Here is a 57,671-nt window from a genome sequence, read left to right as displayed (position 1 = left end):
CGAATTGCTCGACGCCGGCATCGAGGTCTACACGGCGCTCAACGTGCAGCACCTGGAAAGCCTTAACGACCAGGTTCGCCGGATCACCGGCGTGGCCGTGCGCGAGACGGTGCCCGATGCGTTCCTCGATCGCGCGCGCGACATCGTGCTGGTGGACCTGCCGCCGCGCGAACTCATCGGCCGCCTGCAACAGGGCAAGGTCTACGTGCCCGAGACCGCGGCCGTGGCGCTCGACGCCTTCTTCTCGCCGACCAACCTCGCCGCCTTGCGTGAGTTGGCGGTGGAGACCGTGGCCGCCCATGTGGAAAGCGACCTGCGCGGGCACATGCTCGCCCGTGGTGGCGCGATGCCGGTGCGACGCCGCCTGATGGTGGCGATCGACGGTGCGACGCAGAGTGAATACCTCGTGCGCATCACCCGGCGCATCGCCGAAAGGCGCGGGGCGCCCTGGAGCGTGCTCTTCGTCGACCGCGGTGGCGTGGACGGCGAACGCCGCGAGCGCGTGGACGCGGCGATGCGGTTGGCGCGCCGATTGGGTGGCGAAGCGGTGATCCTGCGCGGTCACGCCGTCGCCGACGAATTGTTGGCATGGGCCGATCGGGAGGGCGTGGGCCAGATCATCGTGGGCCGCACGCGCGAACGGCCGATCGCCCGGCGGCTCGGCTTCTCGCTGACCCAGCAGCTGCTTCGCCGCGGCGCACACCTGGAACTCACGATCGTCGCCACGCCGGTGGAGCGGGCCAAGGCGCGCCGACGCCTGCGTTTCGCCGACGGGAACGGTTCGCGCCGCGAGTACGCCTTCGCCACGGCGGCCACCGCGGTGGCGATGGCGCTGTCCTTCGTGGCGGACCGCTTCCTGTCGGTCGCCAACCTCTCGCTGATCTTCCTTACCGCCGTGCTGTTCGTCGCGGTCCGCACGCGCATGGCGGTGGCCGTCTTCACCGCCCTGCTCTGCTTCCTTGGCTACAACTTCTTCTTCGCGCCGCCTCGCTACACGCTGGTGATCGCCAACGCGGACGACGTGCTCGCCGTGGTGTTGTTCCTCGTCGCCGCGCTGGTCTGCAGCCGGCTCGCGACCCGGCTGGCCGGCCAGGTCACCTCCCTGCGCGGGGCACAGGTGCGCGCCAGGGCCCTGGTGGCCCTGGGCCAACAGCTGGCGACATCGGCCGATGCCGATGGCGTGCGGGCGGTCGCCGCGCGCACGCTCGCGCGCACGCTCGACATCGATGTGGCGGTGCTGGCGCGGAACGCATCGGGAGACCTCGCGGTCGCCGCGTCCGTGCCCGATACCTTCGCGCTCTCGACGCAGGACCTCGCCGCCGCCGACTGGAGCGAAACCCACGCCGAGCCGGCCGGACGCTACACCGATACGCTCAACGGCGCCGCATGCTGGGTGCTGCCGCTGGGTACCGACGGCCGTCGCGCGGGCGTCGTCGCGCTACGTTTCCCCTCCGGACAGGGCGAGCCGGACGCTGATCGCCGCGGCTTGGCCCTGGCCATGGTCCAGGACGTCGGGCAGGCATTGGACCGTGCGCGGCTCGCCACGGAACTGGAGAGCGCACGCGTGCAGGGAGAGACCGAGCGCCTGCGCAACGCGCTGCTTTCGTCGGTCTCGCACGACCTGCGATCGCCACTCGCCTCGATGATCGGTTCCGCCGGCACGCTGCTTAGCTACGACACGCAGTTGCCGGACAACGAACGCCTCGAATTGCTGCAAGCGATCCTCGGCGAAGGCCAGCGCCTCGACCGCTACATCCAGAACCTGCTCGACATGACGCGCCTGGGCCACGGCACGCTGAAGCTCAATCGCGATTGGGTGGATGCGGGCGAGATCGTGGTCGCCGCCGTGGGACGCATGCGCAAGCTGTTCCCGGATGTCCGCGTGGACGTGCACCTGCCGAAGGACACGGTCCTGTTGCACGTCCATCCCGCCCTCATCGAGCAGGCCCTGTTCAACATCCTCGAGAACGCCGCGCGCTTCTCGCCCGTGGACGAGCCCGTGCGCGTGATCGTGCGGACCGAGGCCGGCCGCTTGCTCGTCGATGTGATCGACCGTGGCCCGGGCATTCCCGAGGACGAACGTGCGCGGATCTTCGACATGTTCTATTCCGTATCGCGTGGGGATCGCGGCAAACAGAGCACGGGCCTGGGTCTCGCGATCTGCCGCGGCATGATCGGCGCGCATGGGGGCGGCGTCGAGGCCTTGCCTACCACGGGCGGCGGCACGACCATCCGCATCTCGCTGCCCTTGCCACCACCGCCGGACGACCGCCCATGAATCCGACCGCTCCCCGCGTGCTGGTGATCGACGACGAGGCACAGATCCGCCGTTTCCTCGACATCGGCCTCCGCGCCGAGGGCTACCAGGTATTCCTGGCGGCCACCGGCGAGGAAGGCCTGGGCCTCGCCGCCACGCAGTCGCCCGACCTGGTCATCCTCGACATCGGCCTGCCCGACCGTGAAGGCCACGACGTGTTGCGCGAGTTGCGCCAGTGGAGCCAGGTGCCCGTGTTGATGCTCTCGGTACGCGACGCGGAAGCGGAAAAGGTGAAGTCGCTCGACAGTGGCGCCAACGACTACGTGACCAAGCCGTTCGGCATCCAGGAATTGATGGCGCGCCTGCGGGTACTCCTTCGGCAGGGCGCGAAGGCGGGACAGGCGGAGGCGCCGGTGCGTTACGACGACGGCACGTTGTCGATCGATCTCGCGCGCCGGGAGGCGATCCTCGAAGGGCAGGCCGTCGCCCTCACGCGCAAGGAGTTCGCGGTGCTGTCCTTGCTCGTCCGCCATCCCGGTCGCGTGGTCAGCCAGCAACAGATCCTGCGCGAGGTGTGGGGTCCGACACATACGCACGATACCCACTACCTGCGCATCGTGATGGGCAAGCTGCGGCAGAAGCTGGGCGACGATCCATCCGCACCGCGCTGGTTGAAAACGGAACCGGGCGTCGGTTATCGCTTTCCCGCAAGCTGATCGTTCGTCCTCACGCGGGCTTCATATCCGTCGCCAGTCGCGTGATCCCCATCACAGCCCGGGCTTTCCGAACCATTTCTCAGACTAGTCCGATGTTCTTCCCCGGCACAGGAGCGCAGCCTCACGCGTTCCTTCCCGCATGGAGCATCGCGTGCATCGTTTGCCACCTATCGCCGTATCGATCGTCGCCACCGCCGTCGCCATCGGCATCATCTACACATCCCGCGCCACCAAGGTGGACTGCACCGACGAACACTACGTCGCCGGGGAGCGGTCGCTGCCGACGCACGACGAGGCGCTGGCACAGTGCCGCGAGGAAGAGCAGGCGATGACCGACGACAGGAACGGCCACTACGAGAAAGAGCGCTCCTGCTACGACGTGACGCCGCCGGGCACGCACGGTCCGTGGCAGCACGGACGTATCGCCGTGGACGTGGTCGAGCGGCAAAGCGGCGATGCCTACACCTTCGAGGCGCTATGGATGTGCAAACCGTCGCCCGACTAATAAAACTCACACCCTGGTGGGAGCCGCCCAACCTGTGGGAGCCGCTTCAGCGGCGATGGGTGCTTGCCGAGGACTGGCCCGCTGCCGCGGGATCGCCGACAGAGTCGGCTCCCACCACGACAAGGAGAGTTCCCACCCTAGCGGTTTTCGACCGTCAGGCGCTCATGGCCTGACGCGCCAGGTAGCGTCCGGGTGAATCGCCGAACGCCTTGCGGAACATCGCCACGAAGGCGCTCGGTGTGGCATAGCCGAGCGCGTCGGCCACGATCGATACTGGTTCGCCGTGGGCCAGGCGTTCGAGGGCGCGGGTCAGCCGCGCCTGCTGTCGCCACTGCGCCACGCTGCATTGGGTTTCCTGCCGGAACAAGCGTGTGAGCGTGCGCACGGACATGCCGGCCCAGCTGGCCCATTCCTCGATGCCGCGCGTGTCGTCCGGGCGTTCGAACATCGCCATCGCGATGCGCCGCAGGCGCCGGTCGACCGGCATGGGCAGGTGCAATGGCTCGACGGGCGCACGGCGCATCTCGTCGAGCATGACGGCGAAGAGCCGGTCCCTTTCCGGTTCGCTTTCCGCGTTCCTGGGCCAACCCGCGGCACGCTTGATGATCGCGCGGAACAGGTCGTTCACCCCCACGACGCAGGGCCGGTCCGGAAGCCCCGCCACGGCGCACGGCGCGATGAAGACGCCCCAGGCGTGGCTCGGGCCGGCGATGCTGACCGTATGCATCTCCCCCGGCGGCATCCAGCCGGCGCGGTGCGGTGGCAGCAGCCATGAGCCGTGCTCCGTCCGCGTGATGACGAGGCCTTGCTCCACATAGAAAAACTGGCCTCGCACGTGGCTATGCCAGTCGGTTTCCTCGAGCGGGATTTCACCGCGCGCCTCGTAGGCGATGAGCGGCGGACCATCGGCGCTTTCCAGCAGGGTGTGCAGGTTCTCGTCCAGCATTTGGCCATTTCTCGATATAACTTGGCCAGATAACGATATCAGGCCGATAGCTTCCATGGCTAACATTTGCACTCCCAACTAAGTGTTCCGGCGTGGTGGCTTCTCGCCACGCTCAGGGACCATCGACGCCGGAGATCGTCCCCATGATCCGTCTCGTCACCCGCGACTACAGTGAACTGGGCGAAGGCCAGGAGGCAGGCGAAGCCCTGGTGACCTTCGTGGCCTGTGCCCATGCGATGCTCGATCCAAGTACCCCCGAAGACCAGGTCAGGCGGCTGGAACCGCGCCTCCTGGCCCAACTGCCCACCCTGAAAGCCCTCGGGATATTCGACCTGTTCGACGTGCGCGACCCCGCCTTGGCCGCCCTGTTGGCCGACGAGACTTAAGCCGTTGCCGCACGGGAATATCTGCCGCACGCATATTTGCCTTGACAACTATATTTTGGGCAATAGAATGTGCGGCTATGAACAACAGCGTATGTCCCACCCCCGACGGCAGGGATAGCCTCGGCTCCCTGATCGGCATGGTCCGGAGCGAGATCGTGCGAGCGATCGAGTCCGACCTCGCCGCGCAGGGCGCTGACCTGAAGTTCACCCAATTCCACGTGCTCAAGCGCCTGGCGGTGTTCGGGCCGATGTCCGCGACCGAACTCGCCCGCGCGGTGGACGTCGACGGTGGCGCGATGACACGCCAGCTCGACCAGCTGGAAGCCAAGGGCTACCTGCGCCGCCAACCGCACGAGCAAGACCGGCGCGCGTTGAGGATCGAGCTGACCGAGGCGGGCGAGGCGCTCTGGCGGCACTTGTACGAAAGCAACGTGGCCACGCTCGAACGCGCCCAGCGCGACCTTTCCGCAGATGAGCGCGAGCGGCTGCACGATTACCTGGGACGCGTGCTCAACGCGCTCCGCGAAAAAGACTGATTCACTGTCGAGGCAAAACTCATGCGTCTGCACACTCTCGTGGCGGCCGTCGGGGCCGCGTTGATCCTTTCCGGCTGCGTGACCAGCCGTGGCCTGGATCCGCAGGGCCAGCTGACCGATCCGGCCACCCTCCACGCCGACCGCAGCCTGGCCAAGGCACAGGTCTCCCCGGCGAACTGGCCGGCGGCGGACTGGTGGACCGGGCTGGGCGACAGCCAGCTCGGCGCGCTCATCGAGGAAGCCCTGAAGGACAACCCCGACCTCGCCTCGGCCGATGCGCGCGTGCGCCAGGCACAGGCGCAGAGCGGCGCGGCCGACGCCTCGCGCGATCCGACCTTCAACGTCGGTGGCGGTGTCGCCGGCGCGCATCTCCCGGGCACGCTGTTCCCGGCGCCGCTGGGTAACCATTTCAGCTGGACGAAGTACGGCTACGGCAACTTCAACTGGGACCTCGACCTGTGGGGCGGCAAGCGCGCCGCGTGGGAAGCCGCGCTCGGTTCGCAGCGCGCGGCGGAGATCGACGCCCGCGCCGCGCGCATCGAGATCTCGACCAATGTCGCGCGTGCCTACGTGCAGCTCGGCTATGCCTTCACCCAGATGGACGTGGCCAAGGCCGAACTCGACCGCAGCCGCGCATCGCGCGACCTCACTCGCCAGCGCGTCGCCGCCGGCGTCGACAACCAGATCCAGATCAAGCAGTCCGACACCGAAGTGGCGACGGCCGAGCGCGAAATGGCCGTGGCCCAACGCGCCATCGATTCGGCCCGTAGCACGCTGAGCGTGCTGCTCGGCAAGGGTCCGGACCGCGGTCTCGACATCGGACGCCCGGCGGTGCTTACGCCGTCGGCCGTCGCGGTACCCGCCAATTTGCCGGCGGACCTGCTCGGCCATCGCGCCGACCTCGTCGCCGCGCGTTGGCGCGTGGAAGCGGCTTCGAAAGACATCGCCGCGGCGAAGACCGAGTTCCTGCCCAACGTCAGCCTCGGCATCCTCGCCGCGCAGGTGGCGGGCGGTTCGGAAAACCTGTTCGCGTCGCGCGCCCGCTTCTGGCAGGTGCTGCCGGCCTTCAGCCTGCCGATCTTCGATGGGGGGCGCCTCCGCGCGAACCTTGCGGGGAAGGATGCCGAATACGACCTTGCCGTGGCCCAGTACAACAAGACGCTGGTCGGCGCATTGAACGAGGTCGCCGACGATCTCTCCGCACTGGATTCGTTCGGTACGCAGATCGCCGCGCAACAGCGCGCCGAGGATGCGGCACAGCAGGCTTACGACCTCTCGCAGCAGCGCTACAAGTCCGGTGTCGGCAGCTACCTGGAATCGCTCATCGTGCGCCAGCAGTTGCTCCAGGCCCAGCAGCGCATGGCCGAGCTCCGCGCCCAGCAGGTCGATACCTCCGTCCAACTGATCCAGGCGCTCGGCGGCGGATTCCGTCCCGAGGCGGGCGACCAGCCGGTCGCCGCCGCCACGCCGGCCCATCACTAAGAACACGTCCCGAGGCACCTAACGATGTCACAAGAAACCACCGCCCCCGCCGGCGCCGTCGTGGCGCCGCCACCGAAGAGCCGTCGCGGCTTCTTCCTCAAGCTCCTCGTCGTGGTGCTCGTCCTGGCCGCCATCGGCTGGACCGTCTGGTATTTCGTGGACGGCCGCTGGTACGAGGACACCGACGACGCCTACGTCAACGGCAACGTCGTGCAGATCACGCCGCAGATCGCCGGCACCGTCACCTCGATCGGTGCCGACGACGGCGACCTCGTCCATCAGGGCGACGTGCTGGTGAAGCTCGACCCGAGCGACGCCGAAGTAGCGCTGGAAAGCGCGCGCGCCAACCTGGCCAACACCGTGCGTCGCGTGCGCGGCCTGTACAACAACGTGGCTTCGGCGCAGGCCGATGTCGCCGTGCGCCAGACCGCCGTGGCGCGTGCCCGTGCCGACTACGACCGCCGCCGCGACCTCGCCAAGTCCGGCGCGATCTCGGCCGAGGAACTGTCGCATGCCCTGGATACGCTGACTTCCGCCGAGGACAGCCTGTCGTCCGCGAAGCAGGCGTACAGCAGCAGCAAGGTCCTGGTCGACGACACCGTCGTCGCTTCGCATCCGGACGTGCGCGCCGCCGCGGCCCAGCTGCGCTCGGCGTACCTCGACGACGTGCGTGCCACCCTGGTCGCGCCGGTGGACGGCTACGTCGCCAAGCGCACCGTGCAGGTGGGCCAGCGCGTGCAGCCGGGCGCCGCGCTGATGGCCGTGGTGCCGTTGCACCAGGTATGGATCGACGCGAACTTCAAGGAAACCCAGCTGACCCACATGCGTATCGGCCAGCCGGTCGACGTGACCGCCGACGTCTACGGCAGCGACGTCGTCTACAAGGCCAGGGTGCGCAGCCTCGGCGTCGGCAGCGGCAGCGCCTTCTCCATCCTGCCGGCGCAGAACGCCACCGGTAACTGGATCAAGATCGTGCAGCGCGTGCCGGTCCGCGTCGTCTTCACCGATCCGAAGCAGCTGGAAGAAAAGCCGCTGCGCCTCGGCCTGTCGACCAAGGTGACGGTGTCGCTGCACGACCAGAGCGGTCCGTTGCTGGCGAAGCAGGCGCCGACCGCGCCGGAATTCTTCACGCCGATCTACGACAAGCAGCTCGCCGATGCCGACAAGGACATCGCTCGCGTGATCCACGAGAACGCTTCGGCCGGCGAAGGCGAGCAACAGCAGGCCCCGAAGTAAGGGAGCGGCCATGAGCACCGAATTTCGACCGCCGAACCTGGCGCTGTCCACGGTCGGGCTATCGCTCGCGACCTTCATGCAGGTGCTCGACACCACGATCGCGAACGTCTCGCTGCCGACCATCGCCGGCAACCTGGGTGTCAGTTCCAACCAGAGCACCTGGGTGATCACCTCGTTCGCGGTGAGCAACGCGATCGCCCTGCCCCTGACCGGCTTCCTCACCCGGCGCTTCGGTGAAACGAAGCTGTTCGTCTGGGCGACGCTGTTGTTCTCGCTGGCGTCGTTCCTGTGCGGCATCGCGCAGAGCATGAGCATGCTCATCCTGTTCCGCGCCATCCAGGGCGCGGTGGCCGGCCCGATGTACCCGATCACGCAGAGCCTGCTGATCTCGATCTATCCACCGGCCAAACGAGGCATGGCACTGGCGCTGCTGGCGATGGTCACCGTGGTCGCGCCCATCGCCGGCCCGATCCTCGGCGGCTGGATCACCGACAACTACACGTGGCCGTGGATCTTCTTCATCAACGTGCCGATCGGCATCTTCGCCAGCTTCGTCGTGGCCAACCAGATGAAGGGGCGACCGGAAGTCACCGAGAAGCCCAAGGTCGACTACGTGGGCCTGATCACGCTGATCATCGGCGTGGGCGCGTTGCAGGTGGTGCTCGACAAGGGCAACGACGAGGACTGGTTCTCGTCGACCTTCATCGTCATCACGGCGATCGTCGCGGCGATCGGGCTGATCGTGTTCCTCATCTGGGAACTCACCGACAAGGACCCGATCGTCAACCTGAAGCTGTTCCGGCACCGTAACTTCGCGATGGGCACGTTGTGCCTCGTGCTGGCCTACGCGGCGTTCTTCGCCATCGGCCTGCTCGTGCCGCAGTGGTTGCAGCGCAACGTCGGCTACACGTCCACCTGGGCGGGTTTCGCCGCGGCGCCGCTAGGTATCCTGCCGGTGATACTCACGCCCTTCGTGGGCCGCTATGCGCACAAGTTCGACTTGCGCATCCTGGCCTCGGGCGCGTTCATCGTGATGGGGGCGACGTGCTTCATGCGCTCCGACTTCTTCCTGGACATCGACTTCTACAGCGTCGCGATGGTGCAGCTGATCCAGGGCCTGGGCGTGGCGCTGTTCTTCATGCCGGTGCTGAGCATCCTGCTGTCCGACCTGCAGCCGCGTGAAATCGCGGCGGGCTCGGGCCTGGCCACCTTCCTGCGTACGCTGGGCGGCAGTTTCGCGGCATCGCTCACCACCTTCCTGTGGGATCACCGCGCGATCGTCCATCACGAAAGGTTGGCCGAGCACATCACGCCGTTCGATCCGACGGCGCAGCAGGCGCTCACGCAGATCGGGCATGGCGATCCGCAATACGCGGCGGCGGCGATGAACCAGATGATCACCCAGCAGGGTTACCAGATCTCGTTCAACGAGGTGTTCCATCTGCTCGGCTACGTCTTCGTCGCGCTGATCTTCGTGGTCTGGCTGGCCAAGCCGCCCTTCGCGGCGAAGGCAGGACCCGCGGCCTCGGGTCACTGAGGCCGCTCCCAGGTTGAGGCAAGCCCCCATCGCCGCTGAAGCGGCTCCCACAAACAGCATTGGATAAACCGGGCAGGAATAGACCTGGTGGGAGCCGACTTTGTCGGCGATCCCGCGGCAGCGGGCCAGGTTACGGCTAGCACCCATCGCCGCTGAAGCGGCTTCCCACCAGGGTCGGGTTCCATCCAACAGGGTCGGGTGTCACCCAAGGCATTGGCCCTTGTAGGGACCCATGCCTTGGGTCTTCGAATCAGATATCGAAGCCGATGCCGACCAGGGCCATCGTCTCGCCGCGGTTCGGCTCCTTGAAGCTGCCGTTGGAGATGTGGCGGATCTGGAAACTCACGTTCTTGTACTGCCAGCCCAGCGTGCTGACGAATTGATAAGCGCTGGAGAGAGCCTGGGTGCGGCCACCGGCCGTGCCCGCCAGCTGGAAGCTGAAGAAGAACGGCTGGTACCAGTCACCGGCGCTGCCGTAGTGGAAGCGCGCGCCGGCGGCGCCGACCCAGACGTTGTTCGTCACGCCCGGATGCGCACCGCGGTACTCGCCGACGTGGCGGCCGCTGATGTAACCGAGCGATACATCCGGCGACCAGGTGAAGCGGCTCTGCCCCATCGCACGGGGATCGAACACGGCTTCGACGAAGAAGGCATCGGTGCCGTGGCTGTCCATGTAGCTGCGGCCCCCCTGGACTTCCAGGTGGGTTTGCGCGGCGGCGGGTACGGTCACGGCGGCGAGGGATAGGGCGGCGAGGACGCCGAGTGCGAGGCGGGACGAGCGCATGGGGGAACAGGTCCTTGTGGTGGGACGTTAATGAACCGGATCGTTCGGTAAATAGTGTCCAGCGAGCGTGAATAAAGGGGGGAGGCGTAATTATTCGATCCGGATGTTCGCAAGGCTTGGCCGATTCACCTTTGTGTAGGCGCGCGGGGTTCAAGCGGGTCACCTTTCGGCCGTTAATCTGGATACTCAGGCGGAAGGGGCGGCGGACGGTGGAGGGCGCAGCGGCAAAGGCGGCGACGACGAGGCGCGCCCGTCACGTCCGGTGGGCGACCTGGGCCGTAGCCCTGGCGCTCTCGGTTGGCGTCGTGGCCATCGTTTCGCTGCTCCAGATCGACAGCTACCAGGTCATGCTGGGCAACGCCCGCCATCAGATCACCGGCTCGAGCACCGGCACGGTGCGCATGCTGGACCAGTACATCGATGCCAGCCTGGGGCCGCTCCTCGCCCTGCGTAACGCGGTCGACAGCCCGGACTCCGGCCCGCTGCATGCGCGTCTGGCGGAAGTGCAGGCACGCCATCCGGAACTGCCGCTGTTCGTCGCCCTCGACGTGGAAGGCGGCGTCATGGCCTCCACCAACGTCCCCTTGATGAACTGGCGCGACAGCCTGGCGGCACCGCGGCGATTCGCTCTCGGTGCCAGCGTGCGGGTGGTGGTCGCCGACGGCGCGGGAGACGTCCCTCCAACGGTGCGCGTGCTCGTGGACTCACGGGTGGCACTGCCCGCCGCCTTCGGCACGTTGGTCGACGCGGCTCGCGTGCGCGATGGCATGCGCCATTCCCTATTGGGCGCCACCGCGGCGATGAGCGTGTTCTCGCCGGATGGCCGACCTTTCGCAAGTAATCGCGACGACATCGTCACGCCGTGGGTATTGCCTGTGCAGGCACCAGGCACGTCAGGCGAATACACGCATGATGGCCGCGTCTACGCGTGGATATCGTCGGCGCGCTATCCCTTCGTGGTGCTCGTGAGCCTCGACCTGGCCGGCATACATTCGGAGTGGCTCCGCCAGGCACGGCCATCGATGCTGGCCACGCTCGCCCTGGTTCTCCTGCTCAACGTGTTCGCCGCCCTGTTCGATCGTGCGTACCGCCGCCAGAACCGGCTCCTGGTGGAGTTGTCGCGCAGCACCCGCGACCTGGGCGACGCGCAGCGAAACCTTCGTAGCACCGAGACGCGCTTCGGCATGCTGTTCGAGCAAAGCCCTCTTCCCACGTGGGTCTTCGAGCCGGAAACCCTGCGTATCCTCGCGGTCAACCAGGCGGCGGCGCGCGTCTACGGCTACACACGCGAGGAAATGCTCGGGTTGACCATCGAGGCCTTGCGCCCGCCCGGCGAAATCGGACGGCTGCGCGAAGCGATAGCCGACGGTACCGCCTTCGATGACACCAGTCCGCAAACCTGGGTGCACGTGGCGCGGGACGGCCGCCTGATGCATATGCGCTGCCATGGCGCGGATATCGAATTCATGGGGCGTCGCGCCCGGCAGGTCATCGGCCTGGATTTCACCGACAAGGTGATGTCGGACCGCGAGCTCGCCGCGAGCGAGGGAGCCTACCGCCAGCTGCTGGCGCGCATGCCGTTACCGCTCGTGATCGTGCGCGGGGGTGGCATCGCCTATGCCAACCTGCTTGCCGAGGAACGGCTGGGGAGCGCCGGCTCGACCCTTGTCGGCCGTGACGCCGCGGACTTCATGGACGCGGATGCGCTCGAAGCGATCCGCGACGACATGCAGGAAGGCAGCAGCATCACGGCGTGGTTGAACCCGGAGCACGGTATCCCGTTCGAGGCCGAGCTGGCGCTATCCGGCGACCGTGACTCGCGCGAACGGGGCACGCTCGTGATCATGCGCGACCTGACCGAGCAGCGCAGCTACGAGGAACGGCTCAATTACCAGGCCAATCACGACGAGTTGACCGGGCTGCCGAACCGGCGCGCCTTGCGCGAACGCCTCGCCGGCATGGTGGCGACGTGCGTGGCGGAAGGCTCGGGCCTGATGGTGCTGTTCGTCGATCTCGATCACTTCAAGGTCATCAACGATGCGCTGGGCCATGCGCTCGGCGACCAGGTCTTGCGCGACGTGACGTTGAAGCTGGGCGACGCCTTGGGCGGCACGGGCGAGATAGGTCGTTTCGGTGGCGATGAGTTCGTCGCCATGTTGCCTTTCACCTGCTCGCCGGCGAAGGCGCTGGACATCCTGCCTCGCATCCAGCGTGCGATCGAGGAACCGCTGGAAGTCGCGGGAACGATGCAGCGCCTGAAATGCAGCATCGGCGTGGCGTTCGCCACGCGCGACGGCGCGGACGCGGATACGCTCATTCGCAATGCCGACACCGCCATGTACGACGCGAAACGCTCCGGCCGGCATACCTGGCGATGCTATTCGTCCGAGATGCACGCGAGGGCGATGGCCCGCCTCAACGTGCTTACCCGGCTCTCGGGCGTGAACCTCGATAACGAACTCGCACTGGCCTGGCAAACCCAGCACGACGGCGCGTCGGGACGGGTGACAGGCATCGAGGCCTTGCTGCGCTGGCCGTCGGCGCCCGGCGGCCTCGGCGGCAACGACCTGCTCGTCCCCTTGCTGGAGGAGACCGGCGCGATCATGCAGATCGGCCAATGGGTGTTGCGTGAAGCATGCCGGCAACAACGACGCGTGGCCTCGACCCTCGGTTCGGAGTGTCGCATCGCGGTGAATATCTCCGCGATGCAACTGGTGCATACCGACCTCGTCGCCGAGGTGAGGCAGGCCTTGGCCGAGACCGGCGCCAGCGCGTCGCTGCTGGAACTGGAACTGACCGAGAGCGCCTTCATGACGGAGCCGGAGCGCGCGATCCGCACGTTGCACGAACTTCGCGCCATGGGCGTCAGCATCGCCCTGGACGATTTCGGCACCGGCTATTCCAACCTGACCTATCTTTCGCGCCTGCCATTGGACAGGATCAAGATCGACCGGCATTTCACCGCGGCCTTGCTGCAGGATGACGTGGACGCCTCCATCTGCCGTTCCATCGTCTTCCTCGCGCGTAGCCTGAACCTCGAGGTCGTCGCCGAGGGCGTCGAGACGGATTGCCAGCGCCGCTGGCTGCTGGCCGAAGGCTGCGAAGTGATGCAGGGATACTTCTTCTCCCGCCCCGTCCCGCTGGATGCACTGGAAACAGCCTGAGCCAGCTTGAGACAACTTGGTGGGAGCCGACTTTGTCGGCGATCCCGCGGCAGCGGGCCAGATTGCCGCAAGCACCCATCGCCGACAGGGTCGGCTCCCACCTTAAAGGCAGCTCGCGCAATGCGGGCGTCGTTCACACCGGGAGCCAATGCGTTCGCCGCACGGCGATTTATCCCATGGCGCATGGCGCCTACATTGGAAGAAGGTGGCATCGCGCCACGTCCTCCGGTGATTCCCATGTTCCGCGCTCCCGCCATCTTCGTCTCCCACGGTGCTCCCACCTTCGCCCTGGAACCCGGGTTGCTGGGCTCGCGACTGACTGAACTGGGCGAGCGACTGGCCAGTGCCAGCGCGATCGTCGTGGTTTCGCCGCATTGGCAAACCTGCGGCATCCGCGTCACCGGTGCGCCGTGGCCGGAGACGATCCACGACTTCGGCGGATTCCCACCGCCGCTGTACAGCCTCACCTATACGTCGCCGGGCTTGCCCGCGCTCGCCGCAGAGACGGTGTCGTTGCTTATCGAGAATGGGTTCGCCGCGATGGTCGACGCCGAGCGCGGTTACGACCATGGAGCATGGGTGCCTTTGCGCTACCTGCGGCCGGAGGCCGACACGCCCATGATCCAGGTCTCGATGCCCCATAACCTCGACGCCGCCGGTGCTCTTCGGCTCGGCAAGGCGCTGGCGCCGCTGCGCGAGCGTGGCGTCGCCGTCGTCGGATCGGGCAGCCTCACCCATAACCTGCACGAGGTTCGCCGCGCGGGCGATTCGGCGGCTTATGCGAAGGAGTTCGCGGCATGGAGCCGCGAGGCCGTGTTGTCGGGAGACGTCGAAGCCCTGGTGGACTATCGCCGCGTCGCCCCCAGCGCCATCCGCGCCCATCCGACCGAAGAGCATTACCTGCCCTTGCTGGTGGCGGTGGGTGCCGCGCGTGGCGATACGCCGATGGCGATCGATGGCGGCATCACCTATGGCGTGCTCTCGATGGATTCCTACGCTTGGGGTATTTAACCCGGGCATTATTGACACGGAGTTTACCCCGGGTAATATATGGTGACTTCTCGCTTCGATGCTCGCCATGGCCACCTACACCGCTTTTCTCAGCCACGCTCGCATCGCCGCCGGTTCGCTGGCGGCGGTGGCCGAGCGCTGCAAGATGCTGCTCGACAGCGATCCTGGCGCCACGCCGATCATCTATGACGACAGCACGGGTCGGCCGGTGGATATCGACTACCGTGGCACCGTCCACGATGTGCTTGCGCGTTTGCCAGGCTCCGATCCCGTAACGAAGCGCGGCCCGGGCCGGCCGAAGCTGGGCGTCGTGGCCCGCGAGGTGACCCTGCTTCCGCGGCATTGGGAATGGCTCGCCAGCCAGCCCGGCGGAGCATCCGTTGCCTTGCGCCGTCTGGTCGAAGTGGCCAGTCGCGATGGTGCGCCAGCCGATCGCGTGCGTCAGGCGCGCGAGGCGGTGGACCGGGTGATGCTGGCGCTTGCGGGCGACCTGCCCGGGTATGAAGAAGCCTCGCGCGCGTTCCATCGTCTCGAGGCCGAGCGGTTCGAAGCCCTTACCCAGGAGTGGCCCGAAGACGTGCGCGATTACGTGCGTGCGCTGGCATCGCGCGCGGTCGGCGAGGGATAGGTGGGAGCCGAGCCTGTCGGCGATGGGTGCTTGCCGTAACCTGGCCCGCTGCCGCGGGATCGCCGACGAAGTCGGCTCCCACCAGGTTGCCGTAGCTTGGGCTCCCACCCATTTTTATTTAGCCTTGCGGATCTTCAGCCAGCGCTTGTACCGGCGCTTCAGCTTGCGGCGGTACTTGCGTTCCTTGCGATCGTGGTTCCACAGGTAGATCGCGGGCGTGCTGAGCAAGGTGAGCAGCTGCGAGACGAGCAGGCCGCCGACGATCGCGATACCCAGCGGCCGGCGCATCTCGGAACCCACGCCGAAGCCGATCGCCAGCGGCAAGGCCGCGCCCATCGCCACCAGGGTGGTCATCGTGATCGGACGGAAACGCACGAGCGCCGCCTGGCGGATGGCTTCCACCGGTGACATGCCGTGCTCGCGTTGCGCGACCAGCGCGAAGTCGACCATGAGGATCGCGTTCTTCTTCACGATGCCGATCAGCAGCAAGACCGAGATGATCGCCATGAGAGTGAGCTGGGTCTGCGTGACCAGCATGGCGAGGAAGGCGCCCGCGCCTGCGGCCGGCAAGGTCGAAATGATGGTCAGCGGATGGCCCAGGCTCTCGTACAGGATGCCGAGCACGATGTAGACGGCGAGGATGGCGCCGATCAGCAGCACCATGCCGTTCGATTGCGCGTCACGCAGGCGCTGGTTCGCGCCGGTGAAATCCATGCGCACGCCTTCGGGCAGGTTGATCGCGTGCACCGCCTGTTCGACCAGGGTGTTGCCTTTGTCCGCCGTGATCTTCGGCGCGAGGTTGTACGTGATGTCCGCCGATTCCAGCTGGTTCTGATGGGTGACCGCGCTGGGCACCGCGACCGGCGCGATCTTCGCCACGGCCGACAACGGGATCATCGTGCCCACCCCGTTCTTCACGTAGGTGTTGAGCAAGGCGTCTGGGCTCAACGTCTGCGCGGCCGCGGCCGTCAACACCACCCAATACTGGTTGATGTCCGAGTAGATGATGGAGACCTGGCGCTGGCCGAAGGCGTTGAACAACGCCGAGTCGATCATGCCCATGCCTACCTGGAGGCGCGAGGCCGCGTCGCGGTCGACCTTCACCATCTGCTGCTTGCCGACGATGTCGAAGTCGCTGCCGACGTCGCGGAACTCCTTCATGTTGCGCATCTGGCGCACGAGCTTCAGTGCCCACGGCTGCAGGTCTTCGCCGCTGGTGCTGATCAGCTGGAACGAATACTGGCCGCGATTGCTGTTGCCGCCACCGCCGCCCAGGAACTGCACGGGATTCATGAAGACCTGGACATCGGAGAACTTCTCGTACTCCTTGCCCAGCCTGTCCATGATCTCCTTGATCGATTCCTTGCGCTGGCCGGGACCGTTACCTTTCGGCTTGAGGTCGATGAACATCAGGCCCTGGTTGCCCACGGCGCCACCGTTGTCGCCGCCGAGGATCGTCGTGACGTCGGCCACCGTGCTGTCGTTCTGCATCAGATCGCCGACGCGCTTCAGGCGGCGCGTCATCTCGTCCGGCGAAATGTTGGCGTCGGCACTGATCTGCGCCTGCAGCATGCCGGTGTCCTCGTCGGGCATGAAGTTGCCACCGGCCGTCTTGACCACGGCGATGGCCAGCACGACCGTCGCGGCGAGCAGGATCAAGGGCTGCCAGCGCATCAGGCGGCGGTGGCGCATCGCCCAGTCGAGCGCGCGCTGGTAAACCCCGAGGAAGCCCCGGTCGAAACGCTCCAGCGCCAGCTCCCAACGGCTCGCCTTGCGGTCGGGCGCGTCATGCTTGAGGTAGTGCGCGCACAAGGCCGGGGTCAGCGTCAGCGACACCACCGCCGAGATCAGCACGGCCGCGGCGAGCGTCACCGAGAACTCGCGGAGCAGCTTGGTGATCATGTTGTTGCCGAACAGCAGCGGCGCGAACACCGCCACCAGCGACAGCGTGATGGAGATCACCGTGAAACCGATCTCGCGCACGCCTTCCAGCGCCGCGGCCATGGGTTTCGCACCGTTCTCCATGTGCCGGACGATGTTCTCGATGACCACGATGGCGTCATCGACGACGAAGCCGATACAAAGCACCAGCGCCATCAGCGACATCGTGTTCAGCGTATAGCCGAGCGTCCACATCACCACGAAGGCACCGGCCAGCGACAGCGGCACGCTGAGCGTGGCGATCATCGTCGGTCCCAGGCGGCGCAGGAACACCAGCATCACCATGATGACCATGACGATACTGATCATCAGCGCGACCTTGACCTCGTGCAGCGCGGACTGCGTGGTCTGGGTCAGGTCGAAGATCGGCGTGACCTTCGCGTCCGCCGGCAGCAGCGCCTGGAACCGTGGCAAGGCCGCCCGGATGGCTTCCGCCGTGGCGATGGAGTTCGCCTCGGGGCGCTTGCTGATCTGCATGGTGACCGAGCGCTCGCCCTGGAACCACGCGGCCTGGAACTGGTCCTGCTGGCCGCTGTGGACATTGGCGATGTCCGAGAGCCGTACCGGCACCCCGTCACGCATGGCGATCAGGATGTTGGCGAAGTCCTTCGGGTCGCGCAGGCCGTCGTTCGCGATCACCGTCATCTGCGTCTCGCCATCGGAGAGCACGCCCTGCGGCGAGTTCACGTTGGCCGCCTGCAAGGCGTTGGAGACGTCGTTCGCGGTCAGCCGCTTCGCCGCCAGGGCGTTCGTGTCCAGTTCGATGCGGACCGCATGGGGCGTGCCGCCGAACACCTGTACGCGCGAGACGCCGTCGATCTGCGCCACCGCCGGGCGGATCAGCGTGTCGACCACGTCATAGAGCTTGTCCGGTGGCATGGTCTTCGAGGTCATCGCGACCAGCAGCACCGGGATCTGGCCCGTGTCGAACTTGAAGTACTGCGGTGGCGAGGGCATGCCGGCCGGGAGGTCGGCGGCCGCCGCATTGATCGCGGCCTGCACGTCGCGGGCGGCGGCGTCGGTCGAGCGGTCCATGTTGAAGCGGACGCGGACGAAGCCGGAGTTCTCCGTGCTGTTGGAGTACATCTGGTCGACGCCCGGGATCTGGCCCAGGTGGCGCTCCAGCGGCGCGATGACCGTCGATGCCATGGTCTGCGCGTTGGCGCCGGGCATCTGCGCCTGGATAAAGACCGCCGGCACCTCGATCGAAGGCAACGCGGCGACGCCCAGCAGCATGTATGCGATCGCGCCGGCGAGGGTCAGGCCCGCCGCGAGCAACGAGGTGCCGATCGGCCGGCGAATGAATGGTGCAAAAAAGTTCACGACACTTCCTGTGATCGCGGGAAGGCTCCCCGCGCCCGCGAACTTTATGACGTTCCGCTGGTTTCGTCGCGTGTGCCTTTAGTGGGGGCCCTGCCGGAAGGCAGGGGTGCCCCGTTCATGCGGCGAGCGCGTCAGTGGCCGGGTGCGTAGCGAACGGTCAGGTAGACCGTTCGCCCCAACTGGTTGTAAAACGCCGCCGTTTCGTAGCGCTTGTCCGCGACGTTGGCGACGCGACCCTGCACGCTCCAGTCGGTGTCCAGGTGCCAGGTCGCCCGGAGGTCGGCCGTGGCGTAGCCGCCGAGCCGGCGGGTGTTGGCCGCGTCGTCGTAGCTGTACCCGGCCGCGTAGACCGAGCCGCCGACGGTGAAGCGGCCGAGGTCCTTGTCGAGGTCGACCCGTGCGGTGCGCTCGGGACGGCGCGCCAGCAGGTTGTCCTCTTGCACGCCCGAGTCGCGGTTCTTCGGCTGCTGGAGGGTGGCATAGGCCCGCAGGTGCCAACCGTCGACGTCGGCGCCGAGCTGTCCTTCCAGCCCACGAATGCGCGCCTTGCTCACGTTCACCGGCAGGAAGTTCGCATCGAAGCCGATCAGGTCGTCGACCGTGGTCTGATAGGCGTTCACCGCCCAGTTCCAGATGCCCGGCCGCGCCGAGAGGCCGATCTCGGCCGTGCGCGAGGTTTCCGGCTTCAGGTTCACCGGCGCGCCGTAAGGGTAGAACTCATCGTTGAACGTCGGCGCATGGAAAGCCGTGCCGTACGAGGCGGTGATCTTCATGCCGTTGTCGAAACGGAACCCATAGGCCGCCGAGCCGGTCGTGTGGTTGCCGAACTGGGTGTTGTGGTCGTGGCGTGCCGACAGCTGGATCTCGTGCGGGCCGAACAGGCCCTGGTAGAGCGCGAACACGCCCGTGTTGTTGCGCGAGTCCTTCAGATAATCCGTATCGCTCTTCAGCTTTTCCTGCTGGAAGTCGACGCCCGCGCTCAGCGTCTGGTCCTTCGCGAGCGTGAAGTCGTTCTGCCAGGACGCCTGGTTGCGCTTCGAATAGAGGTAGCCGACGCGGGCCTTGTCCACGCCGTAATGGACGAAGTCGAGGGTCTTGTCGGCACCATTGAGGTAATTGTCGGCGCGGTCCTGGTTCTGGCCGAGGCTGAGCGACATGCGCCAGTTCGACAGCACGTCGAACGCCAGCTTCGCGCCGGCCACCTGCTGCGAGCGGCGGGTGAGGTTCTGGAAGTCGCCGTCGTATTCGATGTCGCCCTTGCTGCGCAGCCAGCTGCCGGTCAGTTCCGTGCCGTCGTCCCAGCGATAGCCGCCGGACAGCGCGCCGTTATAGGTGCGGGAGGCATCGTGGTCCGGTTCGTCGGTGAAGCAGCCGGCGAAGGCGGTGGCGGCACCTATGCGGCAGGCGTTGATGCCGGCCGTGTACTGCCCGCCCAGGCTGGCGTTGTACCAGCCGTGCTGGCTGCCACCGGACACGCCCACCTGGCCTGCCGAATAGCCATGGCTGCCACCGGTCACCGAGAGCGTCGGCGTGGGGGCTTCGCCGGCCTGGCCATGGCGGGTGAAGATCTGGATCACGCCGCCGATGGCGTCGGAGCCGTACAGCGCGGAACGCGGGCCACGGACGATCTCGATGTGATCGATCTGTTCCACGGGAAGCTGCTCGTAGGCGGGCAAGCCCGCACCCACGGTGCCCACGCGGACGCCGTCCAGCAGCACCAGGGTGTGCGACGAGTTGGTGCCGCGCATGAACAACGATGTCTGCTGGCCGATGCCGCCGGCATTGGCGATCGTCACGCCCGGCAAACCGGTGAGCAGGTCCTGCACGCTCACCGGCTGCAGGCGCTCGATGTCCTCGCGGGTGATCAGGGTGACCGGCGCGAGCACCTCGTCCAGTGGCGTGGCGGCGCGATTGGCGGTCACCACGACCGGGTCGAGCCGGTCGGGCGCCGCTTCGTCGGCGGCGTGGGCCGCGGCGATGGACGACAGCAGGGCCGCCGCGAGCAGGGTCTTCTTCATGGAACCGTCTTCCTCAGCCGCCAGGCGGCAATGCGCGAAGGGCGCTCGAGGAGGACGTGCGACGAACGGCGAACGGGCGGGAACCCGGTGGCTGCCCGGATCCGCCCTCCGCGAATCGACCGAAACAGGGACGCCCGCCACAGGGGGCGGGACGTTCATCGGGCCGGTCTCCGGACTCGCGCCAGCCACCCATGGGGTGGCGGAACCGGTGCCTTCCCGCTTGCGCAGTGGCGTGGGCCGGTTCCATGAGAAAGGTCTGACGACCTGCCCCGATGGACGCTTACCGTTGCGGGGGCAGTGCCGGCCTTGCCACGACGTGGTGCACCGGCTTCCCGTTTCATCCTCTCCGGCCTTGGCCGGTCGGGACACCCGAACCGGCCGATGGTACCGGGCGGGCTCCGAACTGTCACGGATACTTAACGGAATTCTTAACATGCACTTGACGTGCGCAAAATAATTCGATTACAACCGCAACCGATAGCCGTCGGGCGCAATTACTTGCGCACGGGGAGCATGAGCAGCCAGGCCGCATCCCGGGGGGGATGGGTACCGGAGGCCCATGAGACGGCGTCAAACGAGCTCGGCCACCTCTTGTGGCCGGCTTACTTTGCTGTTTATCGGGGAGACAAGACATGCAACGTTCCACCAAGCGTACCGGCGTACTGCGCCGATCGACCCTTTGCACCGCGCTCGCCCTCTGCTTCGCCAGCGGCGCCGTGCTCGCCCAGTCCAATGCTTCCGGTGTCGTCTTCGGCCGCGTCGCGCAGCCTGAAGGCGCCGTCGTCCACCTGCAGAACCTGGATACCGGCCTGACCCGCGATGTCGGCGTCGATGCCGATGGCCGCTACCGCGCCAGTTCGCTGCCGGTCGGTCGCTACAAGGTCACCGTGGAACGCGGCGGCCAGACCGTCGAGACCCGCAACGACGTGCAGGTCGCGCTCGGCGGCGGCGTGGATGTGTCCTTCGCCGGCTCCGCCACGACGACCGAGGCGCAGAACCTCGAAGGGGTGCAGGTCACGGGCAACGCGTTGCCGGCCATCGACGTGTCGTCGGTGGACTCCCGTACCGTACTGACCTCACAACAGTTGCAGAAAATTCCCCTGGCGCGCGACGTTACCGCTGCGGCGCTGCTCGCGCCGGGCGTCGTCGCCGGCGATGCGCGTTACGGCAACGTCGCTTCGTTCGGTGGCGCTTCCGCCTCCGAAAACCAGTACTACATTAACGGTTACTCGGTCACCAACGCATTGACCGGCCTCGGCTTCACCAGTCTTCCGTTCGACGCGATCGACCAGCAGCAGATCTACACCGGTGGTTACGGCGCGGAATACGGCCGTTCGACGGGTGGCGTGATCAACATCGTGACCAAGCGCGGTGGTAACGAGTGGAAAGGCGGCGTCGGTCTGTACGTGACGCCGCAAGGCCTGCGTCAGACCCCGCGCAGCATCTATCGCGAAGACGGCACGCTCTGGCAGGACCGCAAGCGCAACAAGAGCACCGATGTGCAGTACACGGGCTATGTGAGCGGTCCGCTGATCAAGGACAAGTTGTTCCTGTTCGCAGCAGGCGACTTCACCCGTTCCGATAGCCGCAACACCAGCAGCATCACCGCTCCGCAGCGCACCTATCAGGAGTCGAAGGCGACCAAGTGGCTCGCCAAGGTCGACTGGAACATCACCGATAACCATCTGCTCGAAATCACTGGCCTCGGCGACAAGAGCAATGTCGAGCGCAGTGTCTACGCGTATGACTACAATGTCGGCGCGCGTGGTGGCTACATCGGTACCGACAACCTCAAGAATTTCGACGCCGCCGCGGGTTCGGCGCCGGGTGGCGACGTCTACATCGGCAAGTACACGGGCTACATCACCGACGATCTGACCATCAACGCCTTGTACGGTCATACCAAGACGGTGCACGAACGTAATCTCAATTACGCGAGCAACCCGAATTGCCCGTGGATTCTCGATAACCGCGGCCTCTCCGAGCGCATTACCGGTTGCGGTCTCGTCAACGGCACGGTCCTTGGCGAGGGCGCCAAGGACAAGACGCACGGTTGGCGCCTCGATGTCGAATACGTCATCGGCGATCACGATCTCCGCGCGGGCGTCGACAACCAGACCTTGGAATCGTTCTCCGGCAACATCTACGAAGGTGGCTACCGCTGGATCTATGGCCCGGCTGGCGATATTCCCAGCCGCGGTATCGTCGCGCCGCCGGGCGTGGACTACTTCGCACAGAAGCGCCTGTTCCAGACCGGTGCCAACGTCAAGGTGGAGCAGGAAGCGCAGTTTATCGAAGACAAGTGGCAGATCAGCGACCGCTGGCTCGCATCCATCGGCCTGCGCAACGAGCAGTTCAAGAACATCAACGGTGACGGCGCCACGTACGTGAAGCAACGCCACCAGTTGGCTCCGCGTCTGGGCGTGACCTGGGACGTCTTTGGCGATTCCACGTTCAAGCTCTATGCCAACGCAGGTCGCTACCACCTGGCCATTCCGTCCAACGTGGCGATTCGCGGTGCCTCGGCGTCGACGTACTATTCGGAGTACTACACCTACACGGGTGTCGCCGCGAACGGCGAGCCGACCGGCCTTCAGCCGATCGGGACCCGCGCCTATCTCAATGGCGAGGACGGTACGCCACTCAACCCGAAGACCATCGCGTCGCAGGGTATCGACGCTTATTACCAGGACGAGTACATCCTGGGTTTCGACAAGGCCATCAACGCCGACTGGAGCTTCGGCGCCAAGGCGACGATGCGCAAGTTGAAGAGCTCGATCGACGACTTCTGCGATTCGCGTCCGTTCGAGAAGTACGCCGCCCGCAATGGCATCGACCTGACGAACGCTTCGATTCCCGGCTGCTATCTGTTCAACCCAGGCAAGTCGAATACGTTCCTCGTCGACATCGACAGCCAGGGCACGCTGGTGCCATTCAACCTGACCAAGGATGACTTCACATCGCCTGCCGGCGTTGCCTTCCCGGAACTCAAGCGCAAATACTATTCGCTGGAGCTTTACCTCGAGCATCAACTTGCCAACGATTGGTACGCGCGCGTCGACTACACCTTCTCGCGTAGCTACGGCAACTCGGAAGGTCAGCTGAAGTCGGACATCGGCCAGCTCGATCCGTCGGTGACGCAGGACTGGGACGCTCCGGAAATCATGCAGTACTCGAACGGCCCACTGCCGAACGACCGCACCCATCAGCTGAAGGCGTACGGCTATTGGCAGGCGTCTCCCGAATGGCTGATCGGCGCGAATCTCGCGATGGCCACCGGCCGTCCGAAGAACTGCCTCGGCCAGGACCCGGTGGATGCGATCCAGTACGGCGCGTCGTACTTCGAGTGCGGTTTCCAGCCGGCGCCACGCGGTTCGAAGGGTCGCCTGCCGTGGACCTGGAGCCTGGATCTCAACGCCGAGTACCGCCCGATGTGGGCTGGCGAGAAGCAGCCGCTGGCTTTCACCGCGGCCGTATTCAACCTAGCGGGCAAGCAGCGCACCGTTGCCCAGATCGACACCGGCGAACTCGATACGGTCGACGGCAACGGCTTGCCCGAAGTAAACCCGGATTATCGTCGTCCGGTGGCTTACCAAGCGCCGCGCTACTTCCGCTTCGGTGTGCGTTACGACTTCTCGCTCTAAGTAGCGGGAACAGCAGCGCGCCCGGGCAACGTATCCGGGCGCGCGACGAGATCTCCCTGGAACTGGCCGGCGCGGAGCGCCGGCCTTTTTTGTTGTCCGTCGCGCGAGCCAAATACCTCACCTAGGTGGGAAGCGGGCTAGCGCTAGCCGGCTTCCCACCCGGGTGAGGGAGGTTTGCAGGACGCCTATGGCGAATGCGAGGCGAAGACGAGCCGTGCACGAGACTGGCCCGCTGCCGCGGGATCGCCGACAAGTCGGCTCCCACCAGGTCTCCTCATCCTGCGACCCAGTCAGCTCATCTTGATAGCGGCGGGTTTCGCTGTTGTGGGAGCCGCTTCAGCGGCGATGGGTGCTTGCCTGGGCTGGCGCCGTCAACCGAAGACCTTCGTGCCGCCGATCCATGTTTCCGCGACGTGGTAGCTCTCGTCCATGACGACGAAGTCGGCGCGGTAGCCGGCGGCGATGTGGCCGTGGCTGGCGCCGAGGCCGAGGAAGTCGGCGGGATACGTGGAGGCCATGCGGGCGGCTTCGTCGTAGGCGACACCGACCATGCCGATCGTGTTGCGCACCGCCGTCGCCATGTCGAGCGCGGAACCGGCGAGCGTGCCGTCGGCCGTCTGGCAGACGCCGTCGCGCACGGTGATGGTTTCGCCCTTCAGCACGAAGCTGGGATTGTCGGAGCCGACCGGTGGCATCGCATCGGTCACCAGCATCATCTTTTCGCGCGCTTTCGCGGCGATGGCGACGCGTAGCGAGGCCGGATGCACGTGGTGGCCGTCGACGATCAGGCCGCACCAGCTGGCCGGGTCTTCCAGCGCGGCGCCGACCACGCCGGGTTCGCGGCTGGTGAACGGTGTCATCGCATTGAACAGGTGAGTGAAGCCGCGCACGCCCTTGGCGAGGGCGCCGCGCGTGGTCTCGTAGTCGGCGGCGGTGTGGCCGGCGGCGACGATCACGCCGTGGGAAACCAGTTGTTCGAGTACCGCGTCCGATGCGCGTTCCGGCGCGAGGGTGAGCAGGGTGACGCCGCCATGGCGGCGCGCGACCATTGCGATATCGTCGGCGCCGGCGATGCGGAACTTGGCCGCGTCGTGCACGCCCTTGCGCTCGGGTGCGATGAACGGGCCTTCGAGGTGGATGCCGAGCACGCCGGGAACGCCCTGCTCCACGGCGGCGTTCACGGCGTCGATGGCCTTCGCCATCACCTCGGCGTCGTCGCTGATGAGCGTCGGCAGGAAACCGGTGGTGCCGAACTTCGCGTGCGCTTCGCCGATCGTGCGAATGGTTTCCACCGTGGGCGCGTCGTTGAACAGCGCGCCACCGCCGCCGTTGACCTGGCAATCGATGAAGCCGGGCAGCAGCGTGCGGCCGCCGAGGTCGTGACGCTCCGCGGCGCGCACGCGCGGATCGGACGGCAACGCCAATCCCGTGATGGTGCCGCCGTCGACCAGCACGGCGAAGCCGCCCTGGAATCCGTTATCGGTGAGTACGCGGCCGTTGACGAGGGCGATGGTCATGCGGGTGTTCCTTTATCCGAAACTTTTTCTATGGAAAGCGGTGGCTGGCCCGAAGGCCGGTTTCGACGTCAGACCGTTTCCGTCACCTTGTTCAGGTGCGGCGGGACATCGGGATTGAAACCGCGCTTCAGGGAAAGCGCCGCCGTGGCCCGGTAGAAGCTCTGCACGGCCAGCAGCGGTGCGCTGATCGGTGCGGACGCCACCAGTGGCAGCACGCCCTCGCCGGCCGCACCCGGCGCGGCGATCCAGACCTTGGCATCGCGTTTGCGGAATTCGGCGGCGACGTCGAGCACGCCGGGCAGCGTGTCGTCGTTCTGGGCGAAGAACAACACCGGGAAGTCCGGACCCACGAGCGCCATCGGGCCGTGCTTCACTTCGGCCGAACTGAAGGCCTCGGCATGCAGGCCACAGGTTTCCTTGAACTTCAGCGCTGCTTCGAGCGCGCCGGCGAAACCGAAGCCGCGACCGACCACGAAGAGGTTGTGCGCGTCGACCAGGCCGTCGGTGAGTGCGGACCAGTCCGCGTCCCAGCCCTCGCGCAGCTGGGCGGGAAGCGCGGTGAGCGCATCGCCGATGGCGGCGCTTCCACTCCAGCGCGCGGCGATGTGAAGGATCGCGAACAACGCGCCGAGGTAGCTCTTCGTCGCGGCGACGCTCTTTTCCGGGCCTGCATGGAGGGGCACGACCACGTCGGCGACGGCGGCGAGCGGCGAGTCCACCACGTTGACCAGGGCCACCACGTAGGCACCGGCCTTCTTCGCCGCCTCGGCGTTGCGGACCAGGTCCGGGCTCTTTCCCGACTGGGAAACGGCGACATAGAGCGCGCCGTCCAGGTGCTGCGTGGCGTGGTAGATGGACGTCACCGACGGCGAGGCCGACGCGGTGACGACGCCGAGCTGGGTCTCGAACACATACTTGGCGTACATCGCCGCGTGGTCGGAGCTGCCGCGCGCGCAGGTGATCACCATGCGTGGCGGGTTCGCGCGCAGGCGCTCGGCGAGCGCACCGATCACCGCTTCGTTGTGGGCCAGTTGCCGCTCGACGACCTCGGCGGTCTCGTGCGCTTCGCGGAACATCAGGGTGTCTTGCGGCTGGATCGTCATGGCGTGATTGGGCTCTTCAGTCGCTTTGCAGTTCCGCGACGAAATCGTAGATATCGCCGCGGTACCAGGAACAGGTGAATTCGACGATGCGGCCATCTTCGAGGAAGCTGCGCCGCTCGATGTTGAGACCGGCGCTGCCGGCACCGAGGCGGAGCAGGCGGGTCTGCGCGGGTCCGAGTACCACGGCGCGGAGGCGTTGCAGCGCGCGCAGCGGACGGTTGCCGAGCTTGTCGAGCGCCTCGTAGAGCGAATCCTCCACGAGGTGCGGATCGGGCAGGAGGTCCAGCGGCACCGCGCTGCGTTCGATCGCCAGGGGTTCGTCACCCGCGTAGCGCAGGCGATGCAGGCGTACCACGAGCGTGCCCGGCGACAGGTTCATCGCCATGGCCTCCTCGGGCGTGACCTCGCCGATGCCGCGCTCGAAAAACTCGGAGCGGGGATTGAGGCCACGGGCGCGCAGGTCTTCCGTGAAGCTGGTCATCCGCGACAGCGGCTTCACGATGCGCTCGGAAACGAAGGTGCCCGCGCCATGGCGCTGGGTGAGCAGGCCGTCCTCGACCAGGCCGCCGATCGCCTTGCGCACGGTGACCCGCGACAGGGTGAGGGCCCTGGCGAGGTCGCGTTCGCTGGGCAGGGCGTGCCCTACCTGGACCTCGCCTTTCTCGATCACGTTGCGGATCGCCCGCCGCAGGCGCATGTACGCCAGCGGCTGCCGGGTAGCCGGGTCGTGTTGCAGGCGCTGGTATTCGGCGACGAGGGCACTTTCCATTCGCCGAAGATACCAATCCACGACCACTGCGGCAAGAGCATGCAAGCCGGAGCGTACCAGTCGGCCGTTCAAACAGTCGTTTGCACGATCCAAATAGGGCTAACAAACGTTTTCAGGGCGTTATCGCGCCGTGAAGGGTGACGAAACGTCGCGGCGAGTGGTACGGGGCTGGTACGTCCTGGTATGTCACTGGTACGATCCGGAGGCATCCCAACGATCCTTCAAAGAGGCCTCTGTCGTGAGCGCTCCCCTCCTGCCGATCGAACCGTTCGATCTGGTCATTTTCGGCGGCACCGGCGATCTCGCCGTCCGCAAGTTGTTGCCTGCCATGTACCACCGCTTCGCGGACGGGCAGATCCAGGCGAAGAGCCGCATCATCGGCGTGGCCCGCGAAGGCCTGGACGACGCCGCGTACCGCGAGCAGGTGCGTGCCGCGGTCGAGAAGAGCGTGTCGCATATCGTGCCCGCCCAACTCGACGCCTTCATCCAGATGATCGGCTACCGCTCGCTCGACGCGCGCAAGGCCGACGGCTGGGACGATTTCGCCAGCCTCATGGCGGCGGAACCCAGCCACATCCGCGTGTTCTACCTGTCGACCTCGCCGGACATCTTCACCGATATCTGCCAGCGCCTGGGCTCGCTCGGGCTCAACGGCGAACGTTCGCGCGTGGTGCTGGAAAAGCCGATCGGCCGCGACCTCGACAGCGCCAACGCGATCAACGACGCCGTGGCGCGGGTCTTCGGCGAATCGCAGACCTATCGCATCGACCATTACCTCGGTAAGGAAACGGTGCAGAACCTGTTGGCGTTGCGCTTCGGCAACGCCCTGTTCGAGCCGCTGTGGAACGCCCAGCACATCGACCACGTGCAGATCACCGTGGCCGAGACGGTCGGCGTCGGCCATCGCGCCGGCTACTACGACCGGGCCGGCGCACTGCGTGACATGGTCCAGAACCACATCCTGCAGCTCCTGTGCATGCTCGCCATGGAGCCGCCGTCGTCGCTGGCGCCCGATGCCGTGCGCGACGAGAAACTGAAGGTGCTGCGTTCGCTGCGTCCGATCGACGCCCGCAATGCGGCACAGCTCACCGTGCGCGGCCAGTACCGCGCCGGTGCGGCCGAAGGCCAAGGCGTCCCGGGCTATCTCGACGAGCTCGGCAGCGACCAGTCGAAGACCGAAACCTTCGTCGCCCTCAAGGCGGAGATCGGTAACTGGCGCTGGGCCGGCGTGCCGTTCTATCTGCGCACCGGCAAGCGCCTTCCCAACCGGGTTTCGGAGATCGTGGTGACGTTCCGCGCGTTGCCGCATTCCATCTTCGATCCCACCAGTGGCCCGCTGTTGCCCAACCGCCTCACGCTGCGCCTGCAGCCGGACGAAGGCGTGAAGCTGTGGCTGACCATCAAGCATCCGGGTCCGGGTGGCTTGCGCCTGCGCCACGTGCCGCTCGACATGAGCTTCGCGGCCGCCTTCGGCGTGCAGCAGCCCGACGCGTACGAACGGCTCATCCTCGATGTCGTGCGTGGCAACCCGACCCTGTTCATGCGCCGCGACGAAGTCGAGGCGGCATGGAAGTGGGCCGGCCCCATCCTCGACGCGTGGGAGGCCAGCGGCGACACGCCGAAGCCGTATACCGCGGGCACCTGGGGTCCGAGCGCCGCCGTGGCGCTCATCGAACGCGATGGCCGCACCTGGGCCGAGGACGCCGCATGAACGCAAAAGTGAACCGACACGAATTCGCCGATCGCCTCACGCTCGCCGACAAGCTGGCCCGCGACGTGGCCTCGAAACTCGATGCAGCGATCAAGGCACGTGGCAAGGCCACGATCGCCGTCTCCGGCGGTGGCACGCCGAAGGTGATGTTCGCCGTGCTCGCCGAGCAGGAGATCGACTGGTCCAGGGTCACCGTCACGCTCGTCGACGAACGCTGGGTCGACACCGACAGCGATCGTTCGAATGCGCGCATGGTCTCCAGCACGTTGCTTACCCACGAGGCGCACGTCGCGACCTTCCTGCCGCTGTTCGACCGCGCGCACAAGGACGACGTGGACGCGGCGCTCGCCGATGTCGGCAAGCGCATCGACGCGTTGGGCTCGCCGTTCGACGTGGTGTTGCTCGGCATGGGGCCGGACGGCCATACCGCGTCGTTCTTCCCGAACGGCGATCATCTCGCCGAGGCGCTCGACCTCGACGGCAAGCAGCCGGTGTTGTCGATGCGTGCCGGGGGAGCGGGCGAACCGCGCATCACGCTCAGCCTGCCGCGCGTACTCGATACGCGCGCGCTGTACCTGCACATCGAAGGCGACGACAAGAAAGCACTGCTCGGCAAGGCCCTGGCCGGCGAGGATTTTCCGATCGCCGCCGTGCTGAAGCAGGACCGCGTGCCGGTCGACGTCTACTGGGCACCGTAAGCAACCCGCCAGGTCGCGGAACCGTACGCGATACGCACGGCTCCGCGACCAAGCCTCAGGAAACGCCATGAGCATTCACCCAACCCTCGCCGAGGTGACCCGGCGAATCGTCGAGCGTAGTCGCGGCTCGCGCGCGGCTTATCTGGCCAAGATCGACGCCGCGCGCGGCAAGGGCGCGAAACGCCATCACTTGTCGTGCGGCAACCTCGCGCACGGCTTCGCCGCCTGCGCGGAGACCGACAAGGATGCGCTGCGCAACGGCCACGCGGCGAACATCGCCATCGTCACGTCGTACAACGATATGCTCTCGGCGCACCAGCCGTACGAGCGCTATCCCGAACTCATCCGCCAGACGGCCCGTTCGCTCGGCGCCACCGCGCAGGTCGCCGGCGGTGTGCCGGCGATGTGCGACGGCGTGACCCAGGGCCGTCCCGGCATGGAGCTGTCGCTGTTCTCGCGCGACCTCATCGCCATGGCCACGGCGGTTTCGCTGTCGCACGACATGTACGAGGGCGCGCTGTACCTGGGCATCTGCGACAAGATCGTGCCCGGCATGCTGATCGGCGCGCTGAGCTTCGGCCATCTCGCCGGTGCCTTCGTGCCTTCGGGCCCGATGCCCTCGGGCATCCCGAACGAGGAGAAGTCGAAGGTGCGCCAGGCGTTCGCCGCCGGCAAGGCCACGCGCGCCGAACTGCTCGAGGCCGAGGCGCGCTCATACCACGGTTCGGGTACGTGCACCTTCTACGGCACCGCCAACTCCAACCAGATGCTGATGGAGATCATGGGCCTGCACCTGCCCGGATCGAGCTTCGAGGCACCGGACACGCCGTTGCGCGATGCGCTCACCCAGGCCACCGTGGAACGCGTGCTGGCCATCGACACGCTGGGTGACCAGTACCTGCCGTTGGGCCGCATCGTCGACGAACGTGCCATCGTCAATGGCGTGGTCGGGCTGCACGCCACGGGAGGTTCCACCAACCACCTCCTGCATCTCGTCGCCATCGCGCGCGCGGCCGGCGTGGAGTTGCGCTGGGACGATTTCGACGCGCTCTCGGCCGTGGTGCCCTTGCTGGCCCGCGTGTATCCCAACGGCTACGCGGACGTGAACCACTTCCACGAAGCCGGCGGCATGGGCTTCCTGATCGACCAGTTGCTCGACGCGGGCCTGCTGCACGACGACGTGAACACGATCATGGGTCGCGGCCTGCATCACTATCGCACCACGCCCGTGCTCGAGGATGGCACGCTCGTGTGGAAGCCGGTGTCGAAGGAGAGCGGCAATCGTGGCGTGCTTCGTTCCATCACCGAACCGTTCCGCCACGATGGTGGCCTGCGCATGCTCGACGGCAACATCGGCCGTGGCGTGATCAAGGTGTCCTCGGTGCCGGATGACCGCATGGTCGTCGAGGCGCCGGCGATCGTGTTCGACGAGCAGGACGACGTGAAGGCGGCCTTCGACCGTGGCGATCTCAATCGCGACTTCGTCGCGGTGGTGCGATTCCAGGGACCGCGTGCGCGCGGCATGCCCGAGCTGCACAAGCTCACGCCGACGCTGAGCCTGTTGCAGGACCGCGGTTACCGCGTGGCCCTGGTCACCGATGGCCGTATGTCCGGCGCGTCCGGCCGCGTGCCGGCGGCGATCCACGTCACGCCGGAAGCCGAGGCGGGCGGACCCATCGCACGCATCCGCACGGGTGACCTCGTCCGCGTCGACGCCGTCACTGGCACGCTCCAGGTGCTGGTCGATGCCGACGAGTGGAACGGCCGCGTGCCCGATCATGTCGACCTCGCCATGCATCACACCGGCATGGGCCGCGAACTCTTCGCCATGTTCCGCCAGTCGGCCGTCACGGCCGACCTGGGCGCGGGCGTCTTTTGATTTACCGGAGCAGTACCTGATGAGCAACGAAGCGAAGCAGAAACTCGTCGAAGCCACGTTGCGCCTCGCGCCGGTGGTTCCCGTGGTGATCATCGACGACGCCTCGAAGGCCGTCGGCATGGCGCGCGCCCTGGTCGCGGGTGGCGTCCCCGCCATCGAGGTGACGCTGCGCACGCCCGCCGCGCTGGACGCGGTGCGCGCGATCGCCGCCGAAGTGGAAGGCGCCTTCGTCGGTGTCGGCACGGTGCTCACCGCGCGCGACCTCGAGAATGCCTACAAGGCGGGTGCGAAGTTCGCGGTATCGCCGGGCAGCGCACCACGCTTGCTCGATGCGGCGGACGATTCGGAACTGCCCCTGCTGCCGGGTGCGGCGACATCCAGCGAGGCGATGGAACTGCTCGAACGCGGCTACCGCTTCCAGAAGTTCTTCCCGGCGGTGCCGGCTGGCGGCGCGAAGCTGATCGGTGCCTGGGCCAGCCCGCTGCCGCAGATACGCTTTTGCCCGACGGGCGGCATCAGCCTCGCCAATGCCGCGGAGTTCCTGTCCCTGCCCAACGTGGTCTGCGTCGGCGGTTCCTGGCTCACTCCCGCCGACAAGCTCGCGGCGTCGGACTGGGCGGGTATCGAAGCCCTCGCACGCGAGGCGGCGACGCTGGCGCGGAAGGGCTGAGAGCCAGTCACCGTCGGGGTAGCGCGAAGGCCTGCACCGAGTCGCCGCTGCGCGTCCTCAGGCCACCGTGCCCACCCGCGGCGATGACGACGTACTGGCGACCGTCCTCGCCGATGTAAGTGATCGGCGTCGCCTGTCCGCCCGCGTCCAGGCGGCCCTTCCAGAGTTCCTTGCCCGACGTGACGTCGAAGGCACGAAGGTAGTCGTCGGCGGTCGCGCCCATGAAGATCACGCCGCCGGCGGTGACGATGTTGCCGCCCATGGTGTAGATACCGGTCGGCAGCGGCGCGTTCGTGTGCAGGCCGAGCACGTTCATGTCGCGCGTCGTGCCCACCGGTTCCTCCCACGCGATCTTGCGGCTGACGAGATCGATCGCGACCAGCTTGCCCCACGGTGGCGCGGCGCACGGTGCGTCCAGAAACGACAGCCACGGATTGACCACGGTGACGAAGGGAAGCCCGTACTGCGGGCCCACCGCGAATTCCTTCGGTTTCGGATACGGTTGTCCGCTTCCCCATCCCGCCCATGGCTTCATCAGGCCCTGGCGCAGCGCATCGTCGTGCGCGAGCGTTTCCATGACGAAGGGGATGTAGCTGGTGTTGGCGATGAGCAGGTGCCGGGTGGGGTCCACCGACGCCCCGAACCAGTCGACGACGCCGTCGAACGCGGGATAGGCGATCGACTTGCCCAGGGCGGGCGGCGTGTACTGGCCCTGGTAACGCGAGCGCTTGAACTCCAGCCGGCACATGAGGTGGTCGACGGGTGTCGCACCCCATGCATCGCTTTCTTTCAGGTCCGGCGGCGTGAGCGAGGGGAAGCCCGTCGAATACGGTTGCGTGGGCGACAGATGCTCGCCGTCGAGATGCGGATCGGTCGGAACGCGTCGTTCCTCCACCCCGGCGATGGGCTTGCCCGTTCGCCGGTCGAGCACGAACAGCTGGCCGAGCTTGGTGGTCTGCACCAGCGCGGGCACCGGGCCCCGGTCGCCCGGCAAGTCCACCAGGGTGGGCCCGATCGGCAGGTCGTAGTCCCAGACGTCGTGATGCACGGTCTGGAAATGCCAGCGCTCCTGACCCGTCTCGATGTCCAGCGCCACGAGGCTGCTGGAATAGGCATCGTCGAAGGGGCGCCGCTTGCCGCCGTAGTAATCGGGCGTGGCGTTTCCGAGCGGCAGGTATACGAGGCCAAGGGCGGGGTCGGCGGTATAGGTTCCCCAGGCGTTCGGCGTGCCACGGGTATACGTTTCACCGGGCGCCAGCGGCGCGGTCGGTGACGGTTTGCCCAGATCCCATGCCCATGCCAGCTCGCCCGTGCGCGGATCGTAGGCGCGCACGACGCCTGAAGGCTCGCCCGTGCTCTGGTTGTCGTAGATCCAGCCGCCCAGGAGCAGCCGGTCCTTGACCACCAGCGGTTGCGAGGTGATGAAATGAAAGCCCGGTGGCACCTCGCCGAGCTTGTCCGTCAGCGAGACGTATCCGCCCCGGCCGAACGCATCGCATAGCTTGCCGGTGTCCGCATCCAGGGCGAAGAGGCGCGCATCCGCGGTGGTCGACAACACGCGTGCATGGCAGGCACCGGTGTCGCCGGTTTCGTACAAGGCCACGCCGCGGCAGGCGAGGTATTCGTTCGCGCGGGTGTCCGTCTTCGGATCGAAACGCCACACCTCCTTGCCCGTCGTGGCATCCAGCGCGATGACCTGTCGATGCGGGGTGCAGAGGTAGAGGCGGTTGCCACGCTTGACCGGCGTCGCCTCGAAGTTGAACTCACGTCCGTCCTTGTCCTCGCCTTCGCGCAGGACGTCGCTCGCGTGGTACGTCCATGCCGGTTGAAGCGTGTCGGCATTCGCGGGTGTGATCTGCTTGGCGGGCGAGAAACGTTGCCCGGCCGGCGTGCGACCGTAGTAGATCCAGTCGTTGTCGTTGTCGGTCGTGGCCGTGGCTGCCGCGACCGGCTGGTATCGCACCGTGCGCTCGTGGGTGATCCGGAAGCCGAGCCCGAAGATCGTTATCAGTAGCAGCAGGGAAATCATCGCCGTCGTCGCACTGACGCTTCGGCGGACGGCGCCGGCCGCGCCCACCCACGCCAGGGCTAGTCCCAGGAAGGCGAACACGAGCAGGCGCGGCATCCATTGCCAGCCGTCCAGGCCGACGTCGTGATACGTCCAGAGCGCGGTCGCAACCAGGAACAGGCAGTAGACGAGCAGGCCCGCCGATGGACGGCGCAGGAACACCACGGCGCTGGCCAGAAGCAGGCATCCGGCCGGCGCGTAATAAAAACTGCCACCGCTGGCCGCCAGCCACGTACCGAGGACGATATAGACGAGGCCGAGCATCCCGGTCACCGAGGACACGATCCAAGCCGCCCATCGTCTGCGCCGCATCACCTTGCCTCGCCTGAAAAGGCGTAGCACAGCGCACGACTTGTCTAGCGTCGGTGATCGTGCCGGGTAGATGTCTCCACGAGCGTGACCCGCATGTGTCCGAGCCTGTACGATCCTCCGCAGCCCCGCCGTGCGACACGTCCTTCCATGACTTACATCCTTCTCGCCGTCGCTTTCAGCGTCGCCGTCTCGGTCCTGCTCAAGCTCGCGCGCCGCGCGAACATCGACATCGTGCAGGCGGTGGCCACGAACTATATCGTGGCCGCGGCGCTTTCCGCCTGGCTGCTCCATGCGACGCCGCAGGCCGCCATCGAGGCGAAAGCCACCTATGTGCCGCTGGTGGTGCTTGGCATCCTGTTGCCCGCGATCTTCCTGATGCTGGCGCGTTCGGTCCGCAGCGCCGGCATCGTTCGCACCGACGTGGCCCAGCGCCTTTCGTTATTTCTTGCGCTCATCGCCGCCTTCGTCTTCCTCGGCGATACGCTCACCGGCATCAAGTCGCTGGGCATCGTCCTCGCGCTCGGCGCGGTATTTTGCGTGCTCTGGCGAAAGGAGCGCGGCAGTATGGAGCGGGGTGGCTGGCTGGCGCCGTTGTCGGTGTTCGTCGGGTTCGGCGCGATCGACATCTGCTTCAAGCTGATCGCGCAGGCGGGCGCCCCATTCGCGAGCGCGTTGCTCGCGTCGTTCCTCATCGCCATGGTGCTGTGCTGGATCGCGGTGCTGGTGCGTGCCGCCACGAGGCAGGCGCCGGTCACGGCGCGCAGCCTGGGTTTCGGTGTCCTGCTGGGCGCCGCCAATTTCGCGAACATCCTGTTCTACGTGCGTGGTCATCAAGCTTTGCCGAAGGACCCGTCGCTCGTGTTCGCGTCGATGAACGTAGGTGTCGTGGTGCTCGGCGCCCTCGTGGGCGCCTTCGGCTTCAAGGAACGCCTCGCGGCGGTCAACTGGTTCGGCGTGGCCCTGGCGATCGGCGCGATCGGGGTGATGACGATCGCCTGATCGCGGGGCTGTTACAACCGCCGCGGCGCCGTCGACCCGCGCACGACGAGATCCGGGCTGAAGCCCTCGTTCTCGATCATCGGGTCGTTGTCTTCGCGCTCGAGTTCCGCGATGAGGCGTTGCGCCGCGTGGCGGCCGATTTCTTCCGTGTTCTGGCGCGCGGTGGTCAGCGCGGGCCACGACTGCTTGGAGAACGGGCTGTCCTCGAAACCGGCGATGGACAATTCCCAGGGCACGTCCACGCCGCCGGAACGGGCGGCGGCGAGCACGCCGGCGGCGATCTCGTCGTTGGAGCCGAAGATCGCCGTGGGCGGCTCCTTCAAGGCGAGCAGCTTGCGCGCGCCACGGAAGCCATCGTCGAACGAATAATCGCCCTCCACCACGAGCTTCTTGTCCACCGCGATGCCGTACTCGCGCAGCGCGTCCTCGTAACCCTGGTAGCGCTCGGGGCTGGAGCGGTGTTCCTTGCCACCCCAGAGGAAACCGATGCGGTGGTGCCCGAGCTGGATGAGGTGTTCGGTGATGGCGTAGGCCGCGTCGCGGTCGTCGACGAAGACGCAAGGCCAGCCGTCTTTCGGGTCCTGTCGCGCCGAGATGATCCGCACGAACGGGACCTTCTGCTCGGTCAGCGTCGCCAGCAGGCCCGGCTGTTCGGACATCGGCGGGCAGAGCACGAGGCCGGCCAGGCGGTTACGACGTACCAGGTCGCCCAGCTGCTCGGCCAGGCGGGGCGCGGAGGAATCGCAGGGATGGATCTGCAGCCCGAAACCGCGCTCGCGGCATACCGAAAGCACGCCATTCTGCATGGCGATGACATAGTGTGCGTTGGGGTTGTCGTAGACCAGGCCCAGCGCGTAGGTCCGCGAGCTGCGCAGGCTGCGCGCCGCCTGGTCGGGCTGGTAATCGAGCGCCTCGATCGCGCGCTGCACCCTTTCACGGGTGCGCGCATGGACCGACGGCTCGTGGTTGATCACGCGAGAGACGGTCTTGAGCGATACGCCCGCGCGCTCGGCGACGTCCTTAATGGTAGGGCTACGCAATCTACGACCCCTCAATAGCAAGACGGCCATCCTAGCGGATGGCCGTTACTTAGCGAAGGCGGGACGTCAGTCCTTGACGTGCTGTCCGACCCGGTGGCCCGCCGCGCCGTAGTACAGGATGTACAGGTAGCAGGGCACCATCAGGCACAGGAACACCGCCTGGAAATCGTAGGTCTGCTTCAGGTGGGCGAAGATCACCGGGATGATCGCGCCGCCCGCGATGCCCATGATGAGGAAGGCCGAGCCGAACTCGGTGAGGGCGCCCAGGCCCTTGATCGCCAGCGGGAAGATCGCCGGCCACATCATCGCGTTGGCGAAGCCCAGGGCGGCGACGAAGCCCACCGAGACATAGCCGCTGGTGACGTAGGTGCCGATCGAGAAAACCACGCCGAGGACCGCGGAGAAGGCGAGGTAGCGCTGCTGCGAGACGAACTTCGGAATCAGGAGCAGGCCGGCGATATAGCCCACCAGCATCGCGATGAGCGTGTACGAGGTGAAGTGCTGCGTGTCGGCGGGTGTCATGCCGAAGCCCTGGCCATAGGTGCCGATGGCGTCGCCGGCCATCACTTCCACGCCCACATAGACGAACAGGCAGAGCACGCCCAGCCAGAGGTGCGGAAAGCTGAAGAGGCTGCCCTTGGCATGGCCGATGGCGCGCTCGGAATTGTCGCTCGACGGCTTGATCTCGGGCAGCGAGGAACGCACCACCCATACCGCCAGCACCACCAGGAGGCCGGCCATCACCATGTACGGCAGGTGCACCTTCGCGGCGAAGGCCGCGAGCAAGGCGTCCTTCGCCTCCGGGGAGCCGGCCGCCGCGATCTGCTTGTCGAAGCTGCCAATGTTGCTCATCACCACCGCGCTGAACACGAACGGTGCCGCGGCACCGGCGAGCTTGTTGCAGATGCCCATGAAGGCGATGCGCTGCGCACCGCTGTCGATCGGGCCGAGGATGGAGATGTACGGGTTGGACGCGGTTTGCAGCAGCGAGAGGCCGGCACCGATGACGAACAGGCCGGTGAGCGCACCCGGGTAGACGCGCATGGTGACGAACTGGCCGAACATCACCGCGCCGATCGCCATCACGAAGAGGCCCAGGCCCATGCCTTTCTTCATGCCGGTCTTCTTCAGGATGAAGGACGAGGGCAGGGCGAGGAAGAAATACGACAGGTAGAAGGCCATCGGCACGAGGAACGCGTTCACGTCGTCGAGGTTGAAAGCGAGCTTGACGAAGGTGATCAGTGGTCCGTTGAGCCAGGTGACGAAACCGAAGATGAAGAACAGGACGCCGATGATGATCATCGGAACCAGGCTGGAATGGCGCGTCTCGTCGACGGCGACCGCGGTGGACGACATGGGTGGCTCCCCTCGTGTGGTGTTCGGTATCCGGAACGGCGACACCGCCGGACACGCCCGATTTGTCCCTTTATTGACTCGTGTGCGTAACGTTGTCAATCGCCGGAAGCGCATTCGGCATGACCGATGGCAGGGGACGCCGCTTTCGATGCCGCGGCGCGTCAAGCCACTGATCCGCCATGCGACGCGCGTGCCAGCCGCCATATGTGGCGCCGATGACGAGCGAGACGGCCTCCCGTTGCGAGGTTTCCTGTTGCGCTGCGTTATGGAATGAAGGTTGTCCTAGCCATTTGTCCTGTTGACAACGTTGTCATTCGACTTACAGACTCGGTCGCAGTTGGGGGAGCCATAAGGGGCGCGGGATGGGCGAGTCGGCCAAACAACGGGGAATCGTGCGTGCATCGCGGACCGGGGCGTTCATCGCCGCCGACGTGGGCGGCACGCATGCCCGTATCGGCCTGGTTCGTCGCGCCGCCGGGTCCAACGCCATCGACGTGCTCCGCTATGAACGCTATGCCTGCGCCGATTGGCCCAGCCTGACCGCCGTCCTGCAGGACTTCGTCGGCCGCCTGGAAGGCCAGGACGCCATCGAGCATTGCGCCGTGGCGAGTGCCGGCTACGTGCTTGGCGACGCCATCGTCAACGAGAACCTTCCCTGGCCGGTTTCCATCGGCGACATTCGAGCGACCCTCGGGCTGACCGGGCTCGCCGTCGTCAACGATTTCGAGGCCGTGGCCTACGCCTGCCAGTTCCTGCAGGGCCACGAAACCACGCCGATCATCGAGACGGCCGCCGAAGCGGCGGAGGGACCGATCCTCGTGATGGGACCCGGCACGGGTCTCGGTTCGGCCGTGCTCCTGCCCGGCAAGCCACACGCCACCGTGCTGCCGACCGAAGCGGGGCAGATATCGCTGGCCCCGGGCAACGAGCGCGAAGTCGCCATCCTCGCCGAGCTGGCGCGCGGCCGTGATTACGTTTCCTATGAGACCGCGCTTTCCGGCCCGGGCCTGCTCAATCTCTATCGAGCCATTTCCACGCTGCGCGGCATACCCGCGACGCTGCCCACCCCCGCCGCCGTGACCGGCGCCGCGCTCGACGGCAGCGACATCGCCGCGAGCGAAGCGCTGGACGTCTTCTGCGGGCTGCTCGGCAGCTTCGTCGGCGATCTCGCCATGCTCTACGGCGCCCGTGGTGGCGTGTACCTCGCCGGCGGAATCCTGCCGCAGGTACGCGACCGCCTGCTCGCCAGCAGCTTCGCCACCAGGTTCTTCAACAAGGGCGTCATGCGCGCCTTTCTCCAGCAAGTGCCGGTACGTCTGATGGACCACGGACAGTTGGGTGTGATCGGTGCCGCCGGTCTCTACCTGCACGGTTCGACCGCTCATTGAAGAGCGGGAAAGGAACGCTTCGCTTAGTTCAAAAACCGGGCCGCAAGGCCCTTCGATAGCAACGAAGCACGGCGCGGCCGCGAAACCCGTCGTCGCTACATCCTCTGAGGGGAGGACATCATGTCGCATCGTAGAAACCTGCTTACGGCGAGCATCGTCGCCGCATTGTGTTGTTTCACCGGAATCGCCGCCGCGCAAGACGCCGCGCCGCCTCCGGCGAAACCCCAGACCGCCCAGGAAAAGGCGGATGCCGCGAAAGCCGCACAGCTCGAAGGCATCACCGTCACCGGTATCCGCGCCAGCCTGGAAAAGTCGCTGGACACCAAGCGCAACGCCGACGCCGTCGTCGAAGCGGTCACCGCCGAGGACATCGGCAAGTTCCCGAACACCAACGTCGCCGAGGCGATGACGCAGATTCCCGGCGTCGTGATCGACCGTGCGTTCGGCCAGGGCGACCGCGTCTCCATCGACGGCACCGATCCCAGCCTCAACCTCACCTTCCTCAACGGCCAGCCGATCTCGCAGACGCCGTGGCAGTACGGCGCGCAGCCGAACCGCGGTTTCGACTTCACCATGCTGGCCCCGGAAATCGTCGGCCGCCTGGAGGTCTACAAGTCGCCGGAAGCGCGCCTGCCGGAAGGCAGCCTCGGCGGCACCATCCTGCTGCACACACTGCAGCCGCTGGACCTGCCGGCGAATACCATCCGCGGTTCGTTCGGCCTCAACTACAACGACCAGGCCACGCCGGGTACCCGCCCGAACGGTTCGGCGTTGTACAGCTGGAAGAACGCCAGCAACACCTTCGGCGTGATCGGTTCGATCCAGCACTACGAAGAGAAGATCGATCGCCAGGGCTTCGAGATCTTCAGCTACAGCCCGGTATCGAAATGGGCTTCCAGCCCCGCCGTGGCCGCCGGCATCGCCAACGGCACGCTCGATCCGAACGCGAAGGTGCCCGACGAGGTGAACTCGGCGTGGTTCCAGCAGAAGCGCAAGCGCGACACCGCCACGCTGGGCTTCCAGATCCGTCCGACGGACAACTGGGACATCGACATCAACAACCTGTTCGTCCGCGAGAACTTCGACAACTGGAACCAGTCGCTGTACCCGTTCACCGGTGCCACGCCGGGCAACGTCACCAGCTTCAACCAGGGTCCCAATGGCGTCGTCACCGGCGGCCATGTCTGCGGCAACGATACGGTCGGCTGCCCGGCGATCGCGCAGGGCACCTTCGACAGCAACATCCGTAAATCCGTGGTGCGCACGTCGGCGTTCGACCTGAAGTCGACCTATCGCGGCGACGGCTGGAAGCTGGGCGGCGCGGCCGGCTACAGCAAGGCGACCAACAACAACATTTCCCAGGCGGTGATGGAGCCGGTCTATGCCGGCGGCTACACCTGGGACATCAACAAGGGCTTCGCCTTCGACAACCCGGCCGCCGCGCGCGATCCGGCGAACTGGCACATGGGCGACGTGGATGGCCTCGGCGGCTGGCCGGGCAACTACGGTGACTATTCGGCGCAGTCGCGTGACACGTATGCGCAGTTGGACTTCTCGAAGTACTTCGATTCGTTCTTCAACGAACTGGCCTTCGGTTATCGCTGGAACCGCCACGAGGAAGGCATGCAGGCGCATGTCTACGGTGGCAACGCACCGACCAACCTTGCCGCGCTCGGCTTCGGCGGCTTCACCGATACGCTGGATGCGTTCGACGGCGCGCTGGATGGTTCGTCGAGCCACGTGATGCCGGACCGTGACGCCCAGTACGCCTGGGTGCGCAACACGAACGGCGGCAACGAGGACGCGGGCACCTACCTCAACGGTACCTACAAGCTGGTCGAGAAGACCAACGCGGCCTATGTGCAGGGTAACTTCGCCGGCGGCGACTTCCACGGCAACGTGGGCTTCCGCTACGTCGACACCAAGACCGACGGCACGGGCTTCGTCTACAGCGGCGCACCGGTGCTGCCCGCGCCGGCCGGTTCCTGGCAGACCTCGTCCAAGACCACGAAGAACTGGCTGCCCAGCCTGAACGTGGCCTACGACGTCAGCGAAGACGTGGTGCTGCGCCTGGCCGCGGCGAAGGTGATCGCCCGCCCGCCGTACAACATGCAGGTGAACAACCTGTTCCTCAACGACTCCGTGCTCACCGGCTCCGGCGGCAACCCCGACCTGAAGCCGTACAAGTCGAAGAACTTCTCGCTTTCCGCCGAGTGGTACTTCGCGCCGCAGTCGTACGTGGCCCTGACCGGCTTCTACAAGAAGATCGAGAACTACACCTTCGTCGATTCCGCGCCGGAACAGCAGTTCAACTCGGGCATCTTCAACGACCAGACGACGTTCGCGCGCCAGGTCGCCCAGGGTCTCTGCACGCCGGACGGCTTCTGCACCTATAGCATCAGCCGCCCGCGCGACACCGGTTCGGGCAAGGTGCGCGGCGGCAGCCTGAGCTACCAGCAGGCGTTCTGGGACACGGGTTTCGGCGTGACCGCCAACTACACGTATGCCAAGGGCACGCTGGATTCGGGTGGTTCGCTGCCGTACAACTCGAAGAACTCGTACTCGGTCAGCCCGTACTACGAAATGGGCCCGTTCAGTGCCCGCGTCACCTACAACTGGCGTGGCAAGTACCTCGCCGGCGGCTACATCGCCGGTGCGCCGCCGGCCACCACGGCCGATTACGGCGATCTCGGTGCGACGCTGGGCTGGAAGCTCAACAAGCAGGTGTCGTTCACCCTCGCGGGCATGAACCTCACCAACGAGAAGTACAAGCAGTACCTCGGCATCACCGCGATGCCGGTAGCCAAGTACACCACCGGCCGCCGCTACATGGCCTCGGTGCATTTCGACCTCTGATAGCGCGTCCCGGACGTGCGGCCACGGATGGCCGCACGCTCACCCCTCGAAGCTCCATTCCCCTCGGGCCCGACGCATCTTCATCGGGCCCGCTTTTTTGGGTCGGCCTTCAGTGGGCAGTACCCCCAGTCGCAGGCACCGCTTCGATGGTGGGAGCCGCTTCAGCGGCGATGGCTGCTTGCCTCGACCTGCCCCGCTGCCGCGGGATCGCCGGCATAGCCGGCTCCCACAACGCATGGCTTCGAAGTCACGGTAGGCAGCGTCACCGGTTACCGCCACAATCGACCGATCCACAACCGATACGACAGGAGCCCTCGATGCGCCGAATCCTCCTCCTCGCCATGGCCGCAGGCCTTGCCGCCTGTGCCAACCAGCCGAGGCATGAAGCCGGTCCCGTCGACGACACTCCGCTATCCCTCATTCCCATGCCCGCGCGGTTGCAGCGCACTCCCGGGCATTTCCGTCTCGTTGCGGGCACGCCGATCAGCGTGGCACCCGGCGATACGCAGGCGAAGCGCGTTGCCGTCCAACTGCAAGGCTGGATTCGCCAGGCCAGGGGCTTCACCCCGGCCATCGTCGAGGGCAAGCCCAGCAGCGGTGGCATCGCCCTCGCCACGGTATCCAGCATCAAGGGACGCGAGGCTTATACGCTCGACGTCGACGGCAGTGGCGTGCGTATCGCCGCGAACGATGAAACCGGCCTGTTCTACGGTGCCGTGACCTACTGGCAATTGCTGACCGACCCCGCGGCGCAGAACGGCGTGCCCGGCGTGCATATCGTCGACGCGCCGCGCTTCGAATGGCGTGGCCTGATGCTCGATTCCAGCCGGCACTTCCAGTCGGTGAACGAGATCGAGCACCTGCTCGACCAGATGGCCATGCACAAGCTCAACACCTTCCACTGGCATCTCACCGACGACCAGGGCTGGCGCCTGCAGATCGAGAAGTATCCCCGGCTCACGGAAATCGGCGCATGTCGCCAGCCCGTCGGCCCCGATGTCGCGCTGACCGGCGACGCCGATCATCCGTACTGCGGCTTCTACACGCAGGACGAGGCAAAACAGATCGTGGCCTACGCGGCGGAGCGTCATATCACCGTGGTGCCGGAGATCGAGATACCGGGACATGCGCAAGCCGCGGTCGCCGCGTATCCGAAGTTCGGTGCCGGCGGCAAGAAGCTTCCCGTATCGTCCGATTGGGGTGTGAACACCGCGCTGTACAACGTCGACGACGGTACCTTCGTCTTCCTGCAGGACGTACTGGACGAGGTGATGGCGGTCTTCCCGTCCACCTATATCCATGTCGGTGGCGACGAGGCGGCGAAGGACGAGTGGGAACGTTCGAAGACGGTGCAGGCGAAGATGAAATCGCTCGGCATCACCGACGAGGAGCAGATGCAGGGCTGGTTCATCGCGCGCATCGGTGACTATCTGGAGAAACATGGTCGCCGCCTGATCGGCTGGGACGAGATCCTCGACGGCAAGGTGCCCGCCAGTGCCACGGTGATGTCGTGGCGGGGCACCAAGGGCGCGGTCAAGGCGGCCAATGCCGGCCATGACGTCGTGCTCGCGCCGTCGCCGACGCTCTACCTCGACCAGTTGCAATCCAGCCTTCCCGACGAGCAGCCAGGCCGCCCTTCCGGGCAGACGTTGAAGACGCTCTACGACTTCGAGCCGGTGTCGGCGGAGATCGCGCCGGACAAGGCCAGCCACGTGCTCGGCGCGCAGGTCACGGTGTTCAGCGAGTACTTGCCGAACTGGTACCGCACGCAGCACGCCATCTTCCCGCGCATGGCGGCGCTGGCCGAGCGCACGTGGTCGCCCAAGGCGGATTGGAGTGGCTTCATCGCGCGCCTCCCCGCGCAGATGTCGCGTTACCGCGCGGCGGGCATCGTTCCGTCCGACGGCGCGTATGCGGTCGCCATCCAGGCCGAGGCGGCCGGCGAGGACAAGGCGAAGGTGACGCTGTCCAACCAGAGCGGTTACGGCACGCTGCGCTATACCACCGATGGTTCCGCACCGACCTCGCAGTCCACCGCCTATGGCGGCCCCTTCGACGTATCGTTGCCGACGACGGTTCGTGCCAACGCGTTCGCCGGTGGCTTCGGTCTGGCCGGCCCGCGCGATCGCGAGATCGACGCCAAGTCGCTCTTGCGCCGGACCAGCGACGAGCTGGACACGTGCAGCGACAAGCTCGTGCTGCGCCTGGAATCGCCCAACGCGGTGAACGGCCAGCGTCCCGTGTACAAGGTGGACATCATGGACACCTGCTGGGTATGGAAGGGCGTGAAGCTCGACGGCCGTTATGGCATCGCCGTGACGGTGGATCGCCTGCCCTACAACTACGCGCTATGGAAGGACGCCAAGGGCATCGTGGCGCGCAAGGCGCGTTCGGGCGCGGGCGAACTGGAAGTGCACCAGGACACCTGCGACGGGCCCAAGCTCGCCAGCATTCCGCTGGCGAAGGCGAAGGATGGCCGCGCGACACTCGATGGCGTCCTGCCCAAGAGGGAAGGCACGCACGACCTGTGCTTCGTCGTCACCGGCAAGCCCGGCCCGAAGCTATGGGTGCTGGGCGACGTGCAACTCCGCTGATGGCCGGTAGGCTATGGGCCTGACAGCTTGGTGAGAGGCCTTGTGGGAGCCGACCTTGTCGGCGATGGGTGCTTGCCTCGACCTGGCCCGCTGCCGCGGGATCGCCGACAAGGTCGGCTCCCACCAGAGCAGGCTTCCACCAGAGCTGGTTCCCAAGAAAAATGGCTTCAGGCCAGTACGGTGCGCATGTCGGCTTTGCGCTGCAAGGCGGCGCGGGCTTCGCGTTCGTCGTCGCCTTCCAATGGCGTGAGCGTGACGAACTTGCCGGCGATCATCGCGGCCAGCGGGATGCCATCGCGGATGGCGATGCGGTTGCCGATCGTCGACGGTACCTTGCCGCCGGCGACCATGTTGCCGACCAAGTTCAGCGGGTCGGTGCCGGCGATGCACACGATCTCGCCATCGTGAACGCGATGGCGGATCTGGCGTAGCGCCGCCAGTGCCTCGGGCAAGGCGAATTGCTCGCCGACGAGGCCGTCGACGAAACGGCCGCCGCGAATCTCGCCGCGCGCCTCGAGCCGGTGATACACGCGCCGCAGGTCGCGCCATGCCGGCAGCCATGCGGCCTCGCGTTCCAGGATGCGCCAGCTGACCACGCCGTAGCGGCGCAACAAGGTACGCGCGATGTGCTCCAGGCCGTCCGCGTCATTGCGTTGTTCGCTCGGCCGCCGCGCCAACGCCCAGCGGCCGGCGTCCTCGATGCCACTGAGCATGTGCCGCCGCGTGCGCCGGTGGCGGTTGCCGTTTCGCTTGGAGGCGGGAAGCAGGAGCGCGCGCAAGCCGGCGAAGCTATCGGCCGTGGCGCGGCCCGCGGCGACCAGTTCACCGAGCGCATCTTCGAGCTCGGTGCGCAACAGGCGCGTGGTCGACGCGAGTTCGTCGAAGAACAACGCGCCTTCATCGCGCAGGGCATCGGCAACGGCCTGCGCACGCGACGACAGCGGCTGCTCGTCGTTCGCGGCGGGTGCCGCCGCCGACCAGACGGGCAACTGACGACGCGGCAGCAGCACGATCGGCGTCGACCGTACCGGCCCGCCGTTGCCGGTACCCAGGCGCAGCCGGCTCCAGACGACGCGGCCCGCACGGCACAAGTCGTCGAGCCAGCCGATGCTGTAGTCGCTGACGCGTGCGGGTAGCAATTCCGATTCCCACGCACCCGCCGCCGCTTCGAAGCCTTCGAGTTGGCCGATGACACCGGCGAGCGCATCCGGTCCCGCCACCTGTGTCGCGCGGGTCACGTGTTGCCAGTCGAGCAGGAAGCGGAGGAAGTCGCGTGGTGCGACCGGTTCGATTTCCCGGCGCAGGCGTCCGATGGTGTAGCGATGGATGCGCGCGAGGAGATGGCGCTCGCACCATTCCACCTCGGAGGCGCCCGGGGAGAAGGGGCCGCGCATGACGTAGCCTTCGCTCTCCAGCGAAGCCAATGCCAGTTCGACGTCGGCCACCGCCACCCCGAGGGACGTGGCAAGGACGATGGCGGGCACAGGTCCGAGGCCGCCGAGGCGTCCGCGGACGATATCGACGAGCGCGGATTCGGATGTCCACGCCTGCGCCTCGAATTCGGCGGGTGCCACGATCGCCGGCGTCATGCCGGCGCCGGGATGGATGGCCCGCCATGCAGGCAAGCGTTCCGCGGCGACCCACAACGACACGCCCTCATGGGAGAGCCGCGTCGCACGTGCATCGGCCGAGAGCGCCGAAAGCAGTTTCGCCCAACCGGCGTTGTCGCGTACCTCGTCGAGCGTGATCGCGCCGAGCTGGACCAGGGCCTCGTGCATCTCGTCCGCGCTGCGCGCTTCGGGCCAGGCTTCTTCCCGTACCGAGGCGATCGCCTCCGGATCGAGCCGGCCGAGGTCGTCGGCGCTCTCCGCCTCGTTCCAGCGGCGCGACTGCACCGCCTGCGTGCGGCGTTCCTCGAGCGGCGCATCGTCGAGGAACGCGTAGGGAGCCGCGCTGAGCACCTCCGCCGCCAGCGGCGAGGGAGTGGCGAGGTCGCGTGCGACCATGGTGATCGTGCCGGACTCGAGCCCGCGCAGCACGCCGAGCAAGCCTTCGCTATCCATCGCTTCGTGCAGGCAATCCTCGAGCGTCTGCTTCACCAGCGGGTGATCGGGCACCTCGCGCTCACCGACGAGGTTCTCCGCGCAGGCGACCTGGTCGGGGAAGACCGTGGCGAGCAGGTCTTCGCTCTTCATCCGCTGCAACTGCGGCGGGACCTTCTTGCCGCCGCTGAAGCGCGGCAGGGCGAGCGCCGTGGTGGCGTTCCAGCGCCAGCGCACGCCGAACAGCGGCGCGTCGAGCAGGGCCTGGACCAGCACGTGCTCGGCCGAGTTCGAATGCAGGTAGCGCGCCACTTCGTCCAACGGAAAGCTGTGGCTGGTGGACAGCGACAGCACGATCGCGTCTTCGGTGGCGGCCGCCTGCAATTCGAAATTGAACTTGCGACAGAAGCGCTTGCGCAGGGCCAGCCCCCAGGCGCGGTTGATGCGGCTGCCGAAGGGTGTGTGGATGATGAGCTGGGTGCCCCCGGACTCGTCGAAGAAACGCTCCATCACCAGGGTGTCGTGCGTCGGCAGGGCACCGAGCGCGGCACGCGCCCGGAACAGGTAGTCGACAATTTGCTCGGCCGCGGCTTTCGACAGCGACAGGGTGTCCACGAGGTACGCGAGCGCGGCATCGCGGCCGCCCTTGTCGAAGGCGGTCGAGATGTCGGTACGCAGGCGCGACACGCCGAAGGAAAGTTCATCGGTGCGCCCCGGCGCCTCGCCGAGCCAGAAAGGAATGTTCGGCGGCGCACCTTGCGCATCCTCGACGCGCAGGCGGCCCATCTCCACGCGCAGGATGCGGTAGGAGCGGTTGCCCAGCTGGAAGACGTCACCGGCGAGGCTTTCCACCGCGAAATCCTCGTTCACCGTGCCGACGATGATCGCCTGCGGTTCGAGCAGCACGTTGTAGTCGCCGGTGTCGGGGATGGTGCCACCGGAAGTCACGGCGGTCAGCCGCGCGCCGCGGCGCTCACGCAGGCGCTTGTTCACGGCGTCGCGGTGGATGTACGAACCACGCGGGCCGACGCGCGTGGTGAATCCCTCGGCCAGCATGCGCACGGTCTCGTCGAAGGTCTCGCGTTTCAGGTCCTTGAACGGGTACGCGCGACGGACGAGGTCGAACAAGGCGTCTTCATCCCATTCCTGGCAGGCGACCTCGGCCACGATCTGCTGGGCGAGCACGTCGAGCGGTTCGTGCGGAAGGACGAGCGCATCCAGTTCGCCACGGCGCACGCAATCGAGCAGCGCCGCGCACTCGATGAGATCGTCGCGCGAGGTGGGGAACAGGCGGGCCTTCGGCGTGCCGCCGACGGCATGGCCGGCACGCCCCGCGCGTTGCAGGAAGGCGGCGATGGAGCGTGGCGAGGCGATCTGGCAAACGAGGTCCACGTCGCCGATGTCGATGCCGAGTTCGAGCGAAGCCGTGGCCACGAGCGCGCGCAATTCGCCACGCTTCAACCTTTGCTCGGCGTCGAGCCGCTGCTCGCGTGAAAGGCTGCCATGGTGCGCGGTGACCGCTTCCTTGCCGAGCCGCTCGGAAAGATGCCGCGAGACGCGTTCCGCCATGCGCCGCGTGTTCACGAAGACGAGCGTGGTGCGATGTTGCTCGATCAGGTTGCCGAGCCGGTTGTAGACCAGCTCCCACATGTCGTTCGACATCACCGCCTCGAGCGGCACCGGCGGCACCTCGAGCGCGAGGTCGCGATGGCGCGAGTGGCCGATGTCGACGATGGCGCAGTCTGCGCGCTCGCTTCCGGTGAGGAAGGCGGCGACCTTCTCGATCGGCTTTTGCGTGGCGGAAAGGCCGATACGGGTGATACGGCGCTGGGCGAGGGATTCCAGCCGCTCCAGTGAGATGGCCAGGTGGCTGCCACGCTTGCTGGCCGCCACGGCATGGATTTCGTCGACGATCACCTCGCGGATGTCGCGCAGGATCGCCCGGCCCGATTCCGAGCCGAGCAGCACGTAGAGCGATTCCGGCGTGGTGACCAGGATATGCGGCGGCCGGCGCTTCATCCGCTCACGGTCGGACGAAGGTGTATCGCCCGTGCGCACGGCGCTGCGGATTTCGAGGTCGGGCAGCCCTTGCTTGCGCAGTTCCTCGCGGATGCCTGCCAGCGGCGCTTCGAGGTTGATCCGGATGTCGTTCGACAACGCTTTCAGCGGCGAGACGTAGAGGATTGTCGTGCGATCGCGCAAGCCACCCTCTTCCACGCCTTCGCGCACCAGCATGTCGATGGCGGAAAGGAAGGCGGTGAGGGTCTTGCCCGAGCCCGTCGGCGCCGCGACGAGGGTATGCCGGCCGGAGCGGATCGCTGGCCACGCCGCGACCTGGGCCGCCGTGGGCTCGGCGAAGGTACTCGCGAACCAATCGGCGACGGCGGGGTGGAAAGCAGCGAGTGGCGTCGACTTTTGTGAATTCATTGAATCACTTAAGTGGGGCCGAAAGGCCTATTTGGCAAGCCGAAGGGTAACCCGGGACGGTCGCATGGGTTGCGATGAAAGCGTTACTTGGCGATGGTTGGTGTTTCCCCCGGATCGAATCGTGACCATGCCCGATATCGCGCGCCGCACCACCCTCGCCCTTGCCCTCTCCACCGGCCTCGCCGGCGCCGTGAACGCCGCCCCTCCGGCCGAGCGGCCGTGGATGGATCGCTCGCTGTCGCCGGACCGGCGCGCCGAACTGATCGTGGCGGCGATGACCGACGATGAGAAATTCCGGCTGATCCGGTCGGATTTCGGCCAGAAGAACGACAAGCTGCCCCATCCGGCGGATTCCCTCGATGGTGCCGGGTACGTTCCCGCCATTCCGCACCTTGGCTTGCCGGTCCTGAACGAGACCGACGCCGGTCTTGGCGTGGCCCGGCCCGGCAACGACCAGCTGGGCGCCATCTCGTTGCCCGCCGGCCTCGCCACGGCCGCCAGCTTCGATCCGTCCGTGGCCCATGCCGGCGGACGCATGATCGGTGGCGAGGCGCGCGGCAAGGGTTATGGCGTGCTTCTCTCCGGCGGGGTGAACCTGGTGCGCGATCCGCGCAACGGACGCAACTTCGAATACGCGGGCGAAGACCCGGTGCTGGCCGGCACGATGGTCGGCGCCGCGGTGAAGGGCATCCAGGAGCGCAAGGTGGTCGCGACGGTGAAGCACTTCGCCATCAACGACCTCGAATCCGGACGCAATACGCTGAGCGCCGACATCGACCCGGTCGCCTTGCGTGAATCGGACCTGCTGGCCTTCCAGCTCGCCATCGCCAAGGGCGATCCCGGCTCGGTGATGTCCTCGTACAACCGGGTCAACGGCACCTATGCCGGTGAACACGACTGGTTGCTCAACCAGGTGCTCAAGCAGGAATGGGGCTTCAAGGGCTGGGTCATGTCCGACTGGGGTGGCGTGCATAGCGCGACCAAGGCGGCGATGGCCGGTCTCGACCAGGAATCGGCGGGCGAGGTATTCGACAAGGAGGTGTTCTTCGACAAGCCGTTGCGCGAGGCCTATGCCTCGGGCCAGTTCCCGAAGGCGCGGCTCGACGACATGGTGAAACGCGTGATGCGCAGCCTGTTCGCCCACGGCGTCATCGACGAGCCGATGAAGAAGACCAAGGTGCCGTACGAGGCGGACCGCGTCGTGGCACGCGACACCCTCGAAGCGGGCGCGGTGCTGCTGCGTAACGAAGCCGGCTTGCTGCCGCTGGCACGGAAGGGCCAGTCGGTCGCCGTGATCGGTGGCCATGCCGACAAGGGCGTGCTCGCCGGTGGTGGATCGTCGCTGGTCTCCGATGTGGCGGGCGACCCGGTTCCAGGCCTGGAGCCGAAGGCATGGCCTGGCCCGATGAAGTACCACGCGTCGGCACCGCTCGCCTTCATCCAGAAGCTCTCGGGTGGCAAGGTGAGCTTCGATCCGGGTACCGATCCGGCGGCCGCCGCCAAGGCTGCCGCCGGATCGGATGTCGCCGTCGTCTTCGTCACCAAGTGGGCGGCCGAATCGTTCGACTGGACCGACCTCTCGCTGCCGGACAACCAGGACGCGTTGATCGCCGCCGTGGCCAAGGCCAACCCGAAGACGATCGTGGTGCTGGAAACCAACGGCCCGGTGAACATGCCCTGGCTCGGCCAGGTCGGTGCCGTGATGGAAGCCTGGTATCCCGGTTCGGGTGGCGGCGAAGCCATCGCACGGTTGCTCTATGGCGTGACGGCACCCTCCGGACGCTTGCCGGTGAGTTGGCCGAAGGACGAATCGCAGTTGCCGCGGACGACGATCGAGGCGGCCGGACTCTATTCCAAGGCGAAGCCGGCGGACAACGTCGACTACAACATCGAAGGCGCCGATGTCGGCTATCGCTGGTTCGAGAAGACGCATCGCGAACCGCTGTTCGCCTTCGGTCATGGCCTGACCTACACGAGCTTCGCGTACAGCGATTTCGCGGTTGACAAGGATGCGGCGGGCCATCCCGTGGCACACGTCACCGTGAAGAACACGGGCAAGGTGGCCGGCGCGGACGTCCCGCAGATCTACGTGACGGCACCCGGCGCCGCCACGCGCCGCCTGGCCGGCTGGAGCAAGGTGAAGCTGTCGCCGGGTGCCAGCAGCCGCGTCGACATTCCGTTGGAGCCCCTCGCGCTCGCCCGCTACGACGATGCCGGCAAGCGCTGGCGCGTGGCGCCGGGTCGCTACACGGTGAAGCTCGGCCGCTCGGCCACCGACATCGCAGGCGAAGCGGCCGTCGAGGTCGCGGAGAGCTTTCCGGTGGTGAAAGCGCCCTGACGAAAGAGCCGGGGTCGTGGCGTCTGCCTTGTGCACGACGCCACGACGCCGGCAGCGGTCACAATGGGCGCATGAACCTGCGCCCTGCCCTCGCCTTCCTCGCCTCGATGTTCCTCAGTGCGCCGGCCTTCGCCGATCCGCCCGACTTCGATCGGCCGGGCGCCGGCTTCGCCACTACGGTGCTTCCGGCGGGCACGCTGGCGCTGGAACAAGGCCTGCCGACCTATGAGCGTCAACGCCAGGACGGATTCCTCGACCGCACCTACACCGCGGACAGCCTCGTTCGCATCGGCCTCGGCGGTCCCGTCGAATTCCAGCTCGGCGGCTCGGCCTGGAACCGCCTGGAAGAGCGTGGGCAGGGTTCACACCGCCATGCGGTAGGCCACGGCGACACCAGCGTGGCGTTGAAATGGGCTCCCGCTGGATCGGGTGATGCGGGTGCCTTCAGTTGGGCCGCGCTGGGCGAGGTGACGTTCGCCAATGGCGACGAGGACTTCGGCAACGGTGCGCGCCAGGTCAGCCTCGGCACGACGATGCAGTGGAAGTCGGACGATGCGTACCAGAACACCTTGTACGCGAACATCGACCGCCTGAAAGGTCGGAATACATGGACGCTGGCGCCGACATTCGGCCGCAAGTTCGGGGAGAACCTCGTCGCCTATGTCGAAACGGATGCCATCCACGATGCGGAGGACGGCAACGAGCTACAAGCCGGTGGCGGCGTCGCCTATGACGTGGGCGACCATGTGCAACTCGACGCCTACGCGCTTCACCGTATCGGTCGCCACGGACCTTCCGTGGTCGCGGGCGTGGGCGTCTCGATGTTCTTCGGCCGCTAGTTCGCCGGTGGCGTCTTGCGCTTCATCAGCCCGTTCGTGAAGAGGTATGCGGCCGTCTGGTAATAGGTGACGGCGTCCTTCGCGTCCACCGGGTTCATGTGCTCGACCGGCGTGGCGTCACCTGTCGTCTTTTGCGGAATCATTTCCTTCACCGGTTGGCGCGGGATCAGGGAAGTCAGGCGGTCGCCATGCAGGTAGCCGAGTTCCTGGTAAGTACTCAGGAAGGCGCGCTCGCGGCCGGGCTCCAGCTTGAAGATGTCGTAGCCGTAGAAGCGCGAGGTATAGCTGAAATTGAGCATGCCAAGGATCGTCGGCGGGATGTCGATCTGGCTCATCAGTCGATCCACCCGGCCCGGCGGCACGTGCTTGGGCGAATAGATGAACAACGGGATGTGGTAACGGTCGACGGGCAGGCTGGTCTTGCCGGCGCTGGTCGCGCAATGGTCCGCCGTGATGACGAAGATCGTGTCGTCGAACCAGGGCTTGGTCGACGCACGCTTGAGGAAATCGGCGATCGCCCAGTCGGTGTATTGCACGGCGGCGCGGCGCGAACCCTGCGGCAACTTCACCCGGCCTTCGGGGAAGGTGAACGGCCGGTGGTTCGAGGTGGTCATCACGTGACCGAAGAATGGCTTGCCCTTCGCGTACGCGTCGTCCATGCGCTTCATCACGAGGGTGTAGAGATCCTCGTCGGCCACGCCCCAGACGTTCTCCGCATGGATGTCCTTGTCGTCGATCGCACCGCGGTCCACGGCGGTATAGCCGTTGCTGGCGAAGAAGTGGTCCATGTTGTCGAAGTAGCCGTAGCCGCCGTAAAGGAACTCGGACTCGTAGCCCTTCGCGTTGAACACATCGGCGAGGGACCAGAGGCCCTCGTTGTTCGGCCGCTTCACGATGGACTCGCCGGGCGTCGGCGGCACCGAAAGCGCCAGCGCTTCCAGGCCGCGCACGGTGCGCGTGCCGTTCGCGTAGAGCTGGGTGAAGAAAAGGCTCTTCGACGCCAGCGCGTCGAGGTTCGGCATCAGGTGCTTGTGCTTGCTGACGTCGAGTCCTTCGACGTAATCGCCGGAAAGGCTTTCGACACTGATCAGCACGATGTTGAGTTTCTTCTCCTCACCGCTCGCCGTGATCGTCCGGGTGATGTCCATCGGATCGTCGCTGGTGAAAGTCGACTCGGGCGTCTTCAGCAGGCCGCGCAGGTTGGTGAAGGCCTCGTCCTTGGGCAGCGTGGGGTAGTACTTCGCATAGTCCAGTTCGTTGTCGCGGAACGCGGCGAAGAACTGGTAGATGCCGTTGCCGGCCAGCTCGTTCACGTAGTTGTTGCTCGAGCGGTCCTTCATGGAACCGTCGACGGCGAAGCTCACCGCGACGGTGAGCAGCAACCACACGCCCACCACGGCGCTGCGGCCGAGGAATCGCGAACCGTCGTCGCGGGCGGCCAGCACGCGACGGCTGAAGAAGATCACCAGCACGGTGCCCAGCACGAGCAGGGCCGACCAGGTCCCGATCGGATAGGACTCGCGGATGTTGCCGACCACCTCGTGCGTATAGACCAGGTAGTCCACGGCGATGAAGTTGAAACGCGCGCTGAACTCACCCCAGAACACCAGCTCCGCCGCGCCGAGGTAGAGCACGGCGAACGCCAGCACGAAGCACAGGCCGATGAAGATGCGGTGCCCCCAGCGCGAGACGTAGACCCGCCGCGGCAGCAGCCATAGCACCAGCAGCAGGGGCCAGGCGAAATAGATGTAGGTGACCAGGTCGTAGCCCAGGCCGACCAGGAACAAGTACAGCCACTGACCCAGGTTCGGCGGGACCTCGTGCCGGGTTTTCACCAGCAGGATCAGGCGGACCAGGAAGGCCACGCCGACGAAGAGGATGCCGAACCACAGGAGCGGCCGGAAACGCTGGCGCAGGGCGCCGGGGGCCGGGGAGTCAGGACGCATGGAGCCTCACGAAGCAGATCCGGCTCCGGGAACGGGCGCGGCATGCCTCGCAGGGTAAGAACCTGTGCTTACGTCGAGCTTTCCCCAACCTTAGCGGAACCTTTCACCGCCAAACCGGTTGGCCGGCCGTTCACCGGGGTCACACGCCCTGCCGTCCCCGCGCGCTCTGTGGCAACCTACACGACCTTACGACCACCGAACGACCATTGGAGTCAGCGCGCAAGTGGAGCACGAAACGAGGGCGGAGCTCCCGACGACAGACCAACCTTTGGCCAAGCGCGCACTCTATGTGACCCTGCTGCGTCGCGCGGGCGGCCCCGTGCTGTCCGTGGTCCTGCTTTGCCTGGCGCTGTGGGCCCTCCACGCCATGGCCAGCGAGGTCACTTACCGGCAGATCGCCGGTTACGTGCACGCGTTGCCCAACAGCGACATCGCACTGGCGGTGCTGCTGACCGCGGCGGGCTATGTCGTCATGACCCTCTACGACTGGTTCGGCCTGGCCAGCGTCGGCCGACGGCTGCCGGCCCGGCGGGTGGGCCTGATTTCCTTCATCAGCTATGCGTTCTCGAACGCCCTCGGGATGTCCCTGCTGGTGTCCGGCTCCATCCGCTACCGGTTCTACGTCCAGGCCGGGCTCAGTACCGGCGAAGTGGCGCGGGTGGTGCTCTACACGACCCTGAGCTTCTGGCTCGGCCTCGCCGCGCTCACCGGCGTCACCTTGCTGCTGGTGCCGATTCCGCCCGAGGTGCCGCTTTCCGGCCTGCGACTCCCGCTGGCGATCGTGCTGGTGCTGGTGCCACTGGCCTGGTTCGGCGTGGCGGTGGCGGTACGCCGGCCGGTGCGCATATGGCGCTGGGCGATCAACACGCCGACGCCCGTCGTGGCCGCGCGGCAGATCCTGACCGGCGCGCTCGACTGGGGCCTCGCCGCCGGCGTGCTCTACGTGCTGATGCCGGAGGCCATTTCAGGCGGCTTCGGCCATTTCCTGGCGATCTTCGTCGTGGCGCAGATGGCCGGGCTCATCAGCCACGTCCCGGGCGGCCTGGGCGTGTTCGAGGCGGTGATGCTTGCCGGCTTCGGAGCCACCGGCAACCACGGCCTGGAGGCACCCATCCTGGGTTCGCTCGCCGCCTTCCGCCTCGTGTATTACCTGTTGCCGCTGTGCGTGGCGACGGTGATGGTCATCTGGCGGGAGGTCCGCGCGCTGCGCCATGCCGCCATGGTCACGCCGTGGTTCAGCAGCCTGTTGCCGCCGTTCTTCGCCGGACTGACCCTGGTCTGTGGCGCCGTGCTGCTGTTCTCCGGCGCCACCCTCGCGATTCCGGGGCGCATGGAGATCCTCCGGGGCTTCGTGCCCTTGCCGCTGGTGGAGGTATCGCACTTCCTCTCCAGCGTGGTGGGCATGCTGCTGCTGATCCTGGCCCGGGGCCTGCAAAGGCGGCTCGACGCCGCCTACGTGCTGACGCTGGTGCTGCTGATCCTCGGTGCGATCCTGTCGCTGCTGAAGGGCATCGACTATGAGGAAGCGACCCTGCTTTCCCTGCTCGCGCTCGCCCTGGCTCCCGCGCACCGGCACTTCTACCGGCGCGCGTCGTTGTTCCGCGCCAGCTTCTCGCCCGGCTGGGTGCTGGCGATCGGCGCCGTGCTGGCCTGCTCCACGTGGCTGGTGTTCTTCAGCTTCAAGCACGTGGAATACAGCAACAATCTCTGGTGGGAATTCAGTTTCCACCACGGTGGCGCACCGCGTGCCCTCCGCGCGCTGGTGGGTGCGACGGCGGTGGTGATGTTGGTCGCGCTGGCCAACCTGATCCGGCCGGCGCGGCCGCGCCGCGCTTACCCGGCCGAAGCGGACCTGGCCCGGGCGATGCCGTTGTTGAAGCATTTCGAGTCCGCGCAGGCGCATCTCGCCCTGGTCGGCGACAAGATGTTGATGTTCGCTCCGGGTGACCAGGCCTTCATCATGTACGACATCGAGGGACGCAGCTGGGTGGCCATGGGCGATCCGGTCGGCACCGACGAAGCGGCGCGGCGGGAACTGGTCTGGTCGTTCCGGGAGAATTGCGAGCGTGCGGGTGGCTGGCCGATCTTCTACCAGGTGCGACCGGCCGACCTCGACCTCTATCTCGACGTGGGCATGAACCTGCTCAAGATCGGCGAAGAAGCACGTGTGCGGCTGGAAAACTTCAACCTCGACGGCAAGTCGAAGAAGACCCTGCGAGGGACGGTGAACAAGCTGTCACGCGATGGCTTGCGCATGGAGATCGTCCCCGCCGAAGGCGTTCCCGCCTTGATGCCGAAGCTGAAACACGTGTCCGACGCATGGATGCGCGACAAGAAGGTCCGCGAGAAGCGCTTCTCGCTAGGCCTGTTCGACGAGCGCTACCTCGCGCGTACCCCGATGGCCGTGGTCTGGCAGGGTGACGAGCTGGTGGCCTTCGCCAACGTTTTCGTTACCGAGACGAAGGAAGAAGCCTCCGTCGATCTCATGCGCCACCTGCCCGAAGGCCCCTCCGGCATCATGGATTTCCTGTTCATCGAACTGATGGTCTGGGCGAAAGCCGAAGGCTATCGCTGGTTCAACCTTGGCATGGCTCCGCTGTCGGGCCTGCAAAACCGCCGCACGGCACCGTTGTGGAGCCGTTTCGGCGCCATGGTGTTCGGTCGTGGCGAGCGCTTCTACAACTTCCGTGGATTGCACCGCTACAAGGACAAGTTCGATCCCGAGTGGGAGCCGCGCTACATCGCCGTTCCCGGCGGCATCGCCCTGCCGCTGGCGCTCGCCAACGTCGCCAGCCTGATTTCCGGCGGCCTCGGTGGAGTCGTGCGCCGGTGAAGCGTTCCGTGAAGAAGATCATCCGTTACGTCCTGATCGGCATTGCCGCCCTGCTCGTGCTGGCCTTGCTCGCTTGGCATCCATGGACGCGCGCCTCGATGGAGAAATCCACCGTGGAACTGCCGGCGTTGAAGGCGGCACCGGCAGGCGAGGAAGACCTCCTGGTGGTGAT

36 protein-coding genes and 1 riboswitch (2 of these 37 cut by a window edge) are annotated in these 57,671 nt (G+C 66.5%); of the genes, 24 read left to right on the top strand and 12 right to left on the bottom strand.

The window, feature by feature from the left end; translation table 11 throughout:
* From AB6730_RS14445 to AB6730_RS14435, 3 genes are all read left to right on the top strand, one after another.
* Positions 1-2,278, top strand: the 3' portion of a protein-coding gene (locus tag AB6730_RS14445; RefSeq protein ID WP_371024305.1) for an ATP-binding protein. 383 nt of this gene lie to the left of the window's left edge; only the last 2,278 of its 2,661 coding nucleotides appear in the window; its start codon lies beyond the left edge, outside the window; the stop codon is at positions 2,276-2,278.
* Positions 2,275-2,973 carry a response regulator gene (locus AB6730_RS14440; RefSeq protein ID WP_371024304.1) on the top strand — a complete coding sequence of 233 codons (699 nt, stop codon included), beginning with the start codon at positions 2,275-2,277 and terminating at the stop codon, positions 2,971-2,973. Before AB6730_RS14445 ends, AB6730_RS14440 begins: the two co-directional genes overlap by 4 nt.
* A 151-nt stretch (positions 2,974-3,124) precedes the next feature.
* Positions 3,125-3,478: a hypothetical protein gene (locus AB6730_RS14435; RefSeq protein WP_371024303.1), complete on the top strand. Its 354-nt coding sequence runs from the start codon at positions 3,125-3,127 to the stop codon at positions 3,476-3,478.
* Between the two features lie 154 nt (positions 3,479-3,632).
* Here AB6730_RS14435 and AB6730_RS14430 read toward each other — a convergent pair whose 3' ends face one another.
* Entirely contained in the window at positions 3,633-4,424 is a 792-nt protein-coding gene (locus AB6730_RS14430) for a helix-turn-helix domain-containing protein (protein WP_371024302.1), read from the bottom strand.
* Positions 4,425-4,567: 143 nt separating this feature from the next.
* On the opposite strand from AB6730_RS14430, the gene AB6730_RS14425 reads away from it, so the two are divergent.
* From AB6730_RS14425 to AB6730_RS14405, 5 genes are all read left to right on the top strand, one after another.
* On the top strand, positions 4,568-4,810 hold the full coding sequence (locus tag AB6730_RS14425; protein WP_371024301.1) for a hypothetical protein: 243 nt from the start codon (positions 4,568-4,570) through the stop codon (positions 4,808-4,810).
* A gap of 77 nt (positions 4,811-4,887) precedes the next feature.
* Positions 4,888-5,346, top strand: a complete 459-nt coding sequence (locus AB6730_RS14420) for a MarR family winged helix-turn-helix transcriptional regulator (RefSeq protein ID WP_371024300.1) — start codon at positions 4,888-4,890, stop codon at positions 5,344-5,346.
* A 21-nt stretch (positions 5,347-5,367) separates the two neighbouring features.
* The gene (locus AB6730_RS14415; protein WP_371024299.1) at positions 5,368-6,828 is read left to right on the top strand and encodes an efflux transporter outer membrane subunit; all 1,461 of its coding nucleotides are present in this window, start codon (positions 5,368-5,370) and stop codon (positions 6,826-6,828) included.
* 24 nt (positions 6,829-6,852) lie between these two features.
* Positions 6,853-8,064, top strand: coding sequence for an efflux RND transporter periplasmic adaptor subunit (locus AB6730_RS14410; protein ID WP_371024298.1), 1,212 nt, complete (start codon positions 6,853-6,855; stop codon positions 8,062-8,064).
* A gap of 10 nt (positions 8,065-8,074) precedes the next feature.
* The gene (locus AB6730_RS14405) at positions 8,075-9,601 is read left to right on the top strand and encodes a DHA2 family efflux MFS transporter permease subunit (protein ID WP_371024297.1); all 1,527 of its coding nucleotides are present in this window, start codon (positions 8,075-8,077) and stop codon (positions 9,599-9,601) included.
* Between the two features lie 250 nt (positions 9,602-9,851).
* On the opposite strand, the gene AB6730_RS14400 is transcribed toward AB6730_RS14405, so the two are convergent.
* Positions 9,852-10,385 (bottom strand): acyloxyacyl hydrolase, encoded by a 534-nt coding sequence (locus tag AB6730_RS14400; RefSeq protein ID WP_371024296.1) that lies wholly within the window; start codon positions 10,383-10,385, stop codon positions 9,852-9,854.
* 305 nt (positions 10,386-10,690) lie between these two features.
* Between AB6730_RS14400 and AB6730_RS14395 the strand changes: the two genes are divergently transcribed.
* The 3 genes from AB6730_RS14395 to AB6730_RS14385 all read left to right on the top strand — a co-directional run bounded on the left by AB6730_RS14395 (position 10,691) and on the right by AB6730_RS14385 (position 15,188).
* Positions 10,691-13,549, top strand: coding sequence for a putative bifunctional diguanylate cyclase/phosphodiesterase (locus AB6730_RS14395; protein ID WP_371024295.1), 2,859 nt, complete (start codon positions 10,691-10,693; stop codon positions 13,547-13,549).
* Between the two features lie 237 nt (positions 13,550-13,786).
* Positions 13,787-14,560 (top strand): class III extradiol ring-cleavage dioxygenase, encoded by a 774-nt coding sequence (locus AB6730_RS14390; protein ID WP_371024294.1) that lies wholly within the window; start codon positions 13,787-13,789, stop codon positions 14,558-14,560.
* A gap of 67 nt (positions 14,561-14,627) precedes the next feature.
* A complete protein-coding gene (locus AB6730_RS14385; protein WP_371024293.1) occupies positions 14,628-15,188 on the top strand; it encodes a DUF2239 family protein in 561 nt (186 codons plus the stop codon).
* A 114-nt stretch (positions 15,189-15,302) separates the two neighbouring features.
* Here the strand turns inward: AB6730_RS14385 and AB6730_RS14380 are convergent, their stop codons facing one another.
* Both AB6730_RS14380 and AB6730_RS14375 read right to left on the bottom strand, forming a co-directional pair.
* Positions 15,303-18,452 (bottom strand): efflux RND transporter permease subunit, encoded by a 3,150-nt coding sequence (locus tag AB6730_RS14380; RefSeq protein WP_371024292.1) that lies wholly within the window; start codon positions 18,450-18,452, stop codon positions 15,303-15,305.
* 131 nt (positions 18,453-18,583) lie between these two features.
* Positions 18,584-20,470, bottom strand: a complete 1,887-nt coding sequence (locus tag AB6730_RS14375; protein WP_371024291.1) for a TonB-dependent receptor domain-containing protein — start codon at positions 20,468-20,470, stop codon at positions 18,584-18,586.
* A gap of 143 nt (positions 20,471-20,613) precedes the next feature.
* Positions 20,614-20,858: riboswitch (cobalamin riboswitch) on the bottom strand.
* Positions 20,859-21,102: 244 nt separating this feature from the next.
* Here AB6730_RS14375 and AB6730_RS14370 point away from each other — a divergent pair.
* Positions 21,103-24,114 (top strand): carboxypeptidase regulatory-like domain-containing protein, encoded by a 3,012-nt coding sequence (locus AB6730_RS14370; RefSeq protein WP_371024290.1) that lies wholly within the window; start codon positions 21,103-21,105, stop codon positions 24,112-24,114.
* Between the two features lie 371 nt (positions 24,115-24,485).
* Here AB6730_RS14370 and nagA read toward each other — a convergent pair whose 3' ends face one another.
* From nagA to AB6730_RS14355, 3 genes are all read right to left on the bottom strand, one after another.
* A complete protein-coding gene (gene nagA / locus AB6730_RS14365; RefSeq protein ID WP_371024289.1) occupies positions 24,486-25,631 on the bottom strand; it encodes an N-acetylglucosamine-6-phosphate deacetylase in 1,146 nt (381 codons plus the stop codon).
* A gap of 68 nt (positions 25,632-25,699) precedes the next feature.
* A complete protein-coding gene (locus tag AB6730_RS14360; protein ID WP_371024288.1) occupies positions 25,700-26,734 on the bottom strand; it encodes an SIS domain-containing protein in 1,035 nt (344 codons plus the stop codon).
* A 16-nt stretch (positions 26,735-26,750) separates the two neighbouring features.
* Positions 26,751-27,503 carry a GntR family transcriptional regulator gene (locus tag AB6730_RS14355; protein WP_371024287.1) on the bottom strand — a complete coding sequence of 251 codons (753 nt, stop codon included), beginning with the start codon at positions 27,501-27,503 and terminating at the stop codon, positions 26,751-26,753.
* Between the two features lie 238 nt (positions 27,504-27,741).
* Here AB6730_RS14355 and zwf point away from each other — a divergent pair, with 238 nt between their 5' ends.
* From zwf to eda, 4 genes are all read left to right on the top strand, one after another.
* Entirely contained in the window at positions 27,742-29,214 is a 1,473-nt protein-coding gene (gene zwf, locus AB6730_RS14350; RefSeq protein WP_371024286.1) for a glucose-6-phosphate dehydrogenase, read from the top strand.
* Positions 29,211-29,912: a 6-phosphogluconolactonase gene (pgl, locus tag AB6730_RS14345; protein WP_371024285.1), complete on the top strand. Its 702-nt coding sequence runs from the start codon at positions 29,211-29,213 to the stop codon at positions 29,910-29,912. Before zwf ends, pgl begins: the two co-directional genes overlap by 4 nt.
* A gap of 67 nt (positions 29,913-29,979) precedes the next feature.
* A complete protein-coding gene (edd, locus tag AB6730_RS14340; RefSeq protein ID WP_371024284.1) occupies positions 29,980-31,791 on the top strand; it encodes a phosphogluconate dehydratase in 1,812 nt (603 codons plus the stop codon).
* A gap of 19 nt (positions 31,792-31,810) precedes the next feature.
* Positions 31,811-32,461 (top strand): bifunctional 4-hydroxy-2-oxoglutarate aldolase/2-dehydro-3-deoxy-phosphogluconate aldolase, encoded by a 651-nt coding sequence (gene eda, locus AB6730_RS14335; protein WP_371024283.1) that lies wholly within the window; start codon positions 31,811-31,813, stop codon positions 32,459-32,461.
* A gap of 7 nt (positions 32,462-32,468) precedes the next feature.
* On the opposite strand, the gene AB6730_RS14330 is transcribed toward eda, so the two are convergent.
* Entirely contained in the window at positions 32,469-34,811 is a 2,343-nt protein-coding gene (locus tag AB6730_RS14330; protein WP_371024282.1) for a membrane-bound PQQ-dependent dehydrogenase, glucose/quinate/shikimate family, read from the bottom strand.
* Between the two features lie 177 nt (positions 34,812-34,988).
* On the opposite strand from AB6730_RS14330, the gene AB6730_RS14325 reads away from it, so the two are divergent.
* Entirely contained in the window at positions 34,989-35,840 is an 852-nt protein-coding gene (locus tag AB6730_RS14325) for an EamA/RhaT family transporter (RefSeq protein WP_371024281.1), read from the top strand.
* 11 nt (positions 35,841-35,851) lie between these two features.
* Here AB6730_RS14325 and AB6730_RS14320 read toward each other — a convergent pair whose 3' ends face one another.
* Both AB6730_RS14320 and AB6730_RS14315 read right to left on the bottom strand, forming a co-directional pair.
* Positions 35,852-36,880, bottom strand: coding sequence for a LacI family DNA-binding transcriptional regulator (locus tag AB6730_RS14320; protein WP_371024280.1), 1,029 nt, complete (start codon positions 36,878-36,880; stop codon positions 35,852-35,854).
* Between the two features lie 66 nt (positions 36,881-36,946).
* A complete protein-coding gene (locus tag AB6730_RS14315; protein WP_371024279.1) occupies positions 36,947-38,236 on the bottom strand; it encodes a sugar MFS transporter in 1,290 nt (429 codons plus the stop codon).
* Between the two features lie 362 nt (positions 38,237-38,598).
* Here AB6730_RS14315 and glk point away from each other — a divergent pair, with 362 nt between their 5' ends.
* The 3 genes from glk to AB6730_RS14300 all read left to right on the top strand — a co-directional run bounded on the left by glk (position 38,599) and on the right by AB6730_RS14300 (position 45,074).
* Complete coding sequence (gene glk / locus AB6730_RS14310; RefSeq protein WP_371024278.1) at positions 38,599-39,624, top strand: glucokinase; 1,026 nt, start codon at positions 38,599-38,601, stop codon at positions 39,622-39,624.
* Positions 39,625-39,744: 120 nt separating this feature from the next.
* Positions 39,745-42,480: a TonB-dependent receptor gene (locus AB6730_RS14305; RefSeq protein WP_371024277.1), complete on the top strand. Its 2,736-nt coding sequence runs from the start codon at positions 39,745-39,747 to the stop codon at positions 42,478-42,480.
* Between the two features lie 317 nt (positions 42,481-42,797).
* Positions 42,798-45,074, top strand: coding sequence for a family 20 glycosylhydrolase (locus AB6730_RS14300; protein WP_371024276.1), 2,277 nt, complete (start codon positions 42,798-42,800; stop codon positions 45,072-45,074).
* A gap of 167 nt (positions 45,075-45,241) precedes the next feature.
* Here the strand turns inward: AB6730_RS14300 and AB6730_RS14295 are convergent, their stop codons facing one another.
* Positions 45,242-49,543 (bottom strand): DEAD/DEAH box helicase, encoded by a 4,302-nt coding sequence (locus AB6730_RS14295; RefSeq protein ID WP_371024275.1) that lies wholly within the window; start codon positions 49,541-49,543, stop codon positions 45,242-45,244.
* A gap of 127 nt (positions 49,544-49,670) precedes the next feature.
* Between AB6730_RS14295 and AB6730_RS14290 the strand changes: the two genes are divergently transcribed.
* Positions 49,671-51,881 (top strand): glycoside hydrolase family 3 C-terminal domain-containing protein, encoded by a 2,211-nt coding sequence (locus tag AB6730_RS14290; protein ID WP_371024317.1) that lies wholly within the window; start codon positions 49,671-49,673, stop codon positions 51,879-51,881.
* A 71-nt stretch (positions 51,882-51,952) separates the two neighbouring features.
* Positions 51,953-52,720 (top strand): transporter, encoded by a 768-nt coding sequence (locus AB6730_RS14285; RefSeq protein WP_371024274.1) that lies wholly within the window; start codon positions 51,953-51,955, stop codon positions 52,718-52,720.
* Here the strand turns inward: AB6730_RS14285 and AB6730_RS14280 are convergent.
* Positions 52,717-54,666, bottom strand: a complete 1,950-nt coding sequence (locus AB6730_RS14280; RefSeq protein ID WP_371024273.1) for an LTA synthase family protein — start codon at positions 54,664-54,666, stop codon at positions 52,717-52,719. The genes AB6730_RS14285 and AB6730_RS14280 overlap by 4 nt on opposite strands.
* Before the next feature lie 268 nt (positions 54,667-54,934).
* Between AB6730_RS14280 and mprF the strand changes: the two genes are divergently transcribed.
* Entirely contained in the window at positions 54,935-57,499 is a 2,565-nt protein-coding gene (mprF, locus tag AB6730_RS14275; RefSeq protein WP_371024272.1) for a bifunctional lysylphosphatidylglycerol flippase/synthetase MprF, read from the top strand.
* On the top strand, positions 57,496-57,671 hold the 5' end (the start) of the coding sequence (locus AB6730_RS14270) for an AcvB/VirJ family lysyl-phosphatidylglycerol hydrolase (protein ID WP_371024271.1). It continues 631 nt past the right edge of the window; 176 of the gene's 807 nt are visible here — the first part of the coding sequence; it begins with the start codon at positions 57,496-57,498; its stop codon lies beyond the right edge, outside the window. Before mprF ends, AB6730_RS14270 begins: the two co-directional genes overlap by 4 nt.

Origin of the sequence: Luteibacter sp. RCC_6_2 (assembly GCF_041360655.1) — a bacterium.
Lineage (GTDB): Bacteria > Pseudomonadota > Gammaproteobacteria > Xanthomonadales > Rhodanobacteraceae > Luteibacter.
Note: the sequence above shows the minus strand (reverse complement) of the source record. Positions and strands in the feature narration are given on the sequence as shown.

Coding starts and splice junctions, on each gene's coding strand:
- AB6730_RS14440 (WP_371024304.1), top strand. CDS start 2,275: ATGAATCCGACCGCTCCCCGCGTGCTGGTGATCGACGACGAGGCACAG.
- AB6730_RS14430 (WP_371024302.1), bottom strand. CDS start 4,424: ATGCTGGACGAGAACCTGCACACCCTGCTGGAAAGCGCCGATGGTCCG.
- AB6730_RS14425 (WP_371024301.1), top strand. CDS start 4,568: ATGATCCGTCTCGTCACCCGCGACTACAGTGAACTGGGCGAAGGCCAG.
- AB6730_RS14420 (WP_371024300.1), top strand. CDS start 4,888: ATGAACAACAGCGTATGTCCCACCCCCGACGGCAGGGATAGCCTCGGC.
- AB6730_RS14415 (WP_371024299.1), top strand. CDS start 5,368: ATGCGTCTGCACACTCTCGTGGCGGCCGTCGGGGCCGCGTTGATCCTT.
- AB6730_RS14410 (WP_371024298.1), top strand. CDS start 6,853: ATGTCACAAGAAACCACCGCCCCCGCCGGCGCCGTCGTGGCGCCGCCA.
- AB6730_RS14405 (WP_371024297.1), top strand. CDS start 8,075: ATGAGCACCGAATTTCGACCGCCGAACCTGGCGCTGTCCACGGTCGGG.
- AB6730_RS14400 (WP_371024296.1), bottom strand. CDS start 10,385: ATGCGCTCGTCCCGCCTCGCACTCGGCGTCCTCGCCGCCCTATCCCTC.
- AB6730_RS14390 (WP_371024294.1), top strand. CDS start 13,787: ATGTTCCGCGCTCCCGCCATCTTCGTCTCCCACGGTGCTCCCACCTTC.
- AB6730_RS14385 (WP_371024293.1), top strand. CDS start 14,628: ATGGCCACCTACACCGCTTTTCTCAGCCACGCTCGCATCGCCGCCGGT.
- AB6730_RS14375 (WP_371024291.1), bottom strand. CDS start 20,470: ATGAAGAAGACCCTGCTCGCGGCGGCCCTGCTGTCGTCCATCGCCGCG.
- AB6730_RS14370 (WP_371024290.1), top strand. CDS start 21,103: ATGCAACGTTCCACCAAGCGTACCGGCGTACTGCGCCGATCGACCCTT.
- nagA (WP_371024289.1), bottom strand. CDS start 25,631: ATGACCATCGCCCTCGTCAACGGCCGCGTACTCACCGATAACGGATTC.
- AB6730_RS14360 (WP_371024288.1), bottom strand. CDS start 26,734: ATGACGATCCAGCCGCAAGACACCCTGATGTTCCGCGAAGCGCACGAG.
- AB6730_RS14355 (WP_371024287.1), bottom strand. CDS start 27,503: ATGGAAAGTGCCCTCGTCGCCGAATACCAGCGCCTGCAACACGACCCG.
- pgl (WP_371024285.1), top strand. CDS start 29,211: ATGAACGCAAAAGTGAACCGACACGAATTCGCCGATCGCCTCACGCTC.
- edd (WP_371024284.1), top strand. CDS start 29,980: ATGAGCATTCACCCAACCCTCGCCGAGGTGACCCGGCGAATCGTCGAG.
- eda (WP_371024283.1), top strand. CDS start 31,811: ATGAGCAACGAAGCGAAGCAGAAACTCGTCGAAGCCACGTTGCGCCTC.
- AB6730_RS14325 (WP_371024281.1), top strand. CDS start 34,989: ATGACTTACATCCTTCTCGCCGTCGCTTTCAGCGTCGCCGTCTCGGTC.
- AB6730_RS14315 (WP_371024279.1), bottom strand. CDS start 38,236: ATGTCGTCCACCGCGGTCGCCGTCGACGAGACGCGCCATTCCAGCCTG.
- glk (WP_371024278.1), top strand. CDS start 38,599: ATGGGCGAGTCGGCCAAACAACGGGGAATCGTGCGTGCATCGCGGACC.
- AB6730_RS14305 (WP_371024277.1), top strand. CDS start 39,745: ATGTCGCATCGTAGAAACCTGCTTACGGCGAGCATCGTCGCCGCATTG.
- AB6730_RS14300 (WP_371024276.1), top strand. CDS start 42,798: ATGCGCCGAATCCTCCTCCTCGCCATGGCCGCAGGCCTTGCCGCCTGT.
- AB6730_RS14295 (WP_371024275.1), bottom strand. CDS start 49,543: ATGAATTCACAAAAGTCGACGCCACTCGCTGCTTTCCACCCCGCCGTC.
- AB6730_RS14290 (WP_371024317.1), top strand. CDS start 49,671: ATGCCCGATATCGCGCGCCGCACCACCCTCGCCCTTGCCCTCTCCACC.
- AB6730_RS14285 (WP_371024274.1), top strand. CDS start 51,953: ATGAACCTGCGCCCTGCCCTCGCCTTCCTCGCCTCGATGTTCCTCAGT.
- AB6730_RS14280 (WP_371024273.1), bottom strand. CDS start 54,666: ATGCGTCCTGACTCCCCGGCCCCCGGCGCCCTGCGCCAGCGTTTCCGG.